General features: G+C 43.2%; 42 protein-coding genes, 1 tRNA gene, 3 pseudogenes and 1 CRISPR repeat array. Of the genes and pseudogenes, 31 read left to right on the forward strand and 15 right to left on the reverse strand.

Annotation, left to right across the window (positions count from 1 at the left end; all coding sequences use genetic code 11):
- Nucleotides 1-222: 222 nt before the first annotated feature.
- The 7 genes and pseudogenes from V5G28_RS35240 (at nt 223) to V5G28_RS35270 (ending at nt 11,432) form a co-directional block, all read left to right on the forward strand.
- On the forward strand, nt 223-603 hold the full coding sequence (locus tag V5G28_RS35240) for a DUF6152 family protein (protein WP_332997195.1): 381 nt from the start codon (nt 223-225) through the stop codon (nt 601-603).
- Between the two features lie 102 nt (nt 604-705).
- The gene (locus V5G28_RS35245) at nt 706-1,113 is read left to right on the forward strand and encodes a DUF6152 family protein (protein WP_332997197.1); all 408 of its coding nucleotides are present in this window, start codon (nt 706-708) and stop codon (nt 1,111-1,113) included.
- Nucleotides 1,113-1,604, forward strand: a complete 492-nt coding sequence (locus tag V5G28_RS35250; protein WP_332997199.1) for a DUF6644 family protein — start codon at nt 1,113-1,115, stop codon at nt 1,602-1,604. Before V5G28_RS35245 ends, V5G28_RS35250 begins: the two co-directional genes overlap by 1 nt.
- Nucleotides 1,605-1,635: 31 nt before the next feature.
- A complete protein-coding gene (locus tag V5G28_RS35255) occupies nt 1,636-2,895 on the forward strand; it encodes a M28 family peptidase (RefSeq protein ID WP_332997201.1) in 1,260 nt (419 codons plus the stop codon).
- A 76-nt stretch (nt 2,896-2,971) separates the two neighbouring features.
- Nucleotides 2,972-3,763 (forward strand): trypsin-like peptidase domain-containing protein, encoded by a 792-nt coding sequence (locus V5G28_RS35260; RefSeq protein ID WP_332997203.1) that lies wholly within the window; start codon nt 2,972-2,974, stop codon nt 3,761-3,763.
- 441 nt (nt 3,764-4,204) lie between these two features.
- Nucleotides 4,205-7,668: a CRISPR direct-repeat array (repeat unit 37 nt; unit sequence GTTTCAATCCCTAATAGGGATTCGTAGAAATTGTAAC).
- Between the two features lie 632 nt (nt 7,669-8,300).
- A pseudogene (locus V5G28_RS35265) lies at nt 8,301-9,118 on the forward strand (carbon-nitrogen hydrolase family protein).
- A 463-nt stretch (nt 9,119-9,581) separates the two neighbouring features.
- Nucleotides 9,582-11,432, forward strand: coding sequence for a polysaccharide deacetylase family protein (locus V5G28_RS35270; protein WP_332997205.1), 1,851 nt, complete (start codon nt 9,582-9,584; stop codon nt 11,430-11,432).
- A gap of 92 nt (nt 11,433-11,524) precedes the next feature.
- On the opposite strand, the gene fba is transcribed toward V5G28_RS35270, so the two are convergent.
- The 4 genes from fba to pdhA form a co-directional block, all read right to left on the reverse strand.
- Complete coding sequence (gene fba / locus V5G28_RS35275; RefSeq protein ID WP_332997207.1) at nt 11,525-12,604, reverse strand: class II fructose-bisphosphate aldolase; 1,080 nt, start codon at nt 12,602-12,604, stop codon at nt 11,525-11,527.
- Nucleotides 12,605-12,875: 271 nt separating this feature from the next.
- Nucleotides 12,876-12,947: transfer RNA gene (locus V5G28_RS35280), tRNA-Lys, on the reverse strand.
- A 63-nt stretch (nt 12,948-13,010) separates the two neighbouring features.
- A complete protein-coding gene (locus V5G28_RS35285) occupies nt 13,011-13,844 on the reverse strand; it encodes an aldose epimerase family protein (protein ID WP_332997209.1) in 834 nt (277 codons plus the stop codon).
- Between the two features lie 367 nt (nt 13,845-14,211).
- On the reverse strand, nt 14,212-15,249 hold the full coding sequence (gene pdhA / locus V5G28_RS35290) for a pyruvate dehydrogenase (acetyl-transferring) E1 component subunit alpha (protein ID WP_332997211.1): 1,038 nt from the start codon (nt 15,247-15,249) through the stop codon (nt 14,212-14,214).
- 282 nt (nt 15,250-15,531) lie between these two features.
- On the opposite strand from pdhA, the gene V5G28_RS35295 reads away from it, so the two are divergent.
- The 4 genes from V5G28_RS35295 (at nt 15,532) to V5G28_RS35310 (ending at nt 21,627) form a co-directional block, all read left to right on the forward strand.
- Nucleotides 15,532-15,951 carry a hypothetical protein gene (locus tag V5G28_RS35295; RefSeq protein WP_336231549.1) on the forward strand — a complete coding sequence of 140 codons (420 nt, stop codon included), beginning with the start codon at nt 15,532-15,534 and terminating at the stop codon, nt 15,949-15,951.
- 23 nt (nt 15,952-15,974) lie between these two features.
- Nucleotides 15,975-18,323 (forward strand): IMS domain-containing protein, encoded by a 2,349-nt coding sequence (locus V5G28_RS35300; protein ID WP_332997215.1) that lies wholly within the window; start codon nt 15,975-15,977, stop codon nt 18,321-18,323.
- 546 nt (nt 18,324-18,869) lie between these two features.
- Entirely contained in the window at nt 18,870-19,862 is a 993-nt protein-coding gene (locus V5G28_RS35305; RefSeq protein ID WP_332997217.1) for an AEC family transporter, read from the forward strand.
- A gap of 493 nt (nt 19,863-20,355) precedes the next feature.
- Entirely contained in the window at nt 20,356-21,627 is a 1,272-nt protein-coding gene (locus tag V5G28_RS35310; RefSeq protein WP_332997219.1) for a DUF4912 domain-containing protein, read from the forward strand.
- Between the two features lie 93 nt (nt 21,628-21,720).
- Here V5G28_RS35310 and V5G28_RS35315 read toward each other — a convergent pair whose 3' ends face one another.
- Nucleotides 21,721-22,554: a DUF4351 domain-containing protein gene (locus V5G28_RS35315; RefSeq protein WP_332997221.1), complete on the reverse strand. Its 834-nt coding sequence runs from the start codon at nt 22,552-22,554 to the stop codon at nt 21,721-21,723.
- A 101-nt stretch (nt 22,555-22,655) separates the two neighbouring features.
- On the opposite strand from V5G28_RS35315, the gene V5G28_RS35320 reads away from it, so the two are divergent.
- The 4 genes and pseudogenes from V5G28_RS35320 to iscB all read left to right on the forward strand — a co-directional run bounded on the left by V5G28_RS35320 (nt 22,656) and on the right by iscB (nt 27,220).
- Nucleotides 22,656-23,597: a phosphodiester glycosidase family protein gene (locus tag V5G28_RS35320; protein ID WP_332997223.1), complete on the forward strand. Its 942-nt coding sequence runs from the start codon at nt 22,656-22,658 to the stop codon at nt 23,595-23,597.
- A 148-nt stretch (nt 23,598-23,745) separates the two neighbouring features.
- Nucleotides 23,746-24,315 (forward strand): leucine zipper domain-containing protein, encoded by a 570-nt coding sequence (locus V5G28_RS35325; RefSeq protein WP_332997225.1) that lies wholly within the window; start codon nt 23,746-23,748, stop codon nt 24,313-24,315.
- Nucleotides 24,316-24,478: 163 nt separating this feature from the next.
- Nucleotides 24,479-25,690: an acyltransferase family protein gene (locus tag V5G28_RS35330; RefSeq protein ID WP_332997227.1), complete on the forward strand. Its 1,212-nt coding sequence runs from the start codon at nt 24,479-24,481 to the stop codon at nt 25,688-25,690.
- A gap of 227 nt (nt 25,691-25,917) precedes the next feature.
- Nucleotides 25,918-27,220, forward strand: a pseudogene (gene iscB / locus V5G28_RS35335) (RNA-guided endonuclease IscB).
- A gap of 72 nt (nt 27,221-27,292) precedes the next feature.
- Here iscB and V5G28_RS36985 read toward each other — a convergent pair.
- From V5G28_RS36985 to V5G28_RS35370, 7 genes and pseudogenes are all read right to left on the reverse strand, one after another.
- Nucleotides 27,293-27,412, reverse strand: a complete 120-nt coding sequence (locus V5G28_RS36985) for a hypothetical protein (RefSeq protein WP_442994324.1) — start codon at nt 27,410-27,412, stop codon at nt 27,293-27,295.
- A 140-nt stretch (nt 27,413-27,552) separates the two neighbouring features.
- Nucleotides 27,553-27,660, reverse strand: a pseudogene (locus V5G28_RS36990) (type I restriction endonuclease); the annotation flags it as partial.
- A 185-nt stretch (nt 27,661-27,845) separates the two neighbouring features.
- Nucleotides 27,846-29,024: an RNA-guided endonuclease InsQ/TnpB family protein gene (locus V5G28_RS35350; protein ID WP_332997231.1), complete on the reverse strand. Its 1,179-nt coding sequence runs from the start codon at nt 29,022-29,024 to the stop codon at nt 27,846-27,848.
- A 349-nt stretch (nt 29,025-29,373) separates the two neighbouring features.
- Complete coding sequence (locus V5G28_RS35355) at nt 29,374-29,580, reverse strand: hypothetical protein (RefSeq protein ID WP_332997233.1); 207 nt, start codon at nt 29,578-29,580, stop codon at nt 29,374-29,376.
- Nucleotides 29,581-29,588: 8 nt separating this feature from the next.
- Entirely contained in the window at nt 29,589-29,861 is a 273-nt protein-coding gene (locus V5G28_RS35360) for a hypothetical protein (RefSeq protein ID WP_332997235.1), read from the reverse strand.
- A gap of 167 nt (nt 29,862-30,028) precedes the next feature.
- A complete protein-coding gene (locus V5G28_RS35365; RefSeq protein WP_096562140.1) occupies nt 30,029-30,667 on the reverse strand; it encodes a type I restriction endonuclease subunit R in 639 nt (212 codons plus the stop codon).
- Nucleotides 30,668-30,728: 61 nt separating this feature from the next.
- Nucleotides 30,729-31,043, reverse strand: coding sequence for a hypothetical protein (locus V5G28_RS35370; RefSeq protein ID WP_332997237.1), 315 nt, complete (start codon nt 31,041-31,043; stop codon nt 30,729-30,731).
- On the opposite strand from V5G28_RS35370, the gene V5G28_RS36995 reads away from it, so the two are divergent.
- From V5G28_RS36995 to V5G28_RS35380, 3 genes are all read left to right on the forward strand, one after another.
- Nucleotides 30,975-31,130, forward strand: a complete 156-nt coding sequence (locus V5G28_RS36995; protein ID WP_442994325.1) for an IS1/IS1595 family N-terminal zinc-binding domain-containing protein — start codon at nt 30,975-30,977, stop codon at nt 31,128-31,130. The two genes, V5G28_RS35370 and V5G28_RS36995, sit on opposite strands and share 69 nt — an antisense overlap.
- A gap of 61 nt (nt 31,131-31,191) precedes the next feature.
- Nucleotides 31,192-31,581: a DUF2358 domain-containing protein gene (locus V5G28_RS35375; RefSeq protein WP_332997239.1), complete on the forward strand. Its 390-nt coding sequence runs from the start codon at nt 31,192-31,194 to the stop codon at nt 31,579-31,581.
- A 43-nt stretch (nt 31,582-31,624) separates the two neighbouring features.
- Nucleotides 31,625-32,803, forward strand: a complete 1,179-nt coding sequence (locus V5G28_RS35380) for a TRC40/GET3/ArsA family transport-energizing ATPase (RefSeq protein WP_332997241.1) — start codon at nt 31,625-31,627, stop codon at nt 32,801-32,803.
- Between the two features lie 157 nt (nt 32,804-32,960).
- Here V5G28_RS35380 and dnaN read toward each other — a convergent pair whose 3' ends face one another.
- Nucleotides 32,961-34,124, reverse strand: coding sequence for a DNA polymerase III subunit beta (gene dnaN, locus V5G28_RS35385; protein WP_332997243.1), 1,164 nt, complete (start codon nt 34,122-34,124; stop codon nt 32,961-32,963).
- 8 nt (nt 34,125-34,132) lie between these two features.
- Between dnaN and V5G28_RS35390 the strand changes: the two genes are divergently transcribed.
- On the forward strand, nt 34,133-34,315 hold the full coding sequence (locus tag V5G28_RS35390) for a hypothetical protein (protein ID WP_336231550.1): 183 nt from the start codon (nt 34,133-34,135) through the stop codon (nt 34,313-34,315).
- Between the two features lie 200 nt (nt 34,316-34,515).
- Here the strand turns inward: V5G28_RS35390 and dnaA are convergent, their stop codons facing one another.
- On the reverse strand, nt 34,516-35,889 hold the full coding sequence (gene dnaA, locus V5G28_RS35395; protein WP_332997247.1) for a chromosomal replication initiator protein DnaA: 1,374 nt from the start codon (nt 35,887-35,889) through the stop codon (nt 34,516-34,518).
- A 177-nt stretch (nt 35,890-36,066) separates the two neighbouring features.
- Here dnaA and V5G28_RS35400 point away from each other — a divergent pair, with 177 nt between their 5' ends.
- From V5G28_RS35400 to surE, 10 genes are all read left to right on the forward strand, one after another.
- Nucleotides 36,067-37,293 (forward strand): HhoA/HhoB/HtrA family serine endopeptidase, encoded by a 1,227-nt coding sequence (locus V5G28_RS35400; RefSeq protein ID WP_332997249.1) that lies wholly within the window; start codon nt 36,067-36,069, stop codon nt 37,291-37,293.
- 93 nt (nt 37,294-37,386) lie between these two features.
- On the forward strand, nt 37,387-37,920 hold the full coding sequence (gene def / locus V5G28_RS35405; RefSeq protein WP_332997252.1) for a peptide deformylase: 534 nt from the start codon (nt 37,387-37,389) through the stop codon (nt 37,918-37,920).
- Between the two features lie 94 nt (nt 37,921-38,014).
- Nucleotides 38,015-39,292 carry an HMA2 domain-containing protein gene (locus V5G28_RS35410; RefSeq protein ID WP_332997254.1) on the forward strand — a complete coding sequence of 426 codons (1,278 nt, stop codon included), beginning with the start codon at nt 38,015-38,017 and terminating at the stop codon, nt 39,290-39,292.
- Nucleotides 39,252-40,223 carry an HMA2 domain-containing protein gene (locus V5G28_RS35415; protein ID WP_332997256.1) on the forward strand — a complete coding sequence of 324 codons (972 nt, stop codon included), beginning with the start codon at nt 39,252-39,254 and terminating at the stop codon, nt 40,221-40,223. Before V5G28_RS35410 ends, V5G28_RS35415 begins: the two co-directional genes overlap by 41 nt.
- 263 nt (nt 40,224-40,486) lie before the next feature.
- Complete coding sequence (locus tag V5G28_RS35420; protein WP_332997258.1) at nt 40,487-42,745, forward strand: heavy metal translocating P-type ATPase; 2,259 nt, start codon at nt 40,487-40,489, stop codon at nt 42,743-42,745.
- A 71-nt stretch (nt 42,746-42,816) separates the two neighbouring features.
- Nucleotides 42,817-43,125, forward strand: coding sequence for a DUF5132 domain-containing protein (locus V5G28_RS35425; protein ID WP_332997260.1), 309 nt, complete (start codon nt 42,817-42,819; stop codon nt 43,123-43,125).
- Between the two features lie 118 nt (nt 43,126-43,243).
- Entirely contained in the window at nt 43,244-43,825 is a 582-nt protein-coding gene (locus V5G28_RS35430) for an HMA2 domain-containing protein (protein WP_332997262.1), read from the forward strand.
- A complete protein-coding gene (locus V5G28_RS35435) occupies nt 43,812-44,048 on the forward strand; it encodes a hypothetical protein (protein WP_332997264.1) in 237 nt (78 codons plus the stop codon). Before V5G28_RS35430 ends, V5G28_RS35435 begins: the two co-directional genes overlap by 14 nt.
- Before the next feature lie 42 nt (nt 44,049-44,090).
- A complete protein-coding gene (locus V5G28_RS35440; protein ID WP_332997267.1) occupies nt 44,091-44,288 on the forward strand; it encodes a hypothetical protein in 198 nt (65 codons plus the stop codon).
- Nucleotides 44,289-44,674: 386 nt separating this feature from the next.
- Nucleotides 44,675-45,637, forward strand: coding sequence for a 5'/3'-nucleotidase SurE (surE, locus tag V5G28_RS35445; protein ID WP_332997268.1), 963 nt, complete (start codon nt 44,675-44,677; stop codon nt 45,635-45,637).
- A 198-nt stretch (nt 45,638-45,835) separates the two neighbouring features.
- On the opposite strand, the gene V5G28_RS35450 is transcribed toward surE, so the two are convergent.
- Complete coding sequence (locus V5G28_RS35450; protein ID WP_332997270.1) at nt 45,836-46,657, reverse strand: SDR family NAD(P)-dependent oxidoreductase; 822 nt, start codon at nt 46,655-46,657, stop codon at nt 45,836-45,838.
- Nucleotides 46,658-47,285: 628 nt separating this feature from the next.
- Here V5G28_RS35450 and dhaK point away from each other — a divergent pair.
- Both dhaK and dhaL read left to right on the forward strand, forming a co-directional pair.
- Entirely contained in the window at nt 47,286-48,359 is a 1,074-nt protein-coding gene (gene dhaK / locus V5G28_RS35455) for a dihydroxyacetone kinase subunit DhaK (RefSeq protein ID WP_332997272.1), read from the forward strand.
- A gap of 3 nt (nt 48,360-48,362) precedes the next feature.
- A complete protein-coding gene (gene dhaL, locus V5G28_RS35460) occupies nt 48,363-48,998 on the forward strand; it encodes a dihydroxyacetone kinase subunit DhaL (protein WP_332997274.1) in 636 nt (211 codons plus the stop codon).
- Nucleotides 48,999-49,365: the final 367 nt, after the last annotated feature.

Here is a 49,365-nt window from a genome sequence, read left to right on the forward strand (position 1 = left end):
ATCTTTACCGAGAGGCACTGACATTTTTTTGTCATACTTGTCCATCACACTAAAAAATAACAAGAATATCAAAGGTCTGTCATATCATGTTTGGTTTATCATTCACAATGACCCTAAACCGCACCCCGCCAGTGCATGCTCCCCTCCCTGCAAGCAGGGACAGGTTAGGGGTGGGGTTCTTGTACACACCTAAATCTCTCGAAACTTAGCACCGCCAAACGTATGATTGCACGCTCTAAGTTGTTTTGGGTAGCCATAATTACCGTAGTTGCGAGCCTTGGTTTTCCTGGACAAGTAGCAGCACATCACGGCTATTACACAAACTATGATATGGGAAATCCACGGACAATCACAGGCGTGATTAAAGCAGTCAGATATACGAGTCCCCACATTCGTATACAACTTCAAACAACTGGTCGCTCAAAGCAAGTTTGGAAGATTGATTTGCCATCACCTACCCAGGCACAGTGGCAAGGATTAAGCCAGAGTGTTCTCAAGGTTGGCTCCACTGCAACTGTGGTAGGATGGCCCGCTTACAATCGTTCCAACGAAATGGGAGCGTCGCAAATCACGATTGGTGGAAAGACTGTGCTGGTGAATTGACCAAAACAGTTGTGAGTGCTTAGTAGAGAAGACCAAAAAATTACTGTGACACTTTTTACTCAAAACTCCAGACGAAAACTTAACAAAACCAGGAATGGAATCATGGATAATCAGCAACAAGTAAACAAAACCATGGTTAAAAAAGGATTTATGCATGCTGCGCTAACTGCGGCAACAATTGCGACTTTCCTAGCTTCTGCAACTGAAAATGCGAGCGCCCATCACGGATGGAGTGAGTACAACAACGAACAAACGCTTAACCTTTCTGGGGAAATCCAGAATATCAGTTATGGGAATCCGCACACCACAATAGAAGTGAAAACAGATGATAATAAAGTATGGCAAGCAGTCCTTGCACCACCTGCCCGATTGCAGAGACGTGGGTTACCCCAAAGCGCTTTGCAGGTTGGACAGCAAGTGAGGTTAGTAGGCTACCCTCATCGTACGGATGTTAATGAAATGCGGGCAGAGCGAATTACTATAGGTAAGCAAACAGTAGAACTGCGTTGATGCACATTGCTGATACAACCTGGTGGCTGTGGTTAGAAAACAGTGCCTTGTCCTCACTGATTCGCCAGTGGCTATGGCTTTACCCAATTATTTCAACGACACACATTCTTGGTTTAGCCATTGTCTTTGGCTCAGTTGCTCTGTTCGATTTAAGGTTACTTGGTTTCTCCCGCCACCTGTTGGTAACAGATATGGCAAGATACCTCTTGCCTTGGTCTTTCCTCAGTTTTGTGGTTGTCGTCCTATCAGGTTTTCTCATGTTTGCAGTGGATGCAAGCCAAATAGCAGCAAATCCAGCTTTTCGCCTGAAGCTTTTGCTGTTGTGCGCGGCTGGGGTGAATGCGGCTTTTTTTCATAGAGTGGCTTTTAAATCGGTTAAGTTCTGGAACCGGGGTGTGAGAACTCCAAGGGTGGTTAGAGCGATCGCAGTCATTTCCCTTATGCTTTGGACTGGTGTGATTATTTGTGGTCGCCTGATTGCATACGTTTAAAAACCTGCGATTCATAGCAGTAGGTACAAAGGTGACGAACACGAAATTTCGATCAAATTTTCTATTTAAGACATTAGCAAAATCATGGTTACAAACGGCGCTGGTAGCTGTTTTGGTTGGACTTCCTACAGCTTGCATTGCCCAGCCAAATCGTACTAGAGAAGCTGTTGAGGTTCAAGAGTCCAACCGCACTTTTACAGATGTACAAGCTTTAGTGAATCTTGGTCCGCGAGTCGCTGGGACACCAGTCATGGAAAAGGCAAGCGCTTATCTAATTGAACAGTACCGCAAAGCTGGTTATGTGGCTGAAGTTCAAACTTTTACTTATTCAAAATTTCAAGACTTAGGTTCAAACCTGACTGTTGATAAAGCGACGGTTGAGGGGAAAGCACTCAATGGGACAGTTGCAGGAAAATTGAATGCGCCACTGGTAGCGGTTCCTAATGTCGGACGCAAAGCTGATTTTGCTGCTGTGAATGTTAAGGGAGCGATCGCCATTGTCCGGCGCGGTGAAATTCGTTTTTCTGAAAAAGCGAAAAATGCTGTTGCTGCTGGGGCTGTGGGTTTGGTGATTGTCAACAATCAACAAGGCGATGTGTACGGGACGCTTGGCGAGGAGGTGAAAATTCCTGTACTGGCGCTTTCAGGTCAACAAGGCAATCCCTTAATTCAACGTGCGCAAACTGCCCCCCTAAATGTCAGCTTGAATGTGAATGCGCAACGACGTGTTGTTACTGGGCGTAATATTATAGCACATCTTGCAGGTGTGACTCAACCCAAAATTATTCTAGGTGGGCATTACGACTCAGTACCTGGTTCTCCGGGAGCAAACGATAATGCTTCGGGAACAGCAGTTGTCCTGGCTCTTGCCCGTAATCTATCTAATACACCGACTGCTCGTCAAGCCTGGTTCATCGCCTTTGATGGTGAAGAAGACGGGCTGCACGGTTCGCGGGCTTTTGTCAATAAAGCTGAGTCGCAGTTTCTCTCAGGGCTAAAAGCTATGGTCAATTTCGATATGGTTGGCGTCAACAACCAGTTAGGAATTGGTGGTACGTCATCTTTAACAGCATTTGCGCGAAATATTGACCCTAAAGTGAAAACCTTTGGCTCATCTGGCGGTAGCGACCATGCATCGTTTGCTAACAAAAACGTGCCAGTTCTATTCTTTTACCGAGGCGACGAGCCGAACTACCATACGCCAAATGATAAAAAGGTAGACGCAAAACTGTTAAATGAAACAACTCAGGTAGCGCTGGATCTTATCAAGCGGATTATTAACGCTAGCTAAGGAACCTGGGTGAGAAAAACAGCTTTTGTCTCCAATGATTCTGTGTCAAACCATCCTCATTTATAGGAAATCTAAAATGTCTTTTCTTTTTTCTTTCAAGAAGTCTCTCACGAATTTGTCTTTGGTGTCTTTAGGAGCTGCAACGGCTATGTTGGGCGGACATTTCATGCCCACAAATCCAGTGCTATCTCAGCAACCAATTGCTCAATTACCTTCTGCACCAATTGGCAACACAGATAGTAACTTTGTTTCCTCTGCGGTAGAAAGAACCGGATCTGCTGTCGTGCGGATTGACTCTACACGCACCGTAAGAAATCCATATACCTATGGTAGAAGAGTAGCCAGAGGTACCGGTTCAGGGTTTATCATTAGGTCGAATGGTCTGATTCTGACAAACGCTCACGTTGTTGGTGGAGCAGACACAGTCAGCGTAACTTTGAAAAACGGTCGTAGTTTCACAGGTCGAGTATTAGGACAAGATAGAGCAACGGATCTAGCTGTTGTCCAAATTCAGGCGAATAATCTGCCGGTTGTGAGTCTTGGTAATTCCGATCAGTTGAAACCTGGAGAATGGGCGATCGCGATCGGTAATCCTCTGGGTTTAGACAACACCGTGACAGTAGGTATCATCAGTGCAACAGACCGCACGAGTCGTGCATTAGGTTCCCGAAATCGCGAAGTTGGGTTTATTCAAACCGATGCTGCTATCAACCCTGGGAACTCAGGTGGACCACTCCTGAATCAACGCGGGCAAGTCATCGGTGTGAACACTGCTATTATTCAAGGTGCCCAAGGACTGGGATTTGCAATTCCAATTAACTTGGCACAGCAGGTTGCTAACCAATTAATTGCTCAAGCAGCTGCTTAGGGACTTCCAAATAAAAAATATCCAACCTTTTCTTGTGGGATGGAGAGAAGTCTGAGGGTCGGTCTCCTCCGATTGCGCGGAGCGCAGTGCTATGCAGGGCAATCAGAACTTCGGGATTGGCGTCCGTCTTATAAACTGGGCGGGCTAGAAGCCATACGTGTCAACTTAAGCCAAAACTCTTCTAAAATCTCGTTTCCAGGTCTAAGCAGGAAATGCAGTTTAAGCGGCTCTGCCGCTCTTAAGGCAGAGCCTCCCAATGGTATTCCCAGCCAGAGACTGGGAACAAGGCTGTATTTAAGTGCCTTGGCACATCCTCAATACTTGGATGTAATTCCCTCCTCAAGCCTTCGGCACGGCTTCGCCGAACGGACACGCTACGCGAACGCAAGAATTCAAAATTCAAAATTCAAAAATAATTAATAAATTTTGAATTTCCTGTAAGTTTCAATCCCTAATAGGGATTCGTAGAAATTGTAACTACATTACCCAGCGTTGCATCAGTACAAATCTGCGTTTCAATCCCTAATAGGGATTCGTAGAAATTGTAACATTGTTGTGCGATCGCCAATCAAATCCTTCTGGCGTTTCAATCCCTAATAGGGATTCGTAGAAATTGTAACCAAAAAGGTTGTGAAAAAGGAGTAGAAATTGTAAGTTTCAATCCCTAATAGGGATTCGTAGAAATTGTAACATTTCAGTTAGTCCTCTCGCACGAATAACAAACGCGTTTCAATCCCTAATAGGGATTCGTAGAAATTGTAACCATGCTTTCAGAAGCGAGTATGAAAGCTGCGATTGGTTTCAATCCCTAATAGGGATTCGTAGAAATTGTAACAAAAAGCTTCACCACTTAAAGTATCTTTCCTAAAGTTTCAATCCCTAATAGGGATTCGTAGAAATTGTAACTAAAGATATGCCAGGGTGTTATTTAGTTGGATATGAGTTTCAATCCCTAATAGGGATTCGTAGAAATTGTAACCATCCAATTAGAGTTAACTAAGCAAGAGAAGGAGTTTCAATCCCTAATAGGGATTCGTAGAAATTGTAACCGCGATCGCCTGGCTCAGAGCCTCGAAAGTATCAGGTGTGATGTTTCAATCCCTAATAGGGATTCGTAGAAATTGTAACCTCTCTCTCAAAAATAATACTGAGTTAAAACAAGGTTTCAATCCCTAATAGGGATTCGTAGAAATTGTAACCTCCCTCCAGATGCATCCACTGCTGTGAAAAGGGAACGTTTCAATCCCTAATAGGGATTCGTAGAAATTGTAACATGGTACGCCTATATTTTGCCCTTATCAAACCAGTTTCAATCCCTAATAGGGATTCGTAGAAATTGTAACTCTATGTATGACCCTGGTGCATCTGTAGTACCCTTCTGTTTCAATCCCTAATAGGGATTCGTAGAAATTGTAACATGTTAATCGAGTGTTTGATACGTAGTGATGGATTAGTTTCAATCCCTAATAGGGATTCGTAGAAATTGTAACCTGTTCCCATTCGTTGTGCCGCCGCTTGGAATATTCCCGTTTCAATCCCTAATAGGGATTCGTAGAAATTGTAACGACTTGGCTACTGGTGGAACAAGAGACAAGGTAGTGTTTCAATCCCTAATAGGGATTCGTAGAAATTGTAACCAGGAGCAGCAGCAGGTGCCAGTACAGTCTCTGCAACTAAGGTTTCAATCCCTAATAGGGATTCGTAGAAATTGTAACTTGATCCGGCACATCGCCCCGCCTGGGTAAGTAAGTTTCAATCCCTAATAGGGATTCGTAGAAATTGTAACGCAACAGTTCATCAATTGTCTCTACAGTGAGTTGTTTCAATCCCTAATAGGGATTCGTAGAAATTGTAACAGCCAAAAAAGCAGATTAACCAGCGCAAGAAGTTCGTTTCAATCCCTAATAGGGATTCGTAGAAATTGTAACCTTCTGAGATTTGAGCAGTCTCCCAATTGTCGTGGCGTTTCAATCCCTAATAGGGATTCGTAGAAATTGTAACGACTGCTCTTGTCCAAGTTCCTTCCCCATTAAATGTTTCAATCCCTAATAGGGATTCGTAGAAATTGTAACGCTGAACAAATATTATCAGCAGTGCTTACAACTGGTTTCAATCCCTAATAGGGATTCGTAGAAATTGTAACCTTCAGGAACTTCTTGCAGTCCAGGTTGATACGTGTTTCAATCCCTAATAGGGATTCGTAGAAATTGTAACCATCGCCCTTGTTGAGGCAAGCTTGAATAAAGCAAAGTTTCAATCCCTAATAGGGATTCGTAGAAATTGTAACGCAATCGACTGAATCAGAGGTGGCGCGTCAAATTAGAGTTTCAATCCCTAATAGGGATTCGTAGAAATTGTAACGAAAAAACGTCAAATCCATTAACGGTAGATTATTTCAGTTTCAATCCCTAATAGGGATTCGTAGAAATTGTAACAAGCCTCAATTGTAATCCTCCAATCGAAATCAAAGTTTCAATCCCTAATAGGGATTCGTAGAAATTGTAACACCCGATCCGGTAACAGGGTTGCCGCTAACTGCAAATTCATTGTTTCAATCCCTAATAGGGATTCGTAGAAATTGTAACGCAAGGAACTCGCTTGCTCATGGATCTACATTCTATAGTTTCAATCCCTAATAGGGATTCGTAGAAATTGTAACGGCTTATTTCGTATCTTCTCAGCAAGGATTTAGTGTTTCAATCCCTAATAGGGATTCGTAGAAATTGTAACTTCTACAACCTTTGTGCTTACGCTAGAGCCGAAGTTTTGGTTTCAATCCCTAATAGGGATTCGTAGAAATTGTAACAACAGACATTACCATAAAGATTTCCTTGTAAATGTTTCAATCCCTAATAGGGATTCGTAGAAATTGTAACCTTTCTTGTTCGGGTCATTCAAGAATGGACCAAGAGGTTTCAATCCCTAATAGGGATTCGTAGAAATTGTAACATTATCATCTTGTGAAAAAGCTAAAAAACTGGTTAAGTTTCAATCCCTAATAGGGATTCGTAGAAATTGTAACTTTCAACAACCGTGCCGTTTTTGAGGTACTTTCTGTTTCAATCCCTAATAGGGATTCGTAGAAATTGTAACAAGCGATCGCATACCATATACAGCAGATCTTACATGTTTCAATCCCTAATAGGGATTCGTAGAAATTGTAACAGTACTCAGACGCCCTAGGTCTGGTAAGTTTATCGTTTCAATCCCTAATAGGGATTCGTAGAAATTGTAACCTCCATCCAATATTCGTGAGCGATTTCGGGAGGAATACCGTTTCAATCCCTAATAGGGATTCGTAGAAATTGTAACATAAAATTAGCTATATCTTGCCACATACGTTTATAAGCTTGGTTTCAATCCCTAATAGGGATTCGTAGAAATTGTAACGTCATCAAAAAGTTAGCTTGAGGCTCAGACAAATACGCAAAGTTTCAATCCCTAATAGGGATTCGTAGAAATTGTAACCAAGTAGCAGGTAATCAAGCAGTAGAAGAAAAGAGTTTCAATCCCTAATAGGGATTCGTAGAAATTGTAACAATATCTTTTCAACTCCTTCTAAATGTATTTTCAGTTTCAATCCCTAATAGGGATTCGTAGAAATTGTAACAGTTATGCTGATCGAAAAGGCAAATATCAAAATCGTTTCAATCCCTAATAGGGATTCGTAGAAATTGTAACATCTAACCCCTGGTACTATATTAAGGACTCAAGTAAGATTGGTTTCAATCCCTAATAGGGATTCGTAGAAATTGTAACAATTAAAAGCAGGTCAACTTTTTATTAGCCCCTCGTTTCAATCCCTAATAGGGATTCGTAGAAATTGTAACATCTGTCTTACATGGACAAGCTAGAACAGTCAATCCAGGTTTCAATCCCTAATAGGGATTCGTAGAAATTGTAACCGCTGGCATATGAAAGGCTTACTATATTCAGTTTTCTAGGTTCAGTTGCGCGAATCGGTAAAAGCATACCGTTTTCGGACACAGGTTCAAAATATTCTGTTTTATCATACAAGCAAAAACCTTTATTTGGCAAGCTTTTGAGAGATTGCGCGGATGGTAAATTGGTTATGAACTCTTCAAAGCCTTGTGTCATGGGTTGTTCAGCCATTTTTTGACTTCCGTTTAAAAAAACACCCACCCTTCCGCGCAGCAGATATCTTTAGTCGGGTTGCTTTTACCTGTCATAACAGCCATTCTAAAGTGTTTTTTCTTAAATTGAAGGCAACCAGCTTCTCAGCCGCCAGATATTTTGGTAATGTACAGTTCATCTAAAACTTAGCTTTGTTGACTGCTTTACTCCTAAACCAGGGTATAAGTCTAGCGTTGCTTAGACCAGAAAAATCTGGAATTTCACGGTGCAGCATATAACCTCTCAAATGTACAGTTGGACTAAATGATTTAACCAGCTCGGTTGCTTTGTCGATTGTTAACATTCCATCACACAAGACTTGTTGAGGACAAGTTAACTTTTCTTAGTGTGGTAGCTTAACTGTTTTCAACCTCACACAACTTTATTATTCATTGTTGAATTTATGAAATCTTATCTAGCCGCCGCTATTCAAATGACGAGTGTGTCCAATTTACAAAAAAACTTGGCACAAGCAGAGGAATTCATCGATTTAGCCGTGCGTCAGGGTGCTGAATTAATTGGTTTGCCAGAAAACTTCTCTTTCATGGGAGAAGAAAATGAAAAACTCGCTCAAGCTTCGGCGATCGCCACCGAAACAGAAAAATTTCTCAAAACGATGGCGCAGCGTTTTCAAATCACCATCTTAGGTGGTGGCTTTCCAGTTCCTGTAGACCATACCAGCAATAGAGTCTACAATACTGCTTTACTTATCGACCCTAGTGGTCAAGAACTCGCGCGTTACCAAAAGGTACACCTGTTTGACGTAAACGTCCCAGACGGCAACACCTATCGAGAATCTACTACAGTCATGGCTGGCACACAATTGCCGCCTGTCCACTTCTCGCAAGAACTGGGTAATATAGGGCTATCAGTTTGCTATGATGTTCGCTTTCCTGAACTCTACCGACACATAGCTTACAAAGGCGGAGATGTCATATTTGTGCCGCTGCGTTTACTGCCTTCACAGGCAAAGACCATTGGCAAGTCCTCCTGCAAGCGCGTGCCATTGAAAATACCTGCTATATTATTGCTCCAGCACAAACTGGAATCAACTACGCTCGTCGCCAAACTCATGGACACGCCATGATTATAGACCCCTGGGGAGCGATTTTAGCCGATGCTGGTGAGCAGCCGGGAGTAGCGATCGCCGAAATTAACCCTTCAAGGCTAGAACAAGTCCGCCGTCAAATGCCTAGCCTACAACACCGTGTCTTCGTGTAATTTTGCCCAATTTTTTTTCGTTTCCTACTTCCCCTCCCTGCTTGCGGGGAGGGGCTAGGGGTGGGGTTTTTTCGTTTCCTACTTCCCCTCCCTGCTTGCGGGGAGGGGCTAGGGGTGGGGTTTTTGCGTTTCCTACTTCCCCTCCCTGCTTGCGGGGAGGGGCTAGGGGTGGGGTACTTTTAGGCAATAAAGAGTCAATCAAACAAAAAAACAAAGGAACTTAAGTGGTATCAAGCTCAGTCTAACCAACAGAAACGCCTAAATTTGCTGAGCTTGAGTATGTAACAAATATCAACTTCCTGTAAAATTGCCGATGTAAAGCTTAAGCCATCCTTATAGTTTTATTAACTTTTATTTATACTTTTGCCTCTTCTCCTTATAACGAATAGGGAATAAAGTGTAAGCGTCACTCTAAGTGGAGTCAATGCACCATCACAGAGCGCAAGCGTTCTGGAAGTTAAGTATGAAGCTAATTCTTAATAATCGTATCCTGAATTACATATTTTTTAATTTCCCTACCCGAAGCATATTTCATGCCCTTATTTGTGGATTGTTTACTATCTCAGTATTGTTGCCGCAACTGGCTGTTGCTCGTCGTTCACGTCCAAGACATACTCAGCCTAAATATACTGAGCCTAAAAGCACTCCCACAACAACCACTCAAGCTTGCAGCAATAATGTAGGGCTAAATAACCAAGTTTCCGAGTTGGCTAGCAATTTTGTTTTGGCATCCACTTGGGTCAGTAAGCCTAATTGGGGACTAGAAAACATTGTGGAAGCCGTCGGCCCGTACGTCTATGCCTTCCTGAATCGTAGTACTTGGCCCAACATTAATGAACGGGCGAAGCAGGCAAGAGTACCCATTCTCATGTATCACGACATCTTACCAAAAAAAGAAGTCTTCTTTGATGTTACCCCAGAAGAATTAGAAGAGCATTTTCAGACCCTAAAAGAGAATGGCATGACTCCCATCAGTCTTGACCAGCTGACGACTCATTTACAAACTGGAATGCCACTTCCAGAAAAACCTGTTCTGTTGACATTTGATGACGGTTACGGGGGGCATTATGAGTATGTTTATCCATTGCTCAAAAAATATAATTACCCTGCCGTATTTTCTATTTACACTAAAGGTGTCGGCAACAACGCTGGTCGAACTCATGTGAGTTGGGAACAAGTCAAAGAGATGGCAGCTGACCCCTTGGTAACAATTGCATCTCATACCGTTAGTCACCCGGCAGATTTAACAGTTTTGCCACCAGAACAAATCCAAAAAGAAGTTGTTGAGTCTAAGGCAACTTTGGAGGCAAACTTAGGCATTCCCATTCGCTACTTCACCTATCCTGCTGGAAAATATGATGTGCAAGTTGCAAATATGGTGCAAGCAGCAGGGTATGAGTTAGCACTCACCATGAATGATGTAGATGAGCGATTTGCAGGTGCATCAGAAAGTTTATTGGCAGTTTCCCGGTTTGGTCAATCCAGAATAAAAAACGTAATCACCCAAGCCTGGGGAGGTCCTCAATTACCAAGCTGGAAAATAGGCTTTAACTTTGCAAGTCCAGTTCAAAGAACTGACATCACGATTGACAAAATTCCTCTCATCCTAGTTTCAGGTGGCAAACCGATAACCATCCACGCAGATAGCCGTTATACAGTTAAGGAGATTTTAGCTAAAAGTAACACCAATGCTGTGGCTGCTGTGGACGGGGGTTTCTTCTCCATGAAATTTTTAAATTCCAATGTGATGATTGGACCAGTGTATAGCCAGGTGACAAAACAATTCATTCCTGGCAACAATTGGGACATCCAGAAAATTGCTACACGTCCATTGGTACTGATTAGCCCTCATGAAGTACGCTTCATTCCCTTCGACCCACTCAAACACAACACTTTAGAAGGAATACAAGCTGAAATGCCCGAAGTCACTGATGCTTTTGTGGCGGCGGCGTGGTTAGTCAAAGATGGTCAACCCCAGGAAGCAAGTACTTTTAACAAGCTATTTGACTTTGATGCTGCACGTTATCGGGCTTTTTGGGGTATTAACCAAAATAAACAAGCCACTATCGGTGTTTCTCTGGAATCTGTTGACTCCATATCTTTGGGAGCAGCACTAGTTAAGGCTGGGTTACAGGATGTCGTTATGGTTGATTCGGGTCAAAGTACTTCCTTGGTTTACCAAGGAGAATCTCTCGTACGTTACGAACCTCGCCCTGTCCCGCATGCAGTTGCCCTTTTAGCACCTGGTGGGTTAATGACGAACACCCCTTCGTGCGTTTTAGTGCAAGATAAAACAAAAAACCGGGGAACTTAAGTACCACCCGGTTGTGTCTACGCAAAGAGAATCCTCAGTGATTTAGGGACACCGCTCATTATGTAGTGTCCCTATTTACTTATTCTCAGAACCTAGACGGTCGCAGCTTTCTTTGTGACTGCGTTAAGTTCGCCCTTAGCATACTTAGCAGCAAAGTCTTCGAGTGAAATCTGCTTAATCTTGCTAGCATTGCCAGCGGTGCCAAACTGCTGATAGCGCTCAACACAAACCTTCTGCATATACTTGATAGAAGGCTTGAGGAAGTGACGGGGGTCAAATTCCTTGGGATTTGCTGCCAAAGCTTCACGTACAGCAGCGGTAATAGCCAAACGGTTGTCGGTGTCAATATTCACCTTACGCACACCGCTCTTGATACCTTTTTGGATTTCTTCCACAGGTACCCCATAAGTTTCAGGAATGGCACCACCATACTGGTTGATTAGCGCAAGCAAATCTTCGGGTACAGAGGAGGAACCGTGCATTACCAAGTGGGTATTGGGCAAACGGCGGTGAATTTCTTCAATACGGCTGATTGCCAAAATTTCCCCAGTGGGCTTGCGGGTAAACTTGTAAGCACCGTGGCTGGTACCAATAGCTACCGCCAAAGCATCTACCTGAGTTTGCTCCACAAAGTCAACTGCTTGATCTGGGTCAGTCAAAAGTTGGTCGTGGGAAAGAACGCCTTCCGCACCGTGACCATCTTCAGCTTCACCCGTACCAGTTTCCAAAGAACCCAAGCAACCGAGTTCGCCTTCAACGCTGACGCCCAACGAGTGAGCCACTTTCACCACTTCGCGGGTAGTGTTAACGTTGTACTCGTAGCTAGCGGGGGTCTTGGCATCGGCTTCTAGCGAACCATCCATCATTACGCTAGTAAAGCCGTTTTTAATCGCTGAGTAGCAGGTAGCAGGTTCATTGCCATGATCTTGGTGCATGGTAATGGGAATATGAGGGTAGGTTTCTACCGCTGCCAAAATCAGGTGGCGGAGGAAGTTTTCACCAGCATACTTACGAGCACCACGAGAAGCTTGCAAAATCACGGGGCTATCTGTTTCGTGGGCAGCCAGCATAATAGCTTGAATCTGCTCCAAGTTGTTAACGTTGAAAGCTGGTATGCCGTAACCGTTCTCTGCTGCATGATCCAACAGCAGCCGCAAAGGTACGAGCGCCATAGATAGTCCTCCTAATAGGGTTGTCAGCTAGTGGGTGAGACAAGCGTACGTAATGTATACGCTATTCTTAATAGTATTTTAAGCTTATAGGAAATTATAACTAGTGATGGGTACCTTATGTTGAAAAACTTTAACCAAAGTAGGGTGCACATTGCCCACATCACTCTACCATTTCGATGACTTACTTTTGTACCTTGAGTTACAAGGGACAAATAAACTGGTTGTCGAACTCACAACTTGGAATCTTTATGAACCACTAATTATTTTTTTATGGGTCGCCCGGGATTCGAACCCGGAACTAATCGGTTAAAAGCCGAGTACTCTACCGTTGAGTTAGCGACCCGTTCTCGTCATTCGCAATGACTAACCTATCATAGCATAACCTGACCGAGATTTGTAAAGGGGTTTAGAAAAAATTTGCCGTCAGGCGTACAGTTGCCGTATGACTGGCTTGCGGCTTTAACACAGTCAAATGTTCACCTGTGTTTATAGCATTGCGAGGAGCGCTCCAAGGTTCCAGGCAGTAATAGTCTTTGCCTTTAACAGTCCAAAAGACCAGAGTGGAATATGTATCGTCATATTCCAGCGTCAATTTCAGTTTGCGAGCATGATCTGTGACTGTAGCTGATTGACTGCTGAGCTGCTTAAAGGCTACATCAATTTCATCACGGTTAAAATCAAAATCCCCGTTAAATGAGTGAGTTTCCTTGGTCATTTGGTCTTGGTACTCCTGTGAGGGAATTTCAAACTTTAGCTGAGTTTTATCCACTGTGAGAAAGTAAGGATGAAATCCTGTAGAAAAAGGCATTGGTTCAGTGGAAAGATTCGTATACTGCTGCTTAATTTCTAATGTATTGCCGTCTATTTGATAAGTAAAAGCGAGCTGAAAGTCAAAAGGATAAACTGCGCGTGTTTGCTCGTTGCTGCTGAGAGTTATGGTGAGACTATCCTTATCTTGAGTCACTTGGTTAGTGACTTCCCAAGGCAAATCACGAGCAAAGCCATGTTGTTTGAGAGTGTATTGCTTGCCGTTGAGGGTGTAAGTATTATCAGGTAAGTTCCCGCAGATGGGAAACAAAATTGGAATTCCACCCCTGACACTTAATTGAGGATTAGCAAAGCGTTCCTCGTCCAGGTAAAGAACTTCTTGATTTTGTACGCGCCAGCTAGTGATGATACCACCTCTTTCTGGTACGACCTCCAGCCGGGACTCATTTGTTTGGATATAGTGTTTACTCATTCAACCTCTTGCACAAGCTAATAATTATGACGGTTTGCAATTGGGTAAGATACACAAAGAAATAATGAACCACAGATGGACACAGATGGACACAGATAATAATTACTTCATTCAATCGAATTGCGCTATATCTGTTTTCATCTGTATTTATCTGCTACAGGGTGCGGTTTCATATCCACTCGATCTTAGGCTTTTACAAGAAGTCCCAGTTAAAAGACGCGCTATGGCGAGCCAGCGCTGCAGGAGGGCTTTGCGGCTCGACTGAGTTTCGCCGAACGTCCGTGAGCGCTCAGCGGCTCGAGTGAGCCTTCGCCGAACTCCGAACGATCTCCCGAACTCACAGCGACTGGTTCGCCAGTTCCCTACATTATTCGTCTTCCGCAAACACAAAGCGATACAACTCGCTAGGATCTGGTTCTGGGCTACTTTCAGCGAATTTCACGGCTTCGTCGATGAGTTGCTGTATCTTACGGTCAACTGCTTTAAGTTCTTCATGCGAAGCCAAGTTTTGCTCGACCATATAAGCAGCCAATTTCTTAATTGGATCACGAGCAAACCAAAACTCTTTCTCAGCCTTGCTTCGCAACTCGTCTGGATCAGCCAGAGAGTGACCCCGAAAGCGATATGTCAATGCTTCAATTAAGGTGGGTCCTTCTCCTGCACGGGCGCGGGCTACGGCTTCCTGTGCTACTGCTCGCACCGCCAGGATATCCATACCATCGACTTCCACACCCACCATGTTAAAGGCATTAGCTTTCTTGTAAATCTCTGGTTGGGAAGTGGCGCGTTCGTGAGCCATGCCGATCGCCCACTTATTATTTTCTACTACAAAAAGTATTGGCAGTTTCCACAACGCCGCCATATTGAGCGTCTCGAAAAACTGACCGTTATTAGCAGCACCATCGCCAAAAAAGCAAGCGCTGACTTGGTCGGCGTTTGGATCACCTAACACTTCCCGGCGGTACTTCGTCTGAAAAGCCGCCCCAGCAGCAACAGGAATTCCCTCAGCCACAAAAGCATAACCGCCTAGTAGCCGATGTTCTTTAGAGAACATATGCATCGAACCACCACGTCCTTTGCTGCACCCTGTGGCTTTGCCAAATAACTCTGCCACGACTTCTTTTGCCGGGACTCCTGCACTTAGAGCATGAACGTGGTCGCGGTAAGTGCTGCACACAAAATCTTCACCCGGTCGCATCGCGCCTTTGATCACACCGCTGGAAACCGCTTCCTGACCGTTGTACAAGTGGACAAAACCAAACATTTTGCCTCTGTAGTACATTTCGGCACACTTATCTTCAAAGGTGCGCCCTAGTACCATGTCCTCGTACAACAGCAACCCTTCTTCTTTCGTTATCTGTACGGTAGCCGCATCAAATTTGGGTAATGTGCGTTCTTGAACCATTATTTTGTGAGTGTTCCTGTCGTAAAACTTAAAGTTATGATTTGAGATAAGTAGCGCTCGCTCAGCGTAAGCTTTTAAAAAGATAGCGTTTAAAGGAGTCAATAATCAAACTTGATTCACTGCTGTGGTTCATCTCGTTCTACAGCAATGCGTAGTATGGCAACCTTGATTTCTAGATTACCAACCAAAATAGCAAGTTTTCTGCATATTTATTAACAATTTAGAAAAATGGTCGCGAAAGTAAGTATTTCTCTGTAGATTCTTGTAATGAAAGAATAACTTATGATATACTTTGGTTCGCTCTCTAGTAGCAAACCTATAAAACTAAAACAGTGCTTCTCTGACCGTATGCCGAAGAAAGTGGTTCTCAACCACCTCCCGGAATGGTCAAGCCAAACATTTAGGACAGAAAGTAAAAATATATTCTTGCAAGCACAGTATTATTATTTATGTTGCTATTTAAAATCCTATGGTGAGTTTCTGCTGTATCAAGCAAGTTGCAGTATTGTACCAGAAATAATAAAAAGATTATTAAAAAGTTTAGAGACTTCTCAGCTAAGGGAAAAGACTAGTACCATAGCAAGATTAGATTTTTGGAAAAATACGAGTAAAGTTGTTGCAAAACACACTTGTGGTGTGGGGTCAACATGTTATTATGGCACTTTTTTACAGGGCTGGAATACTCTAGGAGAATTATGTTGATCGCGCTGCAGGGGACGTGAGCCGTGCGCATTCCGCTAGATTACTACAGAATTTTAGGGACACCGATGGCGGCAAGTGAGGAACAGTTGCGGCAGGCATATGGCGATCGCATCGTACAATTGCCGCGCCGTGAGTATTCCCAAGCAGCAATTACATCTCGAAGAAACCTCATAGAAGAAGCTTACCTTGTTCTTTGTGACCCAAAAGAACGCAAAAGGTACGATCAGCTTTATCTTGCTCATGCCTATGGTTCTGACAGCACTCAAGGTGGCGCTGTCGCTGTTGAAAGCCGCGAACAAGGCAAGCTTGGTCGTATTGATTCTCAATCTCTAAGTATCGAAATTTCTCAAAATGAATTAGTTGGTGCTTTGTTGATTTTGCAAGAACTTGGGGAATATGAGCTTGTCCTACAACTGGGTCGTCCATACCTGGTTAATAAAAACCTTACAACAGGGAGTTTCCAAGGAGATACACAGGAGATTTCGGAAATTCCTTCTCCTGCTGCTGAACGTCCAGACGTTGTGCTTACGGTTTCCCTTGCTTGTTTGGAACTAGGGCGCGAGCAATGGCAGCAAAGTCACTACGAAAATGCTGCAATTTCCCTGGAAACGGGAGAGGAACTTCTAGCTCGCGTTGGGTTATTCCCCAGCGTTCGAGCAGAAATTCAGTCTGACTTGTATAGATTGCGACCATATCGGATTTTGGAATTACTCGCACTCCCGGAAGAACAGACGAGTGAACGAAAACAAGGGTTGCAATTATTGCATGATATTTTAGATGAGCGCGGTGGGATTGATGGGAGTGGAAACGACAAATCTGGTCTGAGTATAGATGATTTTCTACGATTTATTCAGCAACTGCGCAACTACCTAACAGTCACAGAGCAGCACAAACTATTTGAAGGTGAAAGCAGGCGTCCCTCAGCAGTCGCGACTTATTTAGCCGTTTATGCTTCAATCGCACGGGGGTTCACTCAACGCCAACCCGCATTAATTCGTCAGGCAAAGCAAATGCTGATCCGTCTGGGGAGACGTCAAGATGTCCATCTAGAACAGTCGCTATGTGCGCTTTTGCTCGGGCAAACAGAAGAAGCAAGCCGTGCTTTAGAACTTTCACAAGAGTACGAGGCTCTAGCTTTTATTCGGGAAAATTCTCAAGACTCTCCCGACCTGTTACCAGGGCTGTGTTTATACGGAGAACGCTGGTTGCAAAACGAAGTGTTTCCCAACTTTCGAGATTTAGTAGACCAGCCAGCTTCCCTGAAAGATTATTTTGCCGACCAACAGGTGCAAGCTTATTTAGAAGCTCTACCCACACAAACACAAACCACAAATGAAGCGACGGTCATGAACCGCCAGTCTTCCCAAACGCAAACCACTCGTCGGAGTCGCCGCAACAATTTTCAAGTGGTTGAGGGACAATTACCAACTCAAAAAACTCCCAACTCAGAAATACCAGCCACATCAACCCCGAAAAACCCTGACTCTTCAAACTTTTCCTCGCAGGGTGATACGACATCACCCTCTGCTTCGGGTACTTGGTGGAGTGCAAATGCAGAAACACCAGTAGCACCAATTCCCAACACAAACCCCACATCTCGAGCAACTTACCACAATTTGAATGGTCGGTCCAAACCGGAGACAGCGCAGAGTCAAGGGCAAACCCAAAGGAGGCGCAAACGCAGTCGTGCCACTTCAGGAGGTGGTTCAGATAACCGTCATGGGTCTACTCATCGTCGGCAACTTTTTGCCCGTATTTCTCCAGCGCAAATGCGGTTTTTGGGGATAATGTTTGCTTGTTTGGGGAGTCTGTTGGTGTTGTGGTTGTTGATGGCAGCAACTCTGGGATTGTTCAAACATCTGTTTTACCCTGGACCCTCCTTGCAAGGCGAGCAGTTATCAGTCGAGTTGAATCAACCCCTAGTCCCTATTCCCGACCAAAATAGCAAACTACAATTACCTGCTGGACCTCTGAATGAAACCACAGCCGCAGAAATGGTTCAAGCTTGGCTAGATACCAAAGCTGCAGCTTTCGGACCTAACCATGAGATTGATAGTTTGGGGAATATTTTAGTCGGTTCATCCTTGACAAGATGGCGGGGATGGGCACAACAGGAAAAATTAGCTAACCGCTATCGGAAATACGAGCATAGCGTGAAAGTAGAATCTTTGGAGAAAAATAATGCTGACCCAAATCACGCTGCGGTAGAAGCTTCGGTGACTGAAATCACACAGTATTATGAGAATGGTCAGATGAAAAAACCAGAACCTGAGAAGGACAAGGTGCTAGTTAGGTATGGATTGGTTCGTGTAGATGGTGTGTGGCGTATTCGGGATATGTCAGTTCTTAACAAAATAAGTATGATTTTTTAGATAAAAAATTAATCATAAATGAGATAAAAAAGTTTAGATGGCAAAATGTCAAGACTTTTTATCCCAAAGAAAGCTAGCTGAGATCAAGCCTAGAGTTGCAACAGTGAGCAGGCGAAGCCTCCAAACCCTCGTTACCAGGTTCAAAGAGGTAACGAGATATTAGAGCCTCTGGCTTTTGTTAGGTGCAAGATTTGAGCTGCGCCTTAGCGCATAGAGATAAGAGTTTCAGAGAGTTCTTGCGTAAGTCCTATTCTATCTGAGCTTCGTTTAGGATTATTAGACCTCCTATGAAAATAAGGCAGAGGGCAGAAGGAAGAATCATTTTCATCCTTTCTTGTGTACGAAGTACATGGAGTAAGATTGCATCTGTTTGATTCGATCTGTGTCCATCTGTGTCCATCTGTGGTTAATTATTCTTTTTTTTGGAATGAATGCAAGAAGTCTATTCTCTAGTCAAGTCAAGTCAAGAAGATAACTTTAAAATTTTTATTTTTTAATTTTTAATTTGTATAAGGCTCATCCCAGTCGCTGGAATACGTTTTATTCATGACAGAAACTCTGTTTCATGCCTATGCGCCCCTGATTCTCTGGACGAGTCTGGGGCTATTCATATTTAAGTTCCTACCTCAGTGGTTTCCACGAATTTTAGGTCGTGGTCTTTACTGGTTCGGGGTGCCACTAGAGCTTTTGGCGTTAGCAAGACAAGGTCAATTAGAGGAATTTGGGGGCGGAGCCAGTTTACCTTTACTAGCACCAATAATCACTTTGGGAGCGCTGATAGTTGGTTTGGTAATCGCGTCACTCATTTTGTGGGGATGGAAACTGTTACTATCCCACAAGTTAAAGCCATACTGGGCTAAATTACTTCCCCCTGATTTGGTTGATTCTTCGTTTCAAGGTAGCTTTTTGCTTTCTGCTGTTTTGGGTAACACAGGTTTCGTCGGGTTGGCGATCGCCCCTGTTTTAATTCACTCAGATGCTCTCAACTGGGCTGTCCTTTACAGTATTACCCACAATGTTATCGGCACCTATGGCTTTGGAGTTGTGATTGCCAGCTACTTCAATCATTCGCAATCCGAAAATCGCTGGTGGATACAAGTGCGTGATGTTCTGAGTGTACCTCCTCTATGGGCATTTCTCTTCGGCTATCTCACTCGCTCTGTACAACTACCAGAAGTCATTGAGTCAGGACTCCAAGGTTCTGTAAACATCGTCATCGCCTGCGCCTTTTTACTGACTGGTATTCGCTTAGCACAGCTTCAGGGATGGAAGAGTTTGAAACTTGCCTTGGTTCCCGCTTTCCTGAGGGTTTTTATTACACCCCTACTCGTTGGTCTAGCAACAACTTTATTTTTTGGATTATCAGGTTCACCACGTTTGGCAATGGTCTTAATGTCTGGTGTACCCACGGCTTTTGCTGGTCTGATTTTGGCAGAAGAGTACAACCTCGACCGCGATTTAATCGCCAGCAGTATTATCATCTCCACACTCTTGTTACTCCTCATACTTCCTTTGTGGATTTTGATTTTCGGATCATGAGTTATTACGGGTAAGGGAAATTTGTTATTCACAATTTTTCCCCTACACCGATACGAGAAGCCATTGCGCCCCTAGATCCCCACGATCTGCTTTTTGTCAAGATACCTTGACAATATCATGAGATCGCAGATGCCGGGCTGGCTTGTAAAGAGCTACAATGTCATAGAATCATCACTTAGTGATCCCCAAAGGGCTAATAAATTCGTCAAAAGCTGAAAAGAGCGTCTCTTGACCCCTTGATCCCAGTGGAGGATTAGTGCTTAATATTTATTAACAAAAGGCTCCTGCGCTCCCCTATCAAAAATGCTGATTTTGGCATTATGTGGGAATTCAAAGGGAGTCACCGCAATTTAAAAAGACACTAAAAAACATAAACAACTGGGCAAAACCAGGAGTCAGGAATAAGAAGTTTATCTGGGCTTGATGGCTATATATCAGCCACTTATTAACCAGGGGACATCACCAACCTTTCAAACTACTGGAGGCCAAATTCATGGCAAAAGAACGCCCACCGCTAGAAGAGATGACATTGCGGCAACTACGTAAAGTTGCTAGCGAATATAGCATCTCTCGTTATAGCCGAATGCGTAAATCGCAGCTGCTGGCATCTATTCAAGAAGCTCAGCGCAGCAAAGTTTCTCTCAGCCAATCTCGTTCATTGGAGGCACAGGAAACCGTGGAAGCAGCAAAATTTGAGTTGGGTCAAGTAGACCGTACTGGTGGAACTCTGGCTGATGTTGATGAAGGACTAGCGGATCTGCCTGCAGGCTATGGAGAAAGTCGTATTGTTCTATTGCCCCGTGATCCACAGTGGGCTTATACCTACTGGGATGTGTCCAACGAACACAAAGAAGAACTGCGGCGACAAGGGGGACAACAGCTGGCATTGCGTATTTATGATGTCACCGACATCAACTTGGAATACCAAAGCCCCCACAGCATTCAGGAATATCCGAGTGATGAACTCGCACGCGAATGGTATCTACCAGTTCCAGTGAGCGATCGCGATTATGTCATCGACATCGGTTACCGTTGCGCTGATGGTCGCTGGTTAGTACTGGCTCGTTCTGCACCCGTCCACGTTCCTCCTGTGTATCCTTCCGATTGGATTGAAGACGTCTTCATCACAGTGAACTTTGAAGAAGATTTGCAAGGCAAAACCTTCTATGAACTGGTTCCGCCCACCAAGAAGGTGGCATCCGCTGCTACTAGCAACGCCAACGGCAACGGCAACGGTAACGCCACCGGCAACGCCATTTATGACCAAATCTTTGGCTTGGCTGAGTCTGCCGAAGCACAAAGAGTTGCTGGTTCTCTGTTTGGTTCGATGCAACAGGTTCCTAGTTCTGTCACTCCAGAACAAGCTATCAGTTCCTACGTCTTCCCCTCTGGCGTAGGTATGTGGGCAGTTCCAACCGTGTCCGGTTTAACCGCGTCCGGTGTGGGTATGTCCGGTGCTGGCTTCTCTGGCGACGTACCGATGCGTCCGCGTAAGTTCTGGTTAATTGCTGATGCTGAGTTGATTGTTTACGGTGCAACCGAACCCGATGCAACCGTAACAATTGGCGGTCGTCCCATTAAGCTGAATCCAGATGGTACCTTCCGCTTCCAGATGTCCTTCCAGGATGGTTTGATTGACTATCCGATTTTGGCTGTTGCTGCTGATGGTGAACAAACACGGTCAATTCACATGAAGTTTAATCGTGAGACACCATCTCGCAATACAAATACCAAAGAAGAAGCTGTTTTAGAATGGCTCTCTTAATTTTGGGTTTTTGATTAATTACAATCAGAATAAAAATTTATCCTCCGTTACAGCATAACCGTAGCGGAGGTTTTGTATTTGGGATAATTTTGTTTATGAATGTTGGGTAGCCAACCAGTTGATTAAATCAGTTTCGCTGGAGAAATCTAAAAGCGCTTCTCCCAAATCCTCCAACTGAGGAACTGATAAGCTGCGAATCTGCTCTTGCAACTGAGGGGTAACAGGACCAATGCGGCGTGGAAGCTGACGCAAAATCAGTGCTAGCGCCTCTTGCTTCTTGCCTTTTTGCTCGCCCTTTTGAAGAATATCTTGATAAATTACAGATTCTTGCATAATTTCCTCTCGAAACAATTGTTGAATCAAATTTTTGTCAAACCGCAAACCTGCCAGGATTTGGGTACAAGCCGAGATATTCTGTCGCTCATCGTTTTCCTCAATCATACCGACACCAGCAGCGACTTGTTCTAATAATGTATTTGGGGAGTCGCTACGCGCCAAAGCTGCTAGTGGTAGGAGGGCGGGGTTAGCCAATAATGGTGTTGGGTCTTGCTCCCATATACGGATGACTCGATAGCGGTGTCTAGTGTTTGTATCCACGTACTCTTGCCTAAACACGATTTCTGAGGTTGTTTGCTGCAAAAAAATAACAACTTGCTCAATCTGGCAACCATATTCCCGCTTTAATCGCGTATAGTAATCCAACATCCGAAAATCCATAGCAGGATTAGATGTCGGTAGAGTTTGAAATTCCAAGTGCAGAATAGTATTAATAATTTGTAGAAAAGTGACAGAGTCAGCACGAATAGGTTCTAAACTGAGTTCTGTTTTGAGTATCTCAATCTCGGAGGTCTCAGTTGAAAGTAACCATTTGATAAAATCAGCCGGATATTGTTCGGCGAGATATTTACAGGTGTTGTCGTAGCTCAAGTTAGATTTGTTGTTTAAATAAAGGTTGACATGAGTTAATTATCATTGTCTCATTAACTGTTTATACTTACTGATAGTGAAAATCGGAAAATTATCTAACTATGTCTAAAAATAAATTCATCTGTTTATTGTCTACATTGATAAGCATACTTGTTTGTTTTGCCTGTAAACAGACTTATCAAACTTTAGCGAAAACACAAGTGACACAACAATGTCTGGGAAACAATACAAAGTTCAGTCTAGATTTTTTTAAAACTAATAATCAAGGTAAAAAAGATGGAAGAGGCATTAATCATGTCATTATCTTCAACCCCAAATCAGAAGAATTAGACTTCAAAGTCAATGTTGGTGTATCTCATCGACTTTATGCAAAAGACAATCAAAGTAAACTACGTCAAGAATATGTACCAAAATTATTTCATGAACTGATCACTGATGAAAACGCAAAATTAAACGGACAAACACCTATTGCAGCAATTAATGCTGATTACATAGATATAGATCATAAACCTCAAGGCTTGAATATTTCTCGGGGAATAGAATATTCAGGAGCTTTTAAGAATAAGCGTTCTTCCTTTGGTATATCAGCAGGTCAACCAAAGCAACGTCAGGCTAGCATCCAGGCAGGAAGAAGAAAGGATAATATTCTTAACTATAACTTAGTAGGTGGTAATGGTAGGTTTTATCGCAACGGCAAGTTTAAAGATATCTGTCAAGATTTAGGAGAACTTGCCTGTAAACAAGCAACCAATCGCTCTATGGTAGCTACTACTGATAAAGGCTATGTCATTTTGCTAGTTAACGACGCTAAAGCTAATTCCGATATTGAATTATCTCAGTTGAATCAAGAGCTTTTGCCAGATATGTTTGATAATGTCCTTGAAGGAATTGCTCACAATAATTGTTTGGGCAAGATTCAAGAGGGAATGTTATTTGATGGAGGTATGTCTCCTGGATTGTACTACAACAAAAAAATGTATGTAGAAAACTTAGGACCAATTGGTTCGGTATTTTTAATTTATAGGAAATCTCATAATAATTAATCAACAAATAGTATAGCTGTGAATTAATAATTTTAAATTATAGTAAGTACTTAAAAAACAGCTACGCCAAAAGAGAGACTTGTTGGTAAAGCAGGTCGCATTGCTGCCTGAAAAAGGTACGCTAGAAACTAAAGCAAAAAAAAAGACTATGACACCCTCTGAAATCGCGGATACGCTTAAAGAATTATTTGATGCAGCGTCTATCAATGCTATTACCCCTGGTTCTTGGCAAATAGAAACTGCAAATTTTCGGCTGCTGGTCATGCTTTCGGACGATGAAAGTTGGTTGCGTGTTTTGTTACCCATTATGCCAGCATCTGAGGCTCAACCGTTTATAGAACAGTTTTTAGAAGCAAACTTTGATGATACTCAGGAAGTACGGTACGCCTTGCAGCAAGGGGTTGTGTGGGGGGTGTTTCAGCATAACTGCAATAGTTTAGTCACAGAAGATTTTCGGGATGCGATCGCCCGACTTATTCTTCTCCATCGCACTGGCTTAGATAATGTCTTTAATCGACTGATTGAAAGACGCATTCGCCAAATTATACAGGCAGCAAAACAGCAAGGTCAATCCCTTCAAGCTACTATGCAAAACCTAGATCGCTTTTATGCAGAAGGATTGATGGGCGAGGTCAACCAAACTTCTCAGGCGCGTGAAGAAGTTCTCGCTGCATGGCGGTATCAGTTGGAGCGACTTTGGCCAGAAATAGAATCTTAAAGACTAACCCAACTTTACTACAAGAATGCCCTCCAAATTGTCTTTTAGAAAATCTCAGAGTATCAGCTTTTTTTGTCCTAAAAATTGAAAGTCATCACTTCACTGTTTTCTGAAAAAGTTAAAGCCCCTGGCTTTAGACATATTATATTAATTTTGAATTGTTATGACTCAATCTACAGAACAATCTAGCAACAAGCGAGTGCATCTTCACTACTTAGATGGCTTACGTGGACTGGCAGCATTATACGTCGTATTCTCTCACCTTTGGGAATTACAGGAAAATAATGTACCTAGCTTATGGCTTGTTGCTACCAAAATTTTCCGATATGGGCTGTTCAGTGTCTCAGTCTTTATTGTTCTTTCTGGATACTGTCTGATGCTGCCGGTGGTTCGCTCTCAAACAGGTCAGATTTCAGGAAGTTTGCTCTCTTACTTGAAGAAGCGATCGCGAAGAATTCTGCCGCCTTATTATGCTGCTCTTTTTACATCCATTATTGTTGGTTTAGTAATAACAATTTTGGTGAAATTCCAAATTTTCCCCTGGAATGATAATTTGTGGGGTCATTTTTCTCGTAATTTCACATTTGGTGATGTCTTTTATCACCTGTTACTCATTCACAATTTGACACCTGGAGATAAACTCTTTCATATCAACGGTCCATTGTGGAGCGTAGCCACAGAATGGCAGATATACTTCATTTTTCCTCTGGTATTACTGCCTATATGGCGGCGTTTGGGTTTATTTTCAGTTGTCATTATCGCCTTCATCTTAGGACTAACACCCCATTATTTACTACATGGATCGATAGACTTAGCGCATCCTTGGTATGTAGGTTTGTTTGCCTTAGGAATGGCTGCCGCAGACATAGGATTTTCTCAAAAGCAGTCAAAGATGCGAATGAGAAATTTGTTACCGTGGGGTTGGCTTGCCACAATATTTTTTGGGCTAGCATTGGTTGCTGACTCGCCAAAATATGGGATAGCAATAATGTGGATTACTGACAGTTTTGTTGGCTTGGCTACTGCCTGTTTGCTAATCTACTGTACTAATTGTGTGATTGATAGTAAACCAACACCTTTCGTCTTGCGAGTGTTTCAATCTCCTTGGGCAGTTGCTCTAGGTACATTCTCGTACAGTCTCTATCTGATTCACGTTGTAGTGATGACTCCAGTGAATCAGTATCTACACAGCTTACATCTTTCCCCTCTTCAAATAAATGTCATATTATATGTAGTAAGTCCCCTATCGTCTTTGCTAGTCGCATATTCATTTTACATAGTCTTTGAGCGACCGTTTATGTCCAATTTTTTACAAAAACGGAAAGTTAAAGATGCAATCATTTCAAGCTATTCACCAAACAGTGGACAAAGCTAGACATCTAGTTCTATCACTGGACAGATAGCCAGCCTAAGTCTTAAATGACTACGTTTTGAGGGTCACGACACCTACAGGTACTTTCCAGCCCGTAGCGCTGTCGTCAATCATTAAACATGTGTATTTGGTTAAGGAAGTGTGATTGACATAACAAGCCTTCAAAACATTGGCGTTAGCGAAGCGGAACCTCTTAGGTTCGGAAAACATTACCCGAAAGGAGGCTCTTTATGAGCAAAGTATTCGTACTTGACACAGATAAAAGACCACTAAATCCAATTCATCCAGCTACAGCAAGACAGCTTTTGAGAAATCAAAAAGCAGCAGTGTTGAGAAAATTCCCGTTCACAATCATTCTTAAAGAATCATGTCCAGAAATACCAACACAACCATTAAGAATCAAGATTGATCCAGGTTCAAAAACTACAGGGATAGCTATAGTAAACGATATCACTGGTGTTGTTGTCTTTGCAGCAGAACTTCAAGATAGAGGTTTTGCGATCAGAGAATCTTTAACTTTTCGTAGACAGTTGCGTAGAAGTAGGAGAACAAGAAAAACGCGGTATCGTCAACCTCGGTTTAATAATAGAAAACGTCCAGATGGATGGCTACCACCAAGTCTAATGAGTCGTGTTTACAATATTGAAACATGGGTGAAACGACTAGTTAAACTTGCGCCAATCACGTCTATTTCTCAAGAGTTAGTTAGGTTTGACACACAGTTGATGCAAAATCCTGCCATTCAAGGCAAGGAATATCAACAAGGTACGATTCAGGGATATGAGACTCGTGAGTATTTACTAGAAAAGTTTGGTAGAAAGTGTGCATACTGTGACAAGCAAGACTTACCCTTACAGATCGAACACATTCATCCGCGATAATATCGGAGGTTCAAATAGAATCTCAAATCTGACATTAAGTTGTGAAAAATGCAACATCAAGAAGGGGACTAAAGACATTAAAGATTTCCTTAAAAAAGATCCTGAACGCTTGAAAAAAATTGAAGCACAAGCTAAAAAACCTCTTGTCGATACTACGGCAGTTAACTCAACTAGATTCAAGTTACTTGAAGTATTAAAATCTACTGGTTTGCCAGTAGAAACAGGTAGCGGTGGGTTAACAAAGTTCAATAGAACAAAACTAGCATTACCCAAGACTCACTACTTTGATGCCGCGTGTGTTGGTTTATCAACGTCGAACAAGCTAGTTATTAAAGGCATGAAACCTTTAATAATAAAAGCTACTGGGCATGGCTACCGACAAATGGCTGTAACCGATAAATTTGGTTTCCCTAAAAGCCACAAAACTAATAGTAAGTTTCATTTTGGATTTAGGACGGGCGATATTGTTAAAGCAGATGTCCCCAAAGGGAAAAATGCAGGTATTCATATAGGTAGAGTTTCCACCCGTAAGACTGGTCAATTTGACATAAACACTGGCTCAAAAACCTTGCAAATCATCAATCATAAGTACTGCATGGTATTACAACGTCATGATGGTTATTTGTATTCGTTGTCCAATGTTGTCCACTAAATCTCCGATGAGAGGTGATCCGATCGCTAAATAGTCTAGATTGACGGCATTCCGAAGCCATTCAACACTCTGTCAAAATTTATTATCCGTCAAAAACGCCCGAAACCGCATGAGTAGGGGAGTACCCGTGAAGCCGATAAAGGCTGCGTTGGGTAATGCGGTTCGCATATTTCCGGCAAAGCTGGAGAGCATGACGATGCCGTTGTACCAGAACAGTTGGGGGATTTCTTTTCGGTAGTCGCAGAAGTTGTTTTGGTAGGCAATTCGACTCGTTCCCTAGAGGCTTTGAGTTCGATGAAAATGAGGGGAATGCCGTTAACAAAACCGATTAAGTCGGTGCGTCGGGTGTACATTTCCCCGGCAATCCAGAATTGGGAGGCGAGGAAGAAGTCGTTGTTGGTGGGGGGTTGCCAGTCGATGACGGTGACGTTTTCGGTAATGTCTTCGCCGTCGTCGTTGCGGTAGGTGACTTTTACTGCTCTAAAAAACTTACCTAAACCTAGTTAAACTGGATTTAGCGTTTTCTTCCCGCTTCAACCAAGGGAGTCGGCTCCACGCCAGTCGCCTCAACGGGGGGAACCCCCGCACGGCGCTGGCTCTTCTTGTCAACGGGCGTAAATTCCGCTCAAGCCAAGCGTATTTTATTTGGTGGGGCATTTTCAAGATTAATGGATGCATTTTCATCACGGTCTTGAGAATGCCCACATTTTTTGCAATGAAATACACGGTCAGAAAGTTTCATATCTTGAATATGACCACAACAGGAACAAGTTTTAGAGCTAGGATACCAACGGTCTACAAGTTCTACTTTTGTTCCATAATGAGCCTGCTTGTAAACAAGCTGACGACGTATTTCATAAAAACAGTTATTACTAACCGCCGCCGCCAATTTACTATTTGCAATCATGCCGGATACGTTAAGATCCTCTATCCGAATATTGTATGCTTTGCGACTCAAATCAGTAGTGATCTTCTGCGTTACATCTTGACGAATATTAGAGATGCGTAGGTGCTGGCGAGACAATCTGACGTAGTATTTTTTAGCTTTGTTAGAGGGGAAAATTTGAAGTTTTTTATTACCTAAAACTTTGTTACGATTATGCCACTGGAGCTTACCGAGCTTGCTTTTCGCCCGAATTGTGGTAAGAGGCATATCGTACTTGCTGCCATCACTAACAGTCGCTAAGCATTTGACTCCCAAATCTACCCCTACTCTTTGAGTAGGGTGAATGATGGGAGGTATCTTCTGTGCGCCCAAAACGAAAGAAACGAACCATTTATCCGCAGTTCTCGAAACCGTAAAAGTTTGAGAACTACAGATAAAATTGATTCGCTCTTTAAGTCTAAATGTTTTTAATCCAGGCAGTTTAATATGCTTCCCGGCAAGAATTGTCACTCGATTAGTGAAAGGAAGAGGAGGTTTACCTTTTTCTGGATATACCCCTGCTGTTTTATAAACAGTAAAGGAATCTCCTGTTTTCTTCGATTTTTTCTTTGGGAATTGTGCTAATCCTTCTCGCCACCGAGAAACAGCGTTCTTCAAGTCAATAAATGCAGACTGATAAATAGTTGACGGATATTTTTTCATCCAACTATTTTCAGGTTTTTGTATCGTGACTTGAGTAAATACTTTCTTGATGGCGTCTATTCGTTTAGAATCGCTAGCCTTTACTTGTGTAAATTGCCAGCTAACAACCAATAAGTCTAAACCAAAGTTGTAGACTAGTCTCTTAAATCCAGCCATGCCGCGCATTTGAGAGATTTCTTTGTTATTTAGTTTTAGCTCTCTTTTTATGGCGTACATAGCTAAACTTATTTCAAATCATCCAATTATACGAAGTTGCCAAAGTTCGTATTGTTTGGAGTTAAGCTCCTACTGGACTGCCTTCAAAGCAAATAATACGACCAAAGACAACTTGGTATTATATCAGATTCCTTGCACGGATCTATACCATCAACTATTTTCTTTACAATTCCCCTACTTTCTACAGGAAAAACTTCCCCATACTAAAGAAGTATAAGTAAGTTTAGCAAAGTTTTTCGCTATTTAATTTTGCTCTATCTTTGAGGCGATCGTAAATTTCCCGGTTGGCGTTGGCAAGGGTGAGGGCGCTTCTGTCGCGGGTAAGTTCTTCAACAGCAAGGGTGATGGCTTATTTGGGGAGGTGGGGGTTAAGTTTTTCTAGGGCTGGACGCAGTTTGGAGATTAGCACTACCTCGCTTCTGGTTTCTCGCCCTAATCTAGTGGTTCCGCTATTCCATTCGTTGTAGCAGTTGGCGGTGGTGTAGCTGAGTTGTTGAAATAGGGCGATGATTTCGAGTTCTAATGCTTCTTCTGAGTCGGGGTGAGGTGGGGTCATGGGTTTAATTACAACTCTCGAATAATTGCATCTGGGAATAGTTTCAGAAATGCTTCGTTAATTAGCGACTTCTCGAATTCAGTAAGTTTATTTGTGCAACTTTCTTCTACTTTTTTCCTAGCTGGAGTTGCATAGAAGCTTAGTTTGACATTATTGGCATCTAACAGTTGTAATTTTCTTGCGTAAGGAATCCTATCTAACCTAGCTCTTACCATCGGGTCAAGTTTTTCTCTTAATTCCTGGTTTCTCTTTGCACCACCTCCACCTCGTATTCTTAGCATTTAAAAATCCTCCTTGATGATGACAATTCTCTCCGTTTCAGGCATTCTCTAAATCTGACAAAAGTTCTTCTTCGTAAGGTCAATCATGGCGACTTCATAACGATGTAAATTAAGGAGAGTTGATTAGGAGTTGGTGTGACATAGTGTTTACTTTTAAATTACTTAGCTCAGGTTTGCAGCATTATTTGCCTAATTCCTTTAAGAACACCCATAATGTCATAAAGTTGATTGCGGTGGGGGAGAAGCAGGGAGAAAATATTGGATAAGTCGTATTGAGGGTTATCTTGAATCAAGAGTTTAATAAATTGGAATTCATCGCCGTTTGTGATTAATCCATAGACGGGGCGTTCTCGGTTGGGGTTCCCCATCATGTAAGTGAGGGCTTGGGGTAAGGCGATGGAGAAGGCGATGGTTGATTTGGATTCGACAACTAATACCCAGAGTTGCTGTTGAATAATCAGGGTATCGATGCGTCCTCGCAGCAGTTCGTCTCTGTCTTCTAGAAGGAGTTCGACTTCGGGTTCTGTGGTAACAAAGAAGGGTTCGTCGTATAAACTGGCTAGGGTTAATAAGGGGGAGATGACTAAATGATTGATTGTTCCTTCTGCTAAGGAACCGCGTTCTCTATGGCGCAAAAATCGGTTTCTAATTTGGTCTAATGTGGCTATTTCAGAGTCGGTTAGTTTGGGTAAGTCTTGCGTAAACTCTGAGGAGAATTGCTCATTGGTTGTTGGAGTCAGATTGAATCTTTCCCGGAGGTCAAGTAAGCTGGTGATTGTTTTTGATATAGGTTTTGTCTGTACCATTTTTATCCTAGCTTTGTAAGTTGATGTTACGATTTTAAGCTTGATTAGGGAGAGTTGGAGTTTAAGGTGCTATTTCTCCGGTGTTGATTTCGAGGTTTTCTACGTCGATTTCGCGTGAGATGAGTTTAGGGAGGAGTAAGTCGCGGGTTTGGCAAAGGTTGATGTTCTTTGAGTAAAGTGATTGTTTCAATTTCAAAACATCATTAATTATTTTGCCGAATTTATTAATCCAGTCAGGACTAGGATAAAGAATTTTGATGTTTCTCTGATTGGTGATACTTATAAATTTTCGGGTTGATTGCTCAGATTGCCCATCGCAATCATCACATCCACCGCTCCCCATATCCGTAAGAATGGTCGCAAAAGAGGTAAGCAAAACTACATCTGTGTCAACTGCATTGATTTAAGCTGCAACGGTCAGACTCATGCTAAACCGTCTCACTTCTTAAGATTTACTTTATAAATCACCTGTTAAAGGTAATCTCAAAATTAGGGAGTTATTAAACTAAGTTGTACGTTTACCTATGGACATCATTCAAATTCTTCAGCAGGACTATCAAAGATTTCCAGAGAATCAGACATATAGCATCTACGCTCAAGACGTTTATTTTCAAGACCCGCTCAACAAATTTCGTGGTGTTGAGCGCTACAAGCAGATGATTAAATTCATCAAGACTGTGTTTTTAAATACCAAAATGGACTTGCATGAGATTAATCGTGTAGGAGACACAATCAAAACTGAGTGGACACTCAGCTGGAATACCCCCCTTCCTTGGAAACCACGCATTTCTATCTCTGGCTCGAGTGAATTGCGCCTCAACACTCAAGGTTTGATTGTTTCCCACATAGATTATTGGCATTGTTCCCGCCTAGATGTGCTCAAACAGCATTTATTCTCCTTAAAAAGTCCATAATGTAAATAAGTGTAAATAATTCTCAGCTAGGACAAAACCATCGATGCGCGTAATTTTAATGACAGGCAAAGGCGGTGTGGGAAAAACCTCCGTAGCCGCCGCCACTGGACTCCGTTGTGCAGAACTGGGTTATCGTACACTTGTTTTGAGTACAGATCCAGCTCACTCTCTAGCAGACAGTTTTGACCTAGAACTGGGACACGCACCGAAACAAATTCGCCCCAATTTGTGGGGTGCGGAACTGGATGCACTACTAGAACTAGAGGGAAACTGGGGTTCTGTAAAGCGCTACATCACCCAAGTTTTACAAGCACGCGGTTTAGACGGAGTGCAGGCGGAAGAATTGGCTATTCTACCAGGCATGGATGAGATTTTCGGCTTGGTAAGAATGAAACGCCATTACGATGAAGGGGAGTATGACGTTTTGATTATTGACTCAGCTCCTACCGGCACAGCCCTGCGTCTGTTGAGTTTACCAGAAGTTAGTGGCTGGTATATGCGCCGTTTTTACAAACCTTTTCAAAATATTTCTGTAGCACTTAGACCTTTAGTTGAACCTTTTTTTAAACCAATTGCTGGGTTCTCTTTACCAGACAAAGAGGTGATGGACGCACCTTACGAGTTTTATCAACAAATTGAAGCTCTGGAAAAAGTATTAACAGATAACACTCAAACCTCGGTGCGCCTCGTCACCAACCCGGAAAAGATGGTGATTAAAGAGTCTCTTCGCGCCCATGCATATCTAAGTTTGTATAACGTTGCCACGGATTTAGTCGTCGCAAATCGCATTATTCCCGAAGCTGTGCAAGACCCTTTTTTCCAGCGTTGGAAAGAGAATCAACAGCAGTATCGCCACGAAATTCATGAAAACTTTCATCCTCTACCTGTTAAGGAAGTTCCGCTTTTCTCTGAGGAAATGTGTGGTTTGGATGCCTTAGAACGTCTTAAGGACACGCTGTATAAGGATGAAGACCCAACTCAGGTTTATTACAAAGAAAACACAATTAGAGTTGTGCAAGAGAACAATCAATACAGCTTGGAATTATACTTACCTGGCATTCCTAAAAACCAGGTTCAATTAAGTAAAACCGGAGATGAGTTAAACATTACTATTGGTAATCACCGCCGAAATTTGGTTTTGCCACAAGCTTTGGCAGCCCTCCAACCCGCAGGAGCAAAAATGGAAGAAGACTATCTCAAAATTCGTTTTGCTGCGGTGTGAAAATGAGTTAGAGTTCAAGGTTGGAATTATGAATTATGAATGATAAAAACTTCATAATTCATAATTTATATTCTTATTTGAGATGAACCGCTTTACGCCTCATAACCTATGTAATGAAAGTGCATGCACTTTCATTACACCCATAGAATTATCACTTCTAATTTCTCAGTTGAACAGGCATAGCTAAATAAGTCATCTTCAAACCACCGAGTGGCGTGAAAATCACTGGAGTCAAGTTTCCATTTAGCTGCATTTTAATTTCAGTAGAGGGTAACTCTTTTAAGCCTTCCATCAAATACTTAATATTGAAGGCAATATCTATATCTTCTCCCAATATCTGTGCTGGCATTAACTCTCTTCCATTACCAACATCTTGAGCTTCACAGGATATAGTAATTTCCTGCGCGTCGCTGTCTACGCTAACCTTAACGACATTATTTTTTTGATCTGCAAACACACTAATCCGCTCTAGAGCGCTCAAAAATTGTTTCCTATCTAAAATCAATTCCCGTTGAAATTGTCGAGGGATAAGTTGATGGTAAGCTGGATACTGTCCTTCAAGAGTGCGGCTTGTCAAACGTTGATTTTGCCACTCAAAAACAACTTGACCTTGGTCAAAATACAACGCTACAGGTTCATTTTGTGAGTTATTATGAGTCAGCATCCGTGCAAGTTCTCTTAAAGCTCTGGCTGGTACTGTCACTTCTAACTGAGTTTCAGTGTTTGTATCTGGACTTTCGTTAGTCGTTTGCACAACTGCTAGGCGATGTCCGTCGGTTGCTGCAAACTCAAGTGTGTCTTGTTGAAGTGTTAAATGCACTCCAGTGAGAACCTGTTTCGTTTCATCTGCACTAGTTGCAAACAGAGAACCTCGCAAGCCCTCAATTAATGTACCAGCAGGAATGTGTAGCGCTTGAGCATTTTCGATAACAGGGAGTTCTGGAAACTCTTCTGCTCCCATTGCTCGTACTTGATAACGCCCACTCTTGGGTGTCAGTGTAACAATTGAGCCTTCCCCGCCTAAGGTGTCACCTGTAGCTGATTCGTCTTCTAGAGTGATTTCACCCTCTGGAAGACGAGCAGTAATATCATTGAGCAGTTTAGCGGGAATCGCAATTGTTCCAGAGTGCAACACCTCAGCGCTAAAACTAGTGCGGATACCCAAACTGAGGTCAAAGGCTGTTAAGCTGACTTGGTTATTTTCAGCATCCGCTTGTAACAGAACATTAGCAAGTACCGGATGCGTTGGGCGTGAAGGTACAGCACGGCTTGTGAGTGAGAGATGAGTACTGAGGTCGCTTTGGGTGCAAACTAATTTCATGGTGAACTTTGGCTTCTGTGTTGGATATGTTAGCACCACTCAGATGGGTGTTGGGTAGTTCATTAGTCGCACCTGTGGAAATTGTGGAAAACTTAGATGCAGGTCTATTTGAAAGATTCTTTCGCAAGTCCTCACCTGTGGAAAACTTGTGGAAAAGCCGAGGGTATTTTCCACAGAGTATTTATACTTAAATAAAGTTTTCCACTATAACTCTCAAGTTTTCCACAGATTTATTGGGAGTTTTCCACAAAAAATAAAAAAACTTTCACTTATGTAATCTTATCTTAAAGGTTTTTTAGAGTTAGCTTAACATTAGAAATTATTTGTTGCTTGTGGAAAACTCAATATTTTGTTTCTCTATTTCCCGATAACTAAACACCCCTTTTTAAGGTTAATATGATTTTTTGGGACGGCTAGCCATGTTAATGCGATCGCTCAATTGGCGCAGCGTTTGTGCCAAATTTTGATCTGTTTGTTGCAGTTGAGTAATTTTTTCACAGCTGTACATCACAGTTGTATGGTCTTTCCCACCAAATTCTTCTCCTATTCTAGGCAAACTCAGATCCGTGTGTTTCCGCATAAGATACATTGCGATTTGACGCGCCCAGCTAATCTCTCGTCGCCGTGAATTGCCTTTAAGGTCTTCTATTGGTACATCAAAAACTTCAGCTATCACTGTTAAAATTCCTTCTGGTGTAGCTTCTCCCTTCTGGGTTGGCGGTTCTAAAATGGGTGCAAGATTTTCCACCGTCATCGGTAGACCCCAAATAGAAATATACGCTAGCGCTCGAATCAATGCTCCTTCCAACTCTCGAATATTAGAAGTGTAGTGAGAAGCAATATACTCAACGACATCCCTGGGGAGACGAATATTTTCATACTCAGCTTTTTTTTGTAAAATCGCCATTCTCGTTTCTAAATCGGGCGGCTGAATATCAGCAATTAACCCCATAGAAAATCGAGAACACAGACGTTCTTGCAACTGAGGAATCTGGTTGGGAGGGCGGTCAGAAGCTAAGACGACTTGCTTGCCTGCTTCATGTAAAGTATTAAAAGTATGGAAAAATTCTTCTTGGGTATATTCCTTACCCTCAATAAACTGAATATCATCCACTAAAAGGACATCAGCAGCACGGTAATGCTCACGGAAACTTTGCATACTGTCCTTGCGGATAGCAGTAATTAAATCATTAGTAAATTGCTCAGTAGAGACGTAAAATATTCTTGACTCTGGACAAATTTCCAATCGATAGTGACCGATCGCCTGCATAAGGTGAGTTTTCCCTAAACCGACGCCACCACACAAGAATAAGGGATTAAACTCTCTACCAGGATATTCAGCAACTGCTAACGAAGCAGCGTGAGCCATACGATTGTTAGCACCGACTACGAATCGCGAGAAAACATACTTGGGGTTTAATTCTGGAGTTTTTAGTCCGTTTTGAGGAAGCGTTTCTGGAATACTGGTTTGATCCGGGAATCGAGAAGAAACTTCTTCACTGACAGGAGATTCATCATTGGTAACAGTTATATAAATATCTACCGGATAACCAAGAATATCTTGTACGACATGAGCGATCGTTTTTATGTAATATTTCTGTAACCAATTGCGAGCAAATGGGTTGGGAGTGCAAATCACCAAACAATTATTTTCCAATCGCTGTGCACTCGCAGTTTTAATCCAAGTTTCAAAGGTGGGACGGGATAGCTCTAATTGTAAGCGCTCTAGTACCTGACTCCACAGATTTTCTATGGCTATTTCCATGATTTACCACCAATGCGAGTGCGATCGTCACAATAATTGAAGAGATGGGCAAGCGCCAATCGGAGCAAACTATCCTCGCGCACCACCTAATAAGCTTTTGAGTTGTCATCATTCTTGGACTTCCCCCGGTAGCCAAGATTCTAACACCCACTGATTCATACGGAGAAGCAAAGACACATGAAAACAAAAGACCATGGTTTTCAGCCTAAAAATATTGTTGCAGGGGGTTTGCCCCATCTGGTCATACTCCTAAGTAGTGTAGCAGTGATATCTATTGGGGGTTGTTCCATACCTGCTGCTAAGCTGGATGCGGGAAAATCAGATGCTCAGCTTCAAACACCTGTCAAAAGGACAATTGATACCACCTCCACAAATGTGTCCATCGTCCCATCGTCCAATAATCCTAACTTCGTTGTTGGAGTTGTCCAAAAAGTTGGACCTGCAGTTGTTCGTATTGATGCTGCTAGAACAGTAGTTTCTCGGGTGCCAGAAGATTTTGACGATCCATTTTTCCAACGGTTTTTTGGCTCGCAACCTAGAGAAAGAGTAGAACAAGGTAGCGGTTCTGGGTTCATTATTAACTCAAGTGGTCAAATTTTAACGAATTCCCATGTCGTGAACGGTGCTGATATTGTCAAGGTAAAACTCAAAGATGGTCGCTCTTTTGACGGACGTGTCATGGGTGAAGACCCGGTGACGGATGTTGCTGTGATTAAAATAGAAGCAAATAACTTGCCAACTGTTTCTTTGGGTAACTCTGAAGTTTTGCAACCAGGGGAAGCGGTGATTGCCATTGGTAATCCTCTTGGTTTGGATTATACTGTGACATCTGGTATTATCAGCGCTATAGGTCGTTCTAGCAGTGACATCGGTGTTACTGACAAGCGTGTTGATTTCATTCAAACCGATGCTGCTATTAATCCTGGTAACTCTGGGGGACCACTGCTGAATGCTCGTGGAGATGTCATCGCTATGAATACTGCAATCATTCGCGGCGCTCAAGGCTTGGGATTTGCTATTCCTATTAGTACGGCACAGAAGATTGCTCAGGAATTAATAGCAAAAGGTAGAGTAGAACATCCTTATTTAGGTATTCAAATGGTGACTTTGAATCCAGAAGTTAAGGAAAAAGTTAAGTCTAGATTAGGAATTAATTTGGCAACAGATAAGGGAGTTTTATTAGTTGATGTTGTGCCGCGTTCTCCGGCAGCCTCCGCTGGACTGAAAGAAGGTGATGTGATTCAAAGCATTGAAAACCAGTCAGTCTCTACAATAGAAGAAGTACAAAAAATAGTCGAAAATAGTAAAATTGGTTTTCCTGTAAAATTACAAGTATTACGCAATGGACAAACAACACAAATAGCAGTTAAACCTGCACCTTTACCAGTTAGGCGTCGAAGTTAAATTATTATAAATTATGAAATATGAATTATAAATTAAAAATTATTCTAATTTATAATTCATAAATTTTACCTATACGTAGGAGTTTTGATTTCTATGGGTGAATTGTTACCAATAATTCAATTAGGCGATCCAATACTGCGGCAAAAAGCTACAATGGTAGAAAATATCAATGATGAGCGTATTCAGAAACTCATTGACGACTTAACCGCGACAGTTGCTCAGGCTAACGGTGTTGGTATTGCTGCACCTCAAGTTGCCCAATCCTGTCGTTTATTTATCGTTGCCTCTCGCCCTAATCCCAGGTATCCCAACGCTCCGTCCATGGAACCAACTGCAATGATGAATCCCAAAATCCTTGCTTCTTCAACGGAGATAGTTAAAGGTTGGGAAGGTTGTTTGTCTATTCCTGGGATTAGAGGATTAGTTCCAAGATCGCAAGCAATTGAAGTAGAATATACAGACCGAAATGGTAAACTACAAAAGCAAGAATTTAGTGATTTTGTAGCTCGTATATTTCAACACGAGTATGACCATCTCGACGGTATCGTCTTTTTAGATAGGCTAGAAAGTACTTTGGACATAATCACAGAGCAAGAATATCAGAAAAGAGTGATTAACAACACTTAAGTATTAATAATTCTAAAGAGTGATAAATTGCCTGGAATTTTAAGTTACATTTAACCTATTGTTAACCATCTGGCTTGACGCAGTTATCGGGTAAATGACCAAAACTCTCAGTAGTCGCGAGAGATTAAGTCCTCGGGAGCAAAAGCTTGTCGATTTAATCTCAGATCACCAACAAGATCATCAACAAAGCGATGAATCAAGTGAAACTACCAGCAAATCTGTTGCAGAATCAGTTGCACAATCAACTGTGCAACCACCTGTAGGTGGATTGCATATTGTTCATGCAACAGCAGGGCGCGTCCGAATCCGTGCTACTGACGGTAGTCATAACTCGAAACTTGAAACCATCAGTCAAAATTTAAGAAAGCAAGATGGGGTGAGGGAAGTATCCGTTAATGATCAAACCGGCAGTTTAGTCGTTAACTTTGATGAAAATAAACTGTCCTTGCCCCAGATGTTGGAGAGACTCCAGCAATTTGACATACACCAATTGGCAGCTTCGGATCAAGCAGAAAGCAAACAAGACCCTTTTGCTGCATGGAAATCTGCTGATTTTTGGAAAGAGCAGGGCATTTCGTTTATTCCCATGTTTACAGGATTAGCAGTCACTGGGGGATTGGGAATCAGCGGTTTGCCATCGATTCCGGTTTACATGATTACGGCAAATGCAACTCGTCGGGTCATTGACTCTCTTAAGCCTCAAGTTGCAGCATCACAAATCAAGAAAAATTCTCAAAAAGCTTCGGAAACAAAACCCAATAAAACTGACCAACCTTCATCATCAAAAGTGCAGCAAACATTTCCCATCAAAACTGAAAAGTCAACAAATGTTGTTGACAAGGTTAACGACGTAGCAGCAGAGCGTGGAAAAATTGCTTATAGCGTTGTTCATGCCATTCCAGGACGTATCAGGTTTAATGTGCCGCGAGTTGTCCGTGATCGCGCTTATGCGCGGCGACTTGAGAGGTTACTGAAAACCGATTCTAAAGTGACAAGCGTGCGTGTGAATTGCGATGCAGCATCAATTGCGATCGCCCACAAAGCAGGTGAGATACCAGTGTCCTATTGGGTTGGTTTGATGGAGTTGGCTGACAAAACAATCCCTGAAACAACACCTGTAAACACAACACCTGTAAACACAACAACAGAGCAACCGCTTCCACCAAATCAGCTTGTAGAACCAGCAGGATCAACAACAGCACAACAGCAACCAATCGAAACAGCCAGTATATGGTCTGATTTCAAGACTCCGGCTCTTTCTACGGCTCTATCGTTTCTGGCGAACTTTCCGTTAGACTCAGTTCCCGACTCAGGAACATTGGAGGACAAAAATGGCTGGTTCAACCTCGCAATTAACACTGCACTCAAGTAAGAAGTCTCAGGAAATAGAAATAGTAGACGAAGAGACTCATTCTCCAATAGCAAAGCCACACTCTGCGGTTTATTACAGCATTACCCATGCACTTCCAACCAGAGTAGGATTTTGCATTCCTCGGATATCCGAAGATCGAGAATATGTGCAGCGCTTGCAGAATTTGCTCGCTTGTGTGCCTTGGATAATCACTCAGCAAATCAATTACATGGCAGGGTCTATTGTCATTACTTACAAATCTGGTATTATGTCAGATTCTGAGATTCGTCTGTATTTGGCTAATCTGATTCAATCTGCTAGCAACCCAGAAGAGACAATGCCAGCAACCGAAAAGCCAGTGACTTCATCCTCTGCATCTCAAAGATCTGCTCGTAAGAGTGTTGTACAAGAAAAAGAGAATGGTTATGAAACTGTGAGTGCGGGCGTCTCGTCTGATCCCCGATCAGTTGGGATGGGAGTATCCTTGCAATCCAAATCAGAGAGGGCGGGAGTATCCCTAGGATTGGAATTAAAAGGGGCGGGCAAGATGCTCCGAAGTTTGCTCAACGGGGGGAACCCCCGCACGCAACTTCTCTCCACCCCACAAGACCAGTTCAATCATGATGTTGGCAAAACTCATCAAACAGTAAAGCAACCAGCAACAGTGACGTATAGCATTGCTCATGCAATTCCAGGTCGAGTGCGTTTTCGCGTGCCTCGAATAGCTAAAGACTCAAAATACGTTCAACGGTTGGAGGCGTTGCTCAAAGCAGATCCTGTTGTCACTGGCGAGCGCGTTAATAACGCGGCAGCTTCAATTGTGATTACCTACAAGTCTGGAGCAATGCTCAATTCCCAAAAGCGTTCTTTGAGCCTTTTGGAACAAGCCGTATCATATCTATCGAGTCTGATTCAATCTGCTGCTGGGGATACTGTTGTTGCCATAAATTAACCAGAAGATAGGCAAGCCGTCGCTTGAAAGTAGGATGTATGGGTGTCACTTTAACAGTGAACAGTGAACAGTAAACAGTTATCAGTATTTTCAGTTATCAGTGACCAGTTATCACGTACCAGCGGGTTCCTCACTGCGGCTGGTAACTGTTCACTGTTTACTGATTCGTCCCCCACCCCCTTAATACACCCTATCTGTGTCTTGCACAGCAGGCTTGAAAAATTCAATTTGAACAATTTTTGTATGAGAGAGAACAAAAAGAAATGGCAGAAGTTAGTGTGCAAATACCGCCCTCCCGAGGTTATGTTTCCGAAGTCGCTGTAGCAGCAAAAAATGGGAAGGCTTCTTTAGTTGAGAGGAATGGACACTCGCAGGTTCAGTCTCCCAAAGTTCCATACAGCGTTGTGCATGCGATCGCCGGAAGGATGAGGTTGCGCGTACCTCGTCTGCGTTCTGATACGGACTATGCACAGCGCCTGGAAATGTTGTTGGAAGCTGATTCGCTTGTGACAAGTGTCCGGATCAAGCCAGCGGCGGCGTCAGTGACAGTCACTTATCAACCCAACAAAGTTTCAGATGCTAAGATCCGGTCGCATCTGAGCTATTTGATCCAAGCAGCTAGTGAAGTTATTGTTCTCAAACAATCCAAGCCACAAGCTGCGTCTGATGAAGAAGAAAAATCTTGGCCTGGGATGCAACTTTCGGCTATAGCTACGGCTTTAGCTGTATTGGGTGGACCGCTGGGATTTACTATTCCGCCTGTTATGGTGGCGGGAAGTATCGCCCTTGCTACATTGCCGGTTGTCAAACGAGCTTGGGAGGGGATCTGGGTTGACCGCAAACTGAATATTGACTTTCTGGATTTTATGGCGATCGCCATTACCACAGTCCAAGGTCAATTTCTCACGCCTGCACTGATGCTGAGTTTAATTGAAGTTGGGGAGAACATACGCGATCGCACAGCTCGTTCTTCGGCTAAGCAAACTCTGGATCTGCTGAGTTCCCTCGGACAGTTCGTCTGGGTTGAGCGTGACGGTGAAAAGGTGCAAATTCCCATTCAAGATGTGCAGCGAGGGGATACGGTGATTGTTTACCCTGGCGAACAAGTGCCAGTTGACGGTACTATCTTGCGGGGTAAAGCCCTATTGGATGAGCAGAAACTCACCGGTGAGTCGATGCCCGTCTTGAAGAAAAAGGGACAAACCGTTTATGCCTCAACTCTCATGCGTGAGGGACGAATTTATATTTTGGCGGAACGGATAGGTAACGACACCTGTGCTGGACAGAGCATTAAGTTAATGCAAGAAGCTCCTGTCCACGATACCCGCATGGAAAACTATGCCTTGAACATTGCTCAAAAAGCAGTTGTGCCAACATTGCTACTGGGTGGGGCAGTATTTGCCGTAACTCGCAACCCAGCACGGGCAGCCAGCGTCTTGACCCTAGACTTTGCCACTGGAATTCGTGTATCAGTTCCAACAACGGTTTTGGCAGCACTAACTTATGCAGCACGGCGCGGTGTTCTCATTCGTAGCGGACGCGCCTTAGAAAAACTGGCAGAAGTTGACACCATAGTGTTTGATAAGACAGGCACACTGACTCAAGGTGAAGCGGCTGTTGTTGGTGTCGAAAGTCTTAATCCGGCAACATCAACGACGCGAGTGCTGGAACTGGCTGCTGCTGCCGAACAGCGTCTAACTCACCCAGTGGCAGAGGCAATTGTGCGCTACGCCCAAACGCAGGGAATCGAAGTTCTGCCCCGTAGCAAGTGGGACTATCAACTTGGTCTGGGCGTGAAAGCAGAAATTGATGGGGAGACTGTTTACGTAGGCAGCGAGCGCTATCTGCGTACTGAAGGCATTGAGATGGATCTCAATGGGCACCAAAAGCAAGCAACTTCAATGATTTATGTTGCTAGTAATGGTCAACTTCAAGGTAGAATAGAGTACAGTGACATACTGCGTCCAGAAAGTCGAGAAGTTATCACAGCGCTGTTGACAGTCGAAGGTGTGGAAGTCCACATGCTGACTGGAGATAACAAGCGGACTGCTAGTGCTGTTGCTGCTCAATTAGGAATTCATCCGACGCATACCCACGCAGAAGCTTTTCCTGAGCAGAAAGCCACGGTTGTCCGCGATCTGCACGAACAAGGCAAGACAGTTGCATTCGTTGGCGATGGGATCAACGATTCGCCAGCCTTAGCTTATGCTGATGTTTCCGTTTCCTTCGCCAACGGTTCTGAAATTGCCCGCGAAACTGCGGACGTAGTGCTGATGCAGAACGACTTGCATGGTCTGTTGGAGGCAATTGAAATTGCCCGTAAAGCCAGGCAGTTGATTCGGCAAAACACGAGTCTGATCGCTGTTCCTAACATAGGGGCATTAGTAGTAGCAGTTTTGTTTGGTCTCAACCCCCTAGCAGCAACAGTCGTTAACAATGGTTCGACAGTCGTTGCAGGAGTTAATGGTTTGCGCCCAATTCTCAAAAGCCGCAAGCAAAAAACTCTACCATCAGTAGGATGAGATAGCTGTCCTAACGATAGTACGATTGTAGACTTTCTAAAATTTTTCAATTCATCAGGAGGAAAATGGTCATGGGATTTAAAATTACTGACTTTGTTGAAGACGCTGGCGCACCCGGTATTATAGCCGGTATTGGAGCAGTACTCTTAGCACCGGTCGTGATTCCGGTTGTCGCTGGGATTGGTAAACCAATAACCAAGTCATTGATTAAAGGCGGACTTGCTCTCTATGAAAAAAGCAAGGGAGCCGCTGCAGAACTTGGCGAAAGTTGGGAGGACATTGTAGCTGAAGCCAGAGCAGAACTGGCTGAAGGAAGACAGCTACCAGCAGTTGATGTTGCAAGTACCTCTGCTGACAATGTTTCTGATAACGGTGTGTAATTTCCAGTCATTTCTTGTTCCCTGGTTCAGCCAGGGAACATCCAAGGAAATTCGTAATTCGTCATGATTTTTCTACTCAATGACAAATTACGAATTCCTAAATTAGGAGGGTAGTTAAATGTTAAAAAATGGTTATATGAATCTTACCCAGATGCCAAAAATTATTGATGAAAATTCTATAAAAACTGCACTTAAACCTATATCTACGCGGGTTGTCAGTTCTACCCCAGGACGCTTGCGTTTGCGAGTTGCACCGTCGCATCGTCAATCTGGGGAAATGCAACGGATTGCCAATGCGCTACAAGCAAATGCACATATTAATCAGGTGCGGACTAACATCCAGAATGGCAGCATTGTTATAAATCACGATGGTGAAAATGGCAGTCTTGACAATGTTTTCGCCTCGCTGCGGGATTTAGGCATTATTTTCGGTGATATCGCATTAGGAAAGTCCCAAGCAGCAGCAGGAGTCTCCAATGCAGTTGTGGATTTGAACAAGCAAGTCCAACAAGCGACAAGTAATGTTGTTGATTTGCGCGTTCTTTTTCCTTTAGGACTGGGTATCTTTTCGATTCGGCAGTTACTTGTTAGGGGATTGCAATTGGAAACGATTCCTTGGTATGTGTTGGCTTGGTATGCTTTTGATAGTTTTATTAAGCTGCACGGCACGAGTCAAACACAATCAAGTGGTAAACAGTAAAGAGCATGACTCCTCTGCTGTAGAAAAAGCAATCTTAGAAAGCTTTAATCGTCAATCTCTACTCTCCAACGATGATTTAGGTTGGAGTGGCATCCGCTTCCAGTTCATTGATCGCAGAAGCGCAAGTGCATTGCCACACGAGATTATCTTTCCAGAGAATGCGATTCATATAGCGGTTCTCTCTTCATTGCAATACAGCCGGAACCCCACGCCTAACCCTTAAGCGCAGGTGTTAGGGGGACTTTGGCCCAAGCGACTCATTGGGGTGGGATCAAAGCGTACTGCATCAAAACGAGAAGCGCTATATTTATCAGATACGCCGTCTGGGTACGTCGTTGAAGCGCGAATTAATGGACGGTTGCAAAAAAGCTCCCTTGTCACGGGGCATAGTCTCATCATTCCACGCGGTACAGCTTATTGGCAATCAGATAACTACAAAAGCAAAGGCATTACCTTAGCTTGAACCAAAAGAAGCCTAACACCATACACTCCGTGTTGGTGTTGGGATGAATTTTGGGGCAATGACGAAAGCATCTTATTTAGCAAGCCCCCGATCCCTGAACTTATGGGCATTTGGCAGGAAGTCTGGATGACGCAAGCTGGTTCCCACCAGCTATGGATCTTTACACAGCCAGTGCCCAGCACGTGGGATTATATGAACCCAGATCTACCCAAGTTCGCCAAGATGCCACCGATGCAGCAAGGTCACGTATCATAATGCCTGCTTTTCTTGTTCCTTAATCTATCACAGATAGTTTTTAATGACGCTTTAACAAGGGTTTAATGCATTTCCCCTAAAGTTCGACAAAGAGTAATGTTTTTACTGAAAAGGCTAAGGGGAGGTCATCGTTGAAGTTTCTTAAATCTAGTTCTGCCAAAATGCTTGCTAGCTTAACAACGACTTGTATGGTCTTTTTGTTACAAGCAAAAGCACAGGCACTCAAAATCATGGTTGTCAATGATGATGGTTACCAAGCAGAGGGAATTACAGTTTTATTTGATACCCTACAAGCGGCAGGACACGAAGTCACGATAGTTGCCCCAAAACAAGACCAAAGTGGTACCGGTACATCAATTAATGCGGCTCGCATTCTCCAACCAACTGAAGTTGTTAATTATGATACTAATCGTTGGTATGTAGATGCAACTCCAACAGTCACAACGTGGGCTGGCTTGGATTACATTCTTAAAGAGAGTAAACCTGATTTGGTCATTTCCGGAATTAACCAAGGTGAAAACGTTGGATTGTTTGCTGTTTCTTCTGGAACAGTGAGTGCAGCAGTAGCAGCTCTAAATCGTGGTGTTCCAGCGATCGCAATTAGCGCTGGGATCAATCAAACAGAGAGTGCTGCTGGTTATCCCAGCACTCGTCAAGCGTATAAAACGGGAGCAAATTTTCTCGTCGCGCTTATTAAAGAACTAGAAGCAAAGAAAAAGCCAAATTCAACAATATTACCAGCAGGTCTTGGCTTAAATATCAATATTCCCGTGCGATTCCCATCAGGTATATCTGGAATTCAGGGAGTAGCTTTGACCCGCTTTGATAGCATCACACCTTTCGATCTAGCCTTCGGGGAACTACCCACAGGCGCTGGAGTTGGTTTGACGTTTCAGCCTGTGAGTCTACCACTAAATACAACTCCCAGCCGAGACTCAGAAGGAGGTCAATTCCTTTCTGGCTTTATTACAGTCACCCCAATTGATGGTGACTGGAGTAGTTTAACCTACAAAGACTGGGCAAAACTACGTCAGCAGATTCCTGGTTTGTTTAACTCAAGCCCAAGACTTATTTCTATTCCTGGGGTTCCATAAATTGGTGGGAGTCGCGAATAAGGGACTTCCAGGAAATAAAAGATACAGATTATAAAAATGATAATCATAAGGAGGGGAGAGAAACGGGGACGCGGAGATATTTTTGAATGAATTTTCCCCGTGTCCGTGTGTCCCCGCATCGGCTTATCTTAGTGCCATTCGGAGCCTTGAGTTAGACTCCCCTATTTGCAATAGCCTTTAACGTGAGGTTGCCCTCGCGTGTCTGAGTCGTTGGTAACGTGGTTGTCTTTGCGACATCGGAGCCGCCATCAGTAAAACCTTTTCCAACAGCCAAGGAGCAATGCGATTGCACCACACGGCTAAATGACTTTGCCATCCTATCAAGATTTCTGGTGAATCCCTTGCTAACCCGGTAACAAGTGCTTGAGCCACTTTCTGGGCAGTCACGGGTACTACCCACCTAAACCACTGTAACTCTCGCACCATATCAGTGTCGGTCAGGGATGGCAGCAAAGCTATGACTCGGATATTGTGTGCAGCCAGTTCGCCGCGTAAGGCTTGGGTGAACCCTACAATCGCAAACTTGGTGGCGCTATAAGTTGCCATTGTTGGCGCTGCCACCTTGCCCATCAAGCTGGAAACATTCACGATAGTCCCTGAGCCTTGTACCACCATGCGTCGGGCAACGAGGCGAGTCATGGTGTACATTCCGATTAAATTAACGGATATCTCTGCCTCGACATTTGACAGTCGAGAGTTTAAGAAGGGCGCTTGGTGGGCAACTCCAGCGCAGTTAACGAGCAGATCTATTGGTCCGTGATCTCGCCAAGCTTGGGCGATCGCAATATTCACTTCTACAACTTCAGATAAATCCAAAGCCAAGGTGATGACTTCTACACCAAGGATCTGTATTTCCGTGGCGACTTCAGCTAATCGAACACTATCCCGTGCCACCAACAACAGCCGTTTGATTCCTTGTCTTGCTAATTCGATGGCGATCGCTCTTCCAATACCACGTGAGGCTCCAGTAACAAGAGCCGTTTTTCCTTGAATATCCATAGTTAAAACCTCCAGAGTTGAAATCTCATCGTGCCAGTCCGTCAATGCCAAGTTGAAGGATTTTGTAACTCACTTGCATCCTTGGCGTGGAGTGAGATGAAAGAGATTCGTGATTGGGGTATGAATTGAACTAAACCGTTCGTAGTCAGAAATTTATGAGAAATCTTGCTTGTCTTACCGCATGCTTGTAGACAAACTTTGGGTATGTATTTAGTCAGACTTCAGAAAGATTTGAGTTGGACTGGCAATACGTAACAATGAAGTAAGTAAGCAACTGTCTAAACTCATCCTCAGCGTAAAAGGAGCAATAAAGATATTTCAAGAGCCGTCTTGCTGGAAAATTGGTGTAAAGCAGTCGGAGAAATATCTTTGCTGATAATTCAAAGAATCAGTGAATCAGTGAAAAGCCTAGATTTACGTAGAGCATGGATAACACCTCTTTTAGATACAAGTATCTACCAGAACCAACTGTACTTTGCATACACTAGCAAGGGGATCAACTACCTGCAATGTTTATTAACAATATTTCTTAAGTTTTACTTAACTTTACACATCTCTCAGAAACAAGAAAGCAGCAAGGTGCTTTATCCTTGGTTTTAGGAACCTCTTAATAAAAAGTGACTTGGCTATGAAAAAACTTATTAATAAATCAGAAGACTTTATTGGCGAAAGTTTACAAGGTATGGCTGCGGCTCATGCCGATTTAATCAAAGTCAACTATGACCCTGCCTTTGTCTATCGAGCCGATGCACCCGTACAAGGAAAAGTAGCAATTATTTCTGGTGGTGGTAGCGGTCATGAACCGATGCACGCAGGCTTTGTGGGGATGGGAATGCTAGATGCTGCTTGTCCTGGAGAGGTTTTCACTTCTCCTACCCCTGACCAAATGCTGGAAGCTGCAAAGAGAGTTGATGGGGGTGCTGGTATCCTTTATATCGTCAAGAACTACAGCGGCGATATCATGAACTTTGAGATGGCAACAGAGTTAGCACGTAGTGAAGGTATCCGGGTACTAAGTATTTTGATTGATGACGATGTAGCGGTGAAGGACAGCTTGTATACACAAGGACGCCGGGGTGTGGGAACAACAGTGCTAGCAGAAAAAATCTGTGGTGCTGCGGCACAGCAAGGGTATGATTTGCAGCGAATAGCAGATTTGTGCCGTCGGGTGAATTTGAATGGACGTAGCTTGGGGATCGCACTGACTTCCTGTACAGTACCCGCCAAAGGAACGCCTACCTTTGAACTCGGAAACCAGGAAATAGAAATGGGGATCGGTATCCACGGTGAACCAGGACGCGATCGCATGACTCTCAAATCAGCAGACGAGATCACTGAGATGCTGGCGCTATCAATTATTGAAGATGCGCCCTACACTCGTACAGTGCGGGAGTGGGATGAAGAAAAAGGTGAATGGGTGGATGTGGAATTGATTGATCCCGCTTTTGAAAAGGGGGATAAGCTGCTGGCTTTCGTCAACAGCATGGGTGGGACTCCTATTTCTGAACTTTATATTGTTTACCGTAAACTGGCTGAAATCTGCGAACAGAAGGGATTGCAAATTGTGCGAAACTTGATTGGTCCTTACATCACTTCTTTGGATATGCAAGGTTGTTCAATTACCCTGTTAAAGTTGGATGATGAGATGATTCGGTTATGGGATGCACCTGTAAAGACACCAAGTCTGCGGTGGGGAGTTTGAGAGATGGTGACAAAACAGCAGATATTGCAATGGTTGCAAACATTTGCAACCGAGATAGAGCAGAATAAAGACTATTTGACAGAATTAGATGCGGCGATCGGTGATGCTGACCACGGGATCAATATGGATCGCGGCTTCAAAAAGGCGATCGCTCAGTTACCAACTGTTGCAGATAAGGATATTGGCAGCATTTTGAAAGCAGTCAGTATGACTTTAATTTCCTCAATAGGCGGTGCGAGTGGTCCTCTGTATGGCACTTTGTTTCTGCGAGCAAGTACAGCCGTAGCTGGTAAACAGGAACTGAATGAGCAGGATATGCTAGGGCTACTCCAAGCTGGGTTAGATGGTGTGCTTGGGCGTGGCAAAGCACAACTTGGCGACAAGACGATGCTTGATGCGCTATCTCCTGCTGTCACAGCTTTTGGGCAGGCTGTAGGTGAGGGAAACAGTACATTGGAAGCGATGCAACGAGCTGTAGCAGCAGGTGAACAGGGGATGAAGGATACTACGCTGATGCTTGCTAAAAAAGGACGGGCTAGTTATTTAGGAGAACGCAGCGTGGGACATCAAGATCCAGGGGCAACTTCTTCTTATTTAATGTTGAAGAGTTTGTTGACAGTGTTGGAAAGTTTTAGTTGAACCAAAAGACTTCAGCCTGATTTCTATTTCTCCTCAACCTAGAGTGATAAAAGATACTTATTGACATAGATAAAAAGCTGTGGGATATTTCTATTAAAATACGGTAAATTGATAAATTTACAGTACTAAAAAAGTTCCTTAGTTAAAGGCTTTCAGAAAGTGAGAAGCTAATTTAACCAAAATGTGGAGAAGTTTAAAACTTCGCTTGTTGCAACAGGCGCGAAGCTATACATGTTTGAGGCTGTGCGGCGGGTTTTGTTGTGCTTAGCAATCTGTCTGATTCAGTCAAGCAAGTTTATTTTCGGTGTCTATTTAAGGTGAAATGCTCTTGAAAACTATCTTTGCAAACGCGATCGCGTACTCGAAG

The organism is Scytonema sp. PRP1 (genome assembly GCF_036697665.2).
GTDB classification, from domain to species: Bacteria; Cyanobacteriota; Cyanobacteriia; order Cyanobacteriales; family Nostocaceae; genus Kalymmatonema; species Kalymmatonema gypsitolerans.

Bases quoted from the DNA above. Each gene is read 5' to 3' on its own strand.
- V5G28_RS35240 (WP_332997195.1), top strand. From the start codon at position 223: ATGATTGCACGCTCTAAGTTGTTTTGGGTAGCCATAATTACCGTAGTT.
- V5G28_RS35245 (WP_332997197.1), top strand. From the start codon at position 706: ATGGATAATCAGCAACAAGTAAACAAAACCATGGTTAAAAAAGGATTT.
- V5G28_RS35250 (WP_332997199.1), top strand. From the start codon at position 1,113: ATGCACATTGCTGATACAACCTGGTGGCTGTGGTTAGAAAACAGTGCC.
- V5G28_RS35260 (WP_332997203.1), top strand. From the start codon at position 2,972: ATGTCTTTTCTTTTTTCTTTCAAGAAGTCTCTCACGAATTTGTCTTTG.
- V5G28_RS35270 (WP_332997205.1), top strand. From the start codon at position 9,582: ATGAAGCTAATTCTTAATAATCGTATCCTGAATTACATATTTTTTAAT.
- fba (WP_332997207.1), bottom strand. From the start codon at position 12,604: ATGGCGCTCGTACCTTTGCGGCTGCTGTTGGATCATGCAGCAGAGAAC.
- V5G28_RS35285 (WP_332997209.1), bottom strand. From the start codon at position 13,844: ATGAGTAAACACTATATCCAAACAAATGAGTCCCGGCTGGAGGTCGTA.
- pdhA (WP_332997211.1), bottom strand. From the start codon at position 15,249: ATGGTTCAAGAACGCACATTACCCAAATTTGATGCGGCTACCGTACAG.
- V5G28_RS35295 (WP_336231549.1), top strand. From the start codon at position 15,532: ATGATATACTTTGGTTCGCTCTCTAGTAGCAAACCTATAAAACTAAAA.
- V5G28_RS35305 (WP_332997217.1), top strand. From the start codon at position 18,870: ATGACAGAAACTCTGTTTCATGCCTATGCGCCCCTGATTCTCTGGACG.
- V5G28_RS35310 (WP_332997219.1), top strand. From the start codon at position 20,356: ATGGCAAAAGAACGCCCACCGCTAGAAGAGATGACATTGCGGCAACTA.
- V5G28_RS35320 (WP_332997223.1), top strand. From the start codon at position 22,656: ATGTCTAAAAATAAATTCATCTGTTTATTGTCTACATTGATAAGCATA.
- V5G28_RS35325 (WP_332997225.1), top strand. From the start codon at position 23,746: ATGACACCCTCTGAAATCGCGGATACGCTTAAAGAATTATTTGATGCA.
- V5G28_RS35330 (WP_332997227.1), top strand. From the start codon at position 24,479: ATGACTCAATCTACAGAACAATCTAGCAACAAGCGAGTGCATCTTCAC.
- V5G28_RS36985 (WP_442994324.1), bottom strand. From the start codon at position 27,412: ATGCTCTCCAGCTTTGCCGGAAATATGCGAACCGCATTACCCAACGCA.
- V5G28_RS35350 (WP_332997231.1), bottom strand. From the start codon at position 29,024: ATGTACGCCATAAAAAGAGAGCTAAAACTAAATAACAAAGAAATCTCT.
- V5G28_RS35355 (WP_332997233.1), bottom strand. From the start codon at position 29,580: ATGACCCCACCTCACCCCGACTCAGAAGAAGCATTAGAACTCGAAATC.
- V5G28_RS35360 (WP_332997235.1), bottom strand. From the start codon at position 29,861: ATGCTAAGAATACGAGGTGGAGGTGGTGCAAAGAGAAACCAGGAATTA.
- V5G28_RS35365 (WP_096562140.1), bottom strand. From the start codon at position 30,667: ATGGTACAGACAAAACCTATATCAAAAACAATCACCAGCTTACTTGAC.
- V5G28_RS35375 (WP_332997239.1), top strand. From the start codon at position 31,192: ATGGACATCATTCAAATTCTTCAGCAGGACTATCAAAGATTTCCAGAG.
- V5G28_RS35380 (WP_332997241.1), top strand. From the start codon at position 31,625: ATGCGCGTAATTTTAATGACAGGCAAAGGCGGTGTGGGAAAAACCTCC.
- dnaN (WP_332997243.1), bottom strand. From the start codon at position 34,124: ATGAAATTAGTTTGCACCCAAAGCGACCTCAGTACTCATCTCTCACTC.
- dnaA (WP_332997247.1), bottom strand. From the start codon at position 35,889: ATGGAAATAGCCATAGAAAATCTGTGGAGTCAGGTACTAGAGCGCTTA.
- V5G28_RS35400 (WP_332997249.1), top strand. From the start codon at position 36,067: ATGAAAACAAAAGACCATGGTTTTCAGCCTAAAAATATTGTTGCAGGG.
- def (WP_332997252.1), top strand. From the start codon at position 37,387: ATGGGTGAATTGTTACCAATAATTCAATTAGGCGATCCAATACTGCGG.
- V5G28_RS35410 (WP_332997254.1), top strand. From the start codon at position 38,015: ATGACCAAAACTCTCAGTAGTCGCGAGAGATTAAGTCCTCGGGAGCAA.
- V5G28_RS35415 (WP_332997256.1), top strand. From the start codon at position 39,252: ATGGCTGGTTCAACCTCGCAATTAACACTGCACTCAAGTAAGAAGTCT.
- V5G28_RS35420 (WP_332997258.1), top strand. From the start codon at position 40,487: ATGGCAGAAGTTAGTGTGCAAATACCGCCCTCCCGAGGTTATGTTTCC.
- V5G28_RS35425 (WP_332997260.1), top strand. From the start codon at position 42,817: ATGGGATTTAAAATTACTGACTTTGTTGAAGACGCTGGCGCACCCGGT.
- V5G28_RS35430 (WP_332997262.1), top strand. From the start codon at position 43,244: ATGTTAAAAAATGGTTATATGAATCTTACCCAGATGCCAAAAATTATT.
- V5G28_RS35450 (WP_332997270.1), bottom strand. From the start codon at position 46,657: ATGGATATTCAAGGAAAAACGGCTCTTGTTACTGGAGCCTCACGTGGT.
- dhaK (WP_332997272.1), top strand. From the start codon at position 47,286: ATGAAAAAACTTATTAATAAATCAGAAGACTTTATTGGCGAAAGTTTA.
- dhaL (WP_332997274.1), top strand. From the start codon at position 48,363: ATGGTGACAAAACAGCAGATATTGCAATGGTTGCAAACATTTGCAACC.